This is a genomic window from Lactobacillus sp. PSON (assembly GCF_052615405.1).
In genome coordinates, this window is sequence record NZ_JBQXFW010000004.1 from 57,672 (window position 1) to 115,342 (window position 57,671).

The following is a 57,671-nucleotide window of genomic DNA, read 5'->3' on the forward strand; positions in this document are numbered from 1 at the left end:
CAGAGCGTCCTGAAGCTCGTGCTGCTGTCGAAGAAGCTCACAATGCAGGAATTAGAACTGTAATGATTACAGGGGATCACCAAGTAACGGCACAAGCAATTGCAGAACGTCTTGGAATTTTAAAACCTGGTCAAGATGAGCGTGTCTTAACTGGAGCAGAACTTGATAAATTAAGTGATGACTACTTTATTAAGCACGTTCAAGATTATAGTGTTTATGCACGTGTTTCTCCAGAAAATAAGGTAAGAATCGTTAAGGCATGGCAAGCAAATGGTAAAATCGTTGCCATGACTGGTGATGGTGTTAACGATGCTCCAAGTCTTAAACAAGCTGATATTGGTATTGGAATGGGAATTACTGGTACAGAAGTATCTAAAGGTGCCAGTGATATGATTTTAGCTGATGATAACTTTGCTACAATTGTTGAAGCTGTTAAGCAAGGTAGAAAAGTCTTTAGTAATATTCAAAAGGCTATTCTTTACTTAATGAGTTGTAACGTGGGTGAAGTGTTAACTGTCTTTATGATGACAATGCTTGGTTGGGATATTTTAGCTCCTGTACAGCTTTTATGGATCAACTTGGTAACGGATACTTTACCAGCTATTGCGCTTGGTGTAGAGCCTGTAGAAGATGGTATTATGAAACGTAAGCCTCGTGGAAGAAAGAGTAACTTCTTCAGTGGTGGTGTAGCAAGTTCAATTATTTACCAAGGTATCTTGGAAGGTATTTTAGTGCTTGGTGCTTACCAAATTGGCCTTCATGTAGGTCCTCATGTTAATAATCCTAACTTGCAACATGCGGATGCTTTAACAATGGCATTTTTAACTTTAGGTCTAATTCAGTTATTCCATGCAATTAATTCTAAATATGTTCACCAGTCAATCTTTAATAAGCATACTTTTTCAAATAAATGGTTTAACTGGGCAATTATTATTGCCGCAATCATTATGGCATCAGTTGAATTACCATTTATGACAAAACTCTTCGAAGTAACTGAACTTGATGGTATTCAATGGCTTGTAATTTTGTGTGCTGGTCTTCTTATGATTATCATTGTTGAAATTGTGAAGTTCTTCCAAAGAAAATTAGGTAAAGAATAAAAATTATCAAAATAAATTAGAAAAAGCTTGAGTTTTCTCAAGCTTTTTTTGTACTCTTAACTAATAAGTATATTTTTGAATGGAAGATTAATTAATGAAGAGTTTTTTGTTTAGGCTTTATTTATCGTGGATGAAATTTTTAAGTCGTTTTACAACAATGGAAGACAATAATATTGTTGTTTTGAATGAAGCTGGGAGATCTGGATCTAATGGTTATATTTTTTATAAATATTTGCAACTGAACCATCCAGAATACAATGTTACATTAGTTGAGCCATGGCCATCATCACATTTAAATTGGAAAACTTGGCAGAAAATTGGAGCAGCTAAATATATAATTACTACACATCAACCCTTTAAAGCACGTAAAGGTCAAATAAATGTACAATTTTGGCATGGAGTACCACTTAAGCGTATGGGAATTATGGCTAATAATACAAAACGCCGTGATAATCAGCGAAATGCAAATTTATGGCACAAAACAGCAGATATTGTGACTTCTAGCTCTGACCTTTATGAAACTCTGATGAGTAGTTGCATGGCTATTGAAACTAATAAATATAAGAAGTTAGGTTTTCCAAGGCTCGATGCACTTAAAAACCCAATAATTCCAAAGGAAAAATTATTAAAAGATTTGTTTAATACTGAAGATAAAAATGCTCAAATCGGAATTTATATGCCAACTTTTCGTTATGAGTTAGAAGATAAATCTGTCATGGAAAGAATTAAGCAAGGAAACTTTTTCGCTTTTGATGATTTTGATGGGGAAAAATTAAATGCAGAGCTTAAAAAGAGACATCAATATTTAATTGTTAAGTTGCATCCTTATGAAATGCGCTTATTTGATAATTTTAATAGTCAATATTCTAATATTGCTTTTTTAAATAATGATTATTTATTTGATAATAATTATGATCTTTATGAATTACTAGGAAATACCGATTTTTTAATGACTGATTTTTCTTCAATTTATTTTGACTATTTGCATTTAAATAAGCCAATTATTTTTGTAACTAATTTTTTGAAGCAATATGAAAAAACTCGTGGACTTTTAATGGGGCCATATGAAGAAATTACACCCGGGATTTGTATTAATTCGCAAAAAGAATTTATACAAAACTTAGATAGCTTAGATAATCAGCAAATACGAAATCGTAGATTGTATTGGCTTGATTTAACTAATCAAGTTAAAGGTGACAATTATTCAGAAAAAGTATTTGATTATATGACAAAATATTTAGGTGATTAAATGAAAAGAACATTTTTGAACATTTTATATAATGCCGTTTATCAAATTTTTCTTGTTTTGGTACCTTTAATTACTGTTCCATATTTATCTCGGGTTCTTGGTCCAAAAACTTATGGAATTTATAGCAGCGTTAATAATACTGTGCAATTTTTGATGGTCTTTTGTATTTTGTCTTTGTCTTATATTGGGATGCGGACAATTTCTAGAACACGCGTTCACGGTACTCCTCAAGACTTAAGTAATGCCTTTTGGGGCTTGTGGTATTTTCAAGGAATAGCAGGAATTATTACAATTTTACTTACAATTTTTATTTGTAGTATTTTTAAAATTAAATATTGGAATTATATTCTTTTGATGCTTCCTTTTTTGATTTCTGCTCAAGTTGATATTTCCTGGTTTTTTCAGGGATTAGCAGATTTCGGTAGAGTTGTGTTAAAAAATACAGTGGTAAAACTTGTCAGTGTTGTCCTAATTTTGCTTTTAGTAAAAAATCCAGGGGATTTATGGAAGTACTTGCTTATCATGTCAGTTTCAACGATGCTCGGGTCTTTTGTGTTTTGGCTTGATATTCATCGTTATGTTGGAAGACCTGTGAAGCATTTTTATAAATTTAAAACTACAATGAAGGCAATCGTTATCTTGATGATACCGCAAATTGCTACCCAAATTTATACTTCACTTGATAAACCTCTTTTGGGACTTTTTCAAAATTCGACTCAAGTTGCTTTTTATGATAATTCACAAAGGATTTCTAATATGGTGTTAGGGGTAATTACGAGTATTTCCTTAGTTATTATGCCTAAAATGGCTAGTGAAGAAAAAGAAGCTCAAAAGGTAGTCTTAAAAAAATCACTTGAAGCTACAATAATGTTAGGGACTCTTTTTTCAGTGATTATTATGGCAAATACTAAGCAATTCGTACCGTTTTTCTTTGGAAATAAATATACTCCAATGATTCCGTTGATGTTTTTCTTCACTTTAACAATTATTATGATTCCAACTGGTGGAGTATTTGCAAATCAGTTTGCTTTGGCTAATCGCCGTGATAAGGATTATGCCTTTCCAGTGGTAATTGGAGCAATTGTTGAAATTGTTCTAAGTTTTTTGCTTGATAAGCCGCTTGGTGCAACAGGAGCAATGATTGCAATTTTAATTACTGAATTTGTAGTCTTGATTTTGAGGCTTTGGGTTGTTAGAGATGGTTATAATTTTAAGTATGTATTTCATGATGTGCCTAGGTATTTCTTAATTGCAGTAATTACATTTATGGTGGGAATGGTAGTACCTAATTTTATTCCGTCGGCCTTTTTTAATATGGCATTTAAGTCTATTGTGATGTTAATTGTATATTTAGGTATTATGTTTATGATGAAGCTTGATTTTAATCAAGATATTAAGAAATTGATCAAGAATTTTTTAAAGCGAGGTTAAAATGATCCCTAAAAAAATTCACTATGTATGGGTAGGAAGAAACCCAAAATCTCCGATTATTAAAGAATGTATTGAGACTTGGAAGAAGAAGCTTCCTGATTATGAAATTATCGAATGGAATGAAGATAATTTTGATATGCATGAAAATAAATATATTGAAAAAGCCTATCAAGCTAAAAAATGGGCTTTTGTATCTGATTATATTCGAGCAAAAGTTATTTTTGAAGAAGGAGGAATTTATTTAGATACCGATGTGCGAGTAATTGATAAGCTAGATCCACTTCTTGATGATGAAGCATTTATTGGTTTTGAAAATAAAGACTATCTTTCAGCAGCTATTTTTGGTGCGGAAAAGGGTCATCAATTCATGCAGGATATTTTAGATTATTATCAGGGTAGAGAATTTACTTTTGATAAAAATAATCAAATGGCTGGAGTAAACAGTCTATCTGTGACTGATATTGTAAAAAATTATGGTCTGGAAGCAGGTAACTTTGAGCAACGATTAAAAGAAGGCGTTCATGTTTATCCAGATGGAATTTTATGTAATCCAAGTTCAAAATCTAAAAGTATTCACTTATTTACTGGAACTTGGATGAATGGACAGCATTCTATTAAGGAAAAAATTGTGACTGCTCTTAAACGTCATATTTCAACGCCAAAACAAGCAGGGATGTATCAAAAATTAATTCGATGAATCAAAAAGAATTACAAAGGCTAGTTGAAGATACTTCGATGAATTATTTTCACAAGCCTTTTTTGCACCAAGTGAAAATTAATAAAAGAATGCGAACCACTGGTGGCAGATATCACTTAGATGACCATCATATTGAGATTAACCAGCACTTTTTAGCGAAAAAATATCGTGCAGACTTAATTGGCATAATTAAGCATGAGTTGTGCCATTATCATTTGCATTTGGTTGGTCGTGGCTATCGACACCGAGATGCGGATTTCAAAATTCTTCTTCAACGAGTTGGTGGTAGTCGTTATGCTCCTGATATTGGTTTAAGACAAAAGCAAAATAAAAAATATTTTTATATTTGCAAAAATTGCAAAGCAATCTATCCCAGAGTTAGAAAGCTTGATACTAAGCGATTTGTCTGCGGAAAATGTAATGGTAAATTAGTCTTGAAAGAAAAAAATGAAATTTTTTGAAAAAAGTTTCAAAAAACACTTGCCAAAATCCAAAATTCCATGTATATTATTACATGTACCGCGGGCGTGGCGGAATGGCAGACGCGCAAGACTAAGGATCTTGTGACCAATATTAGGTCGTGGAAGTTCGAGTCTTCTCGCCCGCACCACTTAAGAAGTCGTTGGAAAACGACTTCTTTTTTTGTTTCTTAATGATTATCTGCGCTATAATTTAATTATTAAACACAGATAGGGAATTTTTATGGCTAAAGAAAAGAAATCTAAAAAAGCAGCAATCGTTAAATTTATTGTTATAGTTTGTTTAACAATTATTGTGTTAGGAATAGGTGCTGTAAGCTTTCATTATTATCGTCGCTACGCTGTAAGGCAAGAGCAGATTAGAATGGCACAAATGCAGCGTCAAGAAGAGCAAGCACGTTTGATGAGAATGCGTAAAGCATTCATTAAAAAGGTAGGTCCAATTGCTAAGCAAGTTGATAAGTCTTATGATTTACTTCCAAGTATTACAATTGCGCAGGCTTGCCTTGAAAGTAATTATGGACAAAGTGAACTTGCACAAAAATATAATAATCTCTTTGGTGTAAAAGGTACTAATCCAAATACTTCTGCAGTTTTAACTACTAAAGAATACGTAAAAGGAAAATGGGTCAATGTAAAGGCACGTTTTCAAATTTATGATTCCTATGAAGCATCTATTCGCGCTCATGCACGACTTTTTCAAAATGGGACTACTTGGAACCATAATCAATATAAACATGTCTTAGCAGCTAAAGATTATAAAAAACAAGCTAAAGCCTTAGTTCAAGATGGATATGCGACTGATCCAGATTATGCTAAGAAATTAACTGATTTAATTGAGCAGTTTAATTTGGACAAGTATGATGAAAAGTAGATTTTCTTAATAATATTCGCTAAACCCCACAAAAGCATTTAGAATCACTTCGAATGATTTCTAGATGCTTTTTATTATAAGTAAAAACTTAATAAACTTTAGAAAACGTTAACATAAACATCTCATAAAGTTCACAAAGTTGTTGTATCATAAAAATGATAGCAAAGAAATTTTAAAAAGAGGAACAACTATGAAATTAAATAAAAAAATCATCATCGGAGCAACAGCACTTGCCCTGGGAAGCTTATCTGTAGTTGCAATTAACACTAATAATTCCAACTACGTTTCTGCTTCTGCTGCAAGTACTAAAGAAACTACCGTTAAATTGCGCTTGAATCATAACTCCTATGTCTATGATAAAAATGGAAAAAGATTAAAGAAATATAAAGGCAAAAAAGCCCTTATAAAGAAATCCCAGAAGTTAACAATAAAAGGTAAAATAGAGCCTATTCAAAAAATTAAAAGATACTATTTTTATATTGTGACTGATAGCGGAAAACATTCTACTCCATATTGGATGCAATATAAGAAAATAAAGGGCGACTATTATTACAACCTTGGTAATGGTGGCTACATTAAATGCATAAATGTTAAAAGTATTAATGGAAATAGTATTATCCCTTCACAAGCAACCGTAATTGTAAAACCGTTTTTGGGTAAGACAACTACATATGCAACAGATGATACAGGAAAGGCAACAAATAGGGTTCTTAGAAAAAACGAAAAATTAATTGTTGATAATACTGGAGTTCTAGGAGAAGTTGGTGGCTTTTCTTATCATATTAAAGGGACAGATTATTGGGTTTCTTCTGAGGATTTGAAAGCTAAACCAAGAACAAATTATGTTTCTAATAAATTGAAATTTGATTATGTAGTTCAAGAATAGTAAATACTTTGTTTTAGGCAAGTTCCATATTGGACTTGCCTTTTATTATCAATAAAGAAAGGCAAAACAATGAAATTAAATAAAAAAATCATTATCGGAGCAACGGCGCTTACCCTAGGAAGCTTATCCGTAGTTGCAATTAACACTAATAACTCTAACTACGTTTCTGCTTCTGCTGCAAGCACTAAAGAAACTACTGTTAAATTGCGCTTGAATCATAACTCCTATGTCTATGATAAAAATGGAAAAAGGCTAAAGAAATATAAAGGCAAAAAAGCCCTTATAAAGAAATCACAGAAATTAACGATAAAAGGTAAAATAGAGCCCATTCAAAAAGCAAAAAGATATTACTTTTATGACAATGATGTAAACAATAATATAATTCCTTATTGGTTAGCTTATACAAAAATAAAAGGAAATTATTATTACAGTATTGGTAATAAAGGCTACATTAAATGTATTAATGTTAAAAGTATTAACGGGGACGATAATAGATTAATATCTACCGAAGCAACTGTAATAATAAAACCACGTATAGGAAAAGTGGCCCATACTTGGAATAAGTTAGGTGAACAAACTACTAAAACATATAAAAGTGGACAAAAATTAATTATTGATGATACAAATATATTACCAAATCAAAACACTTATTCTTATCGAGTTAAGGGAACCGATTATTGGGTATCAGCCCAAGACTTAAAGTCTTATCCTAGACCTTCTCATACTGTTACCTCTCATCTACAATTTCACTATAATTAGTAGTAACCTTTAAGAGGAACAACAATGAAAATAAACAAAAAAATCATCATCGGAGCAACAGCACTTGCCCTAGGAAGCTTATCCGTAGTTGCAATTAACACTAATAACTCTAACTACGTTTCTGCTTCTGCTGCAAGCACTAAAGAAACTACCGTTAAATTGCGCTTGAATCATAACTCCTATGTCTATGATAAAAATGGAAAAAGGCTAAAGAAATATAAAGGCAAAAAAGCCCTTATAAAGAAATCACAGAAATTAACGATAAAAGGTAAAATATAGCCCATTCAAAAAGCAAAAAGATATTACTTTTATGGAAAAGTTGAAAATGGCACTCGACCTGCCTACTGGTTAACATATAAAAAAATAAACAATGATTATTATTACAGTATCGGTAACAAAGGATACATAAAATGCGTTAATGTGAAAACTATTGATGGTTACGATTTAATGTCTACCGAAGCAACTGTAACAATAAAATCACAAACAGGAAAGGTAGCTTATGCTTGGAATGAATTGGGTGAACAAACTACTAAGACATATAAAAATGGATAAAAGTTGGTTATAGATGAGACAAACATTTTACCAAATCAAAATATTTTCTCTTATCGAGTTAAAGGAACTGATTATTGGATAAGTGCTCGAGATTTAAAATCTAATCCTAGACCATTCAATCTTGTAACATCTCATCTACAATTTCACTAAACCCCACAAAAGCATTTAGAATCACTTCGAATGATTTCTAGATGCTTTTTTCTTATGACCAATTTGTTATAATAGTTAAGTTATAAAAATGATTTGTGAAGGAGAAGATTATGAGCGAAGAAACAATTTTGTCAGGATTAAATCCACAACAAAAACAAGCAGTTCAAACTACTGAAGGACCATTACTTGTTGTTGCAGGAGCTGGAAGTGGTAAGACATCAGTTTTAACACGTAGGATTGCTTATTTAGTTGAAGAACACGGGGTAGCTCCTTGGAATATCTTAGCCATTACCTTCACCAATAAAGCTGCTCAGGAAATGCGTGAACGTGAAAAGAGTTTGCTAGGTCCAGCAGCAGAAAGTATTTGGATGTCAACTTTCCATGCTCTTTGCGTGCGTATTTTACGTAGAGATGCTGAAAAAATCGGCTATTCTTCTAACTTTTCAATTGCGGATTCTTCAGAACAGTTAACCTTAATTAAGCATATTGAAAAGGATTTAAATATTGATCCTAAGTATTATCCTGCAAAACAAATTTTGGCAAATATTTCTAATGCCAAAAATGCTTTACTTACACCTGATGACTTCAGCACAAGTGTATCTTCTCCATTTGAAAAGATGACAGCTAAAATATATACCGAATATCAAAAACGCCTCAAACGTGACCACATCATGGATTTTGACGATTTGATTATGCAAACTTTAGTATTGCTAAAAAAGGATAAGGATACTTTGGAATTTTATCAAAATAAATTCCGCTATATCTTAGTTGATGAGTACCAGGATACTAATCAAGCACAGTATGAATTGACTACGCTTTTAGCTAAAGGTTCTAAAAATATTTGTGTTGTTGGGGATGCTGATCAGTCAATTTATGGTTGGCGTGGGGCCAACATGGAAAACATCATGAATTTTGAAAAAGATTACAAAAACGATGGTGTTCAAACAGTAAAATTAGAGCAAAATTATCGCTCAACTGGTCACATTCTGTCTGCAGCTAATGCAGTTATTAAAAACAATCAAAACCGTAAAGACAAAAATCTATGGACTGATCAAGGTGACGGTCAAAAGTTAATTTATTATCAAGCCCAAAGTAGTGATGATGAGGCACACTACATTTTGTCTAAGATTAAAGAAGAAGTTGACGAAAAAAATCGTAATTATCGCGATTTTGCAATTCTTTATCGAACAAATGCCCAATCTCGTACTGTTGAAGAAGCCTTTGTTAAGTCTAGCGTTCCTTATCAAATCGTAGGTGGTCATAAGTTCTATGATCGAAAAGAAATCAAAGACGTTTTAGCTTACTTAAAACTTGTAGCCAATCCTGCAGATACGATGAGTTTAAACAGAATCATTAATACTCCTAAGCGCGGAATTGGAGTTGCGAGTGTTGACCGATTGCTTGCTTTTGCTAATAGTAATGGTTTTAATGCCTTAGAAGCTATGGATAGAATTGGAATGTCTGATGTTCCTACAAGAGCAGCAATGAAGATGAGTGACTTTGCAAGTAAGCTTCATGATGTAATTGCTTTTTCAAAAATTCATACTGTGACTGGTTTAACTGAGAAGTTGCTTAACGATTTTGGCTATATTGAAGCTTTAAAAAAGGAAAAAACAATTGAAGCTGATACTCGTTTAGAAAACTTAGATGAATTTTTGTCTGTAACTAAGCGTTTTGATGATAGTTATGAACCGGAAAGCGATGATTCAGATAGATTGAGTGATTTTTTGGCAGAAGTATCATTACTAAGTGATCAAGATGATCTTAAAGAAGACGATAATCAAGTAACCTTAATGACTTTACACGCTGCTAAAGGACTTGAATTTCCAGTTGTCTTTTTGGTAGGGATGGAAGATGGACTATTCCCATTAAATCGTGCAATTCAAGAAAACAACTTGGAAGAAGAAAGACGTTTAGCTTATGTAGGGATTACCCGTGCAAAAGAGGAACTATTCTTAACAAGTGCATATTCAAGAATGATGTTTGGTCAAATGCAGCATAATGCTCCTTCAATGTTTTTAGATGAAATTAATGGTGAAGATATTGAAAAAGAAACATCTAATGCTGCTTCACCAATTTTTAAGAGTCAAGCTGCACCATTTGCAAGAAAAATGGAACGAGCAACAAGTCAAGTTTATGCTAAAAAAGCTAAGGGAGCTGTTGGTGCTGAAAAGAAGGGCTGGAACATTGGTGACCAGGTAGAACATAAAGCCTGGGGTAAAGGTGTAGTTACCAAAATCAATGGTACTGGCGAAGATATGGAACTTGACATTGTATTTGGAAATGGGATTGGAACTAAGCGTCTTTTAGCTGCCTTTGCACCAATTAAAAAGGTATAATTAAATTTGAAAATTTTAATTAGAATAGAAAGGAGAAAAAATGGCAAAAGTAACTTTAGAAGAAGCTAAAAAAGAAGTTATCTCACTAAGAAAAAAACTTAATAAATGGGCTGATGAATATTATTCAAAAGATGCACCTGAAGTTGAAGATAGTGTTTATGATAAGACTTATAGTCGATTAGTAACACTTGAACAAAGCTTTCCTGAACTAGTTACACCAGATTCTATAACTCAAAGAGTTGGTGGGGAAATTAATTCAGATTTTTCCAAAGTTGAACATAACATTCCAATGCTATCAATGGGGGATGTATTTTCAAAAGAAGAATTAAAAGAGTTTGATGAACGTATCCAAAAGTTGGTCGGTCATCCAGTAGCCTATAATGTCGAGTTAAAAATTGATGGACTTTCTTTGTCGCTTGAATATACAAAAGGCAAGCTTACAAGGGCATCTACTCGTGGGAATGGTCAAATAGGTGAAGATGTAACTCAAAATGTGCGCTACATCAGTGATATTCCACAAAAGTTACCAGTAGCACTTACAACAGAAGTACGTGGTGAATGCTATATGGAAAAGGACGTTTTTGCAAAACTTAACCAAAAACGTGAAGATGAAGGATTGACAACTTTTGCAAATCCTAGAAATGCTGCGGCTGGTTCCTTAAGACAGCTTGATGCGCGTGTGACTAAAGATAGACAATTGAGCACTTTTATATATACTTGGGTAAATCCACCTGAAGATATTACTAGTCAACATCAAGCAATTGAAGAAATGCATAAGTTAGGCTTTCATACTAATGAAACAGGTAAGAAACTTAATAATTTAGACGAAGTATTTAAATTTATTGATGAGTACACAAAAAAGCGTGACAGTTTAAGTTATGGAATTGATGGTATCGTCTTGAAAGTTGATGATTTAAACTTACAAGCCAGTCTTGGTAATACTGTTAAAACTCCACGCTGGGAAATTGCATATAAGTTTCCACCCGAAGAGCAAGAAACAATTGTCCGTGATATTGTCTGGACTGTGGGTAGAACTGGAGTAGTAACTCCAACTGCTGTAATGGATCCAGTGGAACTTGCTGGAACTACAGTAGCAAGAGCTAGTTTGCATAATCCTGACTATTTAAAACAAAAAGATGTAAGAATTGGTGATACTGTTAAGCTTCACAAGGCTGGAGATATTATTCCAGAAATTTCAGAAGTTGTTTTATCAAGGCGTCCGCAGGATTCAAAAAAATATGAAATTCCAACTAAATGTCCCTCTTGTGGTCAAGAACTGGTACACTTAGAAGGTGAAGTTGCTTTGCGTTGCATAAATCCTTCATGTCCTGCACAAGTTGAAGAACAGATTACTCACTTTGCTTCCCGTCCAGCAATGAATATTGCGGGACTTGGTCCAAAAATCGTCAAGCAGCTCATTGATAAAGATTTAGTCCACAATGTAGCTGATTTATATTTATTAACAGCAGATGATTTAGCCCAGCTTGATCATTTTAAAGAAAAATCTATTAATAATTTACTAACAGCTCTTGAAAATTCTAAGTCTAATTCTGTAGAATTGCTTTTAACAGGTCTTGGAATAGATCATGTTGGAGCTAAAGCTGCCAAGCTTATTGCACAAAAGTTTAAAAATATGGCAAAGATTATGTCTTTAGACGTGCAAGAAGTTGCTGCAATAGATACAATAGGCATGACGATTGCAGAATCAATTACTACGTATTTTGCGCAAGATTCTGCTAAAGAATTAATTGCTAGTCTTCAGTCAAGTGGCGTTAATATGAATTATTTAGGTCAAGAGCCTGAAGAAGCACCAGATAATTTCTTTAAAGATAAAAAAGTTGTTTTAACGGGTAAACTTGAACACTATTCGAGAAGTGAATTTACTAAAAAATTACAAGAATTAGGAGCGAAAGTTACAGGTTCTGTTTCTAAAAAAACAAATTATCTTATTTATGGTGCTGATAGCGGGTCTAAACTAATTAAAGCTGAGAATTTAGGTATACCACTTTTAACTGAAGAAGAAGCAATTGAAAAAATCAAATAAAAGGGTTTAATAATAGTGAAAAAATATGTGCAAGTGATGATGTTGGCTGGAGCTGCATTAACTTTAAGTGCTTGTGGAAATTTAAAAAATTCTGACTTGGCCAATAATGCAACCACAACTTCCAATACTAAGAAAAAAGGTTATCAAACAACCACTACAGGCAAGAACGGATATACTGTTTTAATGAAAAATGGTCGCTATGTTACAAGTCCTATATCTGGTTTAACTGCAACTGATAATGATAATTCAGTGGATACTCGTGAACTTGAGCGTGGTCTTATTCAAATTTCTAAAGGTCAATATTCGCCTAACTCTTTTGTTTTCCAAGAAGGTCAATATTTAGATGCTTCAACGGTTACAGATTGGCTTGCAAGAAAATCTAAAAATAATCCTGATGGATTAAATCCAGAGGCAGGTACCAAAAAAGACTATCGTCCATATTATTTAGAAGAAATTTTAGAACAAGATTATTTAACTGGTTCTAATCCTAATTATAAGATGGGTGGCATGAGTATTGGATTAGCCCTAAATTCTGTTGATTATTATCAAAAAGTTAAAGATGGTCCAGAATATCAAAAAGAAATTTCCCGTAGTGAGCAAAGAAAGTTCGGTGAGCAAGCAGCAGAAAAAATTGTTGCTAGATTGCGTAAAAAGAAGGCTTTGAAAAAGATTCCAATTACTATTGGTCTCTTTTCAAAGACTTCTAAGGATTCTTTAGTTGGTGGAAGTTACTTTGCGTATGGGACAGCAGAGGCTAATAGTAGTAAAATAACTAAATGGAAATCCATCTCGGAAAAAACGCAAGTTTTACCGACAGTTGGAGGTAACAAAGCCATCAATAGTGATGATGCTTCTAGTTTCAATAGTTTTAAAAATGCAGTACAAGATTATTTTCCTAATATTAGTGGTGTAACAGCTACGCTACGTTATGAAAATGGGAAGCTTGCTCAAGAAAATATTTCAATTACTACGCAATTTTATGGTTATGAACAAACGCAAAGTTTTACTAGATTAGTATTGTCAACTGCTAAGAAGTATTTACCAAAGAATTGTCCAATTGAAATAAAAATTGGGTCAGTTGATAATGTTCAAGCATTAATAGCTAAAGAAACTGCAGATAGTGCATATCAAGTTCATGTTTATGGTGGCGAATAGGAGGTAATTTGAGTGGAAATCACAGAAGAGACGATTAAGCACGTTGCTACTCTTTCTAGACTTGAGTTTAGTGATGATGAAATCGGCAAATTTACTGAACAAATGAGTTCAATTATTAATATGGCAGATCAACTTTCAGAAGTTGATACTGAAGGTGTCCCTGAAACTGTACAAGTTGTTGACCGTGATACTGTTTTCAGAGAAGATATTCCTGAACACTGGCAAACAAGAGAAGAATTGATGGAAAATGTTCCTGAAAAGGCTAACGGATTCATCAAGGTTCCTGTAATTATTGATAAGGATGAGGACGAGTAATGAATTACTTAAACGAAAATATTGACTCATTAAACAAAAAACTTGCCAGTGGTGAACTTTCTGCAGATCAACTTGCAAAAGACACTGTGGCAAATATTAAAGATACTGATGAAAAAATCAACGCTTGGATTACTGTAGATGAAGATGTTAAACCAAGTGAAAATCTTGATTTTAATAAGAATAAATTAGCTGGTATTCCAATTGGTATTAAAGACAATATTATTACCAATGGTACTTTGACTACTGCAGCAAGTCATATGCTTTACAATTACATGCCAATGTATGATGCAACTGTAATTAAGAAGCTTAAGGATGCTCAAGCAACCTTTGTTGGTAAGACTAACATGGATGAATTTGCGATGGGTTCTTCTACTGAGCATTCATATTATGGTGCAACTCATAACCCATGGAATTTAGATAAGGTTCCAGGTGGTTCATCTGGTGGTTCAGCAGCCGCAGTTGCCAGTGGTCAAGTAGTTGCTGCTCTTGGTAGTGATACTGGTGGTTCAATTAGACAACCAGCCGCATTTAACGGTATTTTTGGTATTAAACCAACTTACGGTCGTGTATCACGTTGGGGGCTTATTGCCTTTAGTTCATCACTTGACCAAATTGGTGTAATGAGTAAACGTGTTAAGGATTCAGCAGAAGTACTTAATGTAATTAGTGGTGGAGACGTTCACGATTCAACTGTTTCTCAACGTGAAGTTCCTGACTTTACTAAGTTTATTGGTAAAGATGTTAAGGGACTTAAAGTAGCAGTTCCTAAGGAATACATGGATGCAGTTGAAGGTGAAGTTCGCGACGTTATTCAAAAGCAAATTGATATGCTTGAAGAAAATGGCGCAATTATTAATGAAGTATCTCTTCCACATACTAAGTACGTTGTTCCAACTTACTACATTATTGCTTCAAGTGAAGCTTCATCAAACCTTCAAAGATACGATGGTATTCGTTATGGTTATCGTGCAAAAGATACTAAGAACTTGCTTGATGTTTATGTAAAATCTCGTTCAGAAGGTTTTGGTAATGAAGTTAAGCGTCGTATTATGCTTGGTTCATTTGCATTGTCAGCTGGTTCTTATGATAAGTTCTTTAGACAAGCAGCTAAAGTAAGAACTTTGATTTGCGAAGACTTTGACAAGATTTTTGCCGAAAATGATGTTGTTGTAGGACCAGTTACTACTACTCCTGCATTTGGAATTGGTGAAGAAATTTCTGATCCAATTAAGATGTATAACAATGATATTTTGACAATTTCAGCAAACTTAGCAGGTATTCCTGCAGCTAGTGTTCCAGCTGGGTTAGTTAATGGTATGCCTGTTGGCTTCCAAGTTATGGCTAAGCGTTTTGATGAAGGTAGCATTTTCCAAGTTGCTGACTTTGTTGAACGTAAGAATAAATTCTATGAAAAAACACCAACTGGAATGGAGGATTAATTGAATGAATTTTAAATCGACAATCGGACTAGAAGTCCACTTCGAATTAAAGACTAAGAGTAAGATTTTCTCACCTTCACCAGTTAGTTATGGTGCAAAACCAAATACTGAAACTAATGTTATTGACTGGGCTATGCCAGGTGTTCTTCCTCAAGTTAATAAAGATGTTTACCGTTTAGGTATTATGGTAGCTTTGGCAACTCACTCACATATTTTGCCAACTACTCACTTTGACCGTAAAAACTACTTCTATCCAGATAACCCAAAGGCATATCAAATTACTCAATTCTTCCAACCACTTGCTCGTGATGGTTACATTGAAGTTGAAGTACGTGGTAAGAAGAAGCGTATTGGTATTCATGAAATGCACATCGAAGAAGATGCTGGTAAAAACACCCACGGAACAAATGGTTATTCTTATGTTGACTTGAACCGTCAAGGTGTTCCTCTTCTTGAAGTTGTTTCTGAACCTGACATGGAAGATCCAGAAGAAGCTTATGCATACCTTGAAAAACTTCGTAAGATTGTTCAATTTACTGGTGCTTCTGACGTTAAGATGGAAGAAGGTTCAATGCGTGTTGATACCAACATTTCTATTCGTCCAGCCGGTCAAAAAGAACTTGGTACTAAGGTTGAAATGAAGAACTTGAACTCATTTGACCACGTAAGACGTTCTCTTGCTTATGAAGAAAAGCGTCAACAACAAGTTCTTTTATCAGGTGGTCATGTTCAACTTTCTACTCGTCGTTTTGATGAAGCTACTGGTAAGACTGTTTTGGAACGTGTTAAGGAAGGTGCTAGTGACTACCGTTACTTCCCAGAACCTGATATTGCTCCAGACCACATCAGTCAAGAATGGATTGATGAAATTGCCAAGACTCTTCCTAAGTCAGCATTTGAACGTTATGATGACTATGTAAACAAGTTTGGTATCAAGCCTTATGACGCAAATGTTTTGCTTCAAACTAAGGAAAGTTCAGACTTCTTTGATGAAGCAGTTGCTGCAGGTGCTGATCCAACCCTTGCAGCTAACTGGATGAACACTCAAGTTAATGGTTACCTTAATGATAATCGTGTAAGCTTAGCAGATGTTAAGCTTACTCCAGAAAATTTGGCTAAGATGATTAAGCTTATCCAAGATGGTACTATTTCATCTAAGATTGCCAAAAAGGTCTTTGCAGAAACTATTGAAAACGGTACTGATCCTAAGAAGTACGTTGAAGAAAAGGGTATGGTTCAATTATCAGATACTAGTGTCTTAGCTCCAATGGTTAAGGAAGTTGTTGATAATAACCCACAATCAGTTGAAGACTTTAAGAACGGTAAAGATCGTGCAATTGGCTTCTTAGTTGGTCAAATTATGAAGCAAACTCGTGGTAAAGCTAACCCTAAGATGGTTAATAAGCTTCTCAATGAAGAATTGGCAAATCGTTAATTAGAACTAAGGTAGTGAATATGACTCGTAAAGCAAGATTAATTTATAATCCTGTATCAGGTCACGAGCAAATGCCAAAAAATGTGGCCGATATTTTGGATGTTCTAGAGCAAGCAGGTTATGAAGCCAGTGCTTTTAGAACTACTCCCGCAGAAAAAAGTGCACAAAATGAAGCTACTCGTGCTGCAAAAGAGGGCTTTGAACTTATTGTGGCTGCTGGTGGAGACGGTACAATCAATGAAGTAGTAAATGGAATTGCATTTTTGGAAAATAGACCTAAAATGGCAATCATTCCTGCTGGAACTACTAATGATTATGCCCGTGCGCTAGGAATTCCACGTGATAACATTCTTGATGCGGCAAAAATTATCCTTAAAGATAAAACTCGCAAAATGGATATCGGAAAAGCACATTTTGGTGCTCAAGATCAGTATTTTGTTAATATCGCTGCCAGTGGTTCACTTACTGAACTAACTTATGGCGTTCCTTCAGAAATTAAGTCAGCATTAGGTTATGCCGCATATTTAATTAAGGGTGCAGAAATGTTGCCTCATTTATCTGAAAATGAAATGCGTCTAACTTATGATGATGGAGTTTATGAAGGTAAGCTTTCAATGTTTTTACTTGGTATGACTAATTCGATTGGTGGTTTCGAACAGATTATGCCAGATGCTCAACTAAGTGATGGATTATTCCAATTAATTGTTGTTAAACCATCTGATCCAGTTAATCTAATGAGATTAATGGTCATGGCACTTAATGGAAAACATGTTGATGATCCTAACATCATTTATACTAAGACGACTAGTCTTAAAGCAGAGCTTATTGGTAAAAGTGAAGGTAATGATTTACCAGTTAACCTTGATGGTGAAATTGGGGGTTATTGTCCAGTAAGTTTTGAGAATTTGAAGCAACGTATTGAATTTTACGTTGGTGGATAAATTTTAATAATATAAAATAGTGCTTAGCTATGCTAAGCACTATTTTTTTGAGTTGAATAAGTAGATAAACAATATAATCAGTCATTGCTGTAAAATAGATATAGTAATAACTCTATTTTTGAAAGAAGAACTATAAATGGAAAACAGGCTTTCTTTTAAGTTGATTATGGCAATACTGTCAGCAGGGATGTTATCATTTTTAGGAATTTTAGATGAAACGGCAACAACTGTGACATTTCCAATTTTAATAAATGATTTCAAAATAACCACAGATCAAGTACAGTGGGTTAATACTTTAGTATTATTAGTGATTGCTACAATTGTACCGATTAGCTCACAAATTAGACTGCGCTGGTCAACTAAAAAAATATTTATTATTGGAGTTACATTTTTTATATTAGGATTAATAATTGATATTTTTACACCTAGATTTGACTTGCTACTTTTAGGGCGAGCTTTTCAAGGAATTGGTACAGGAATTGGATTACCATTGATGTATAACATAATCTTAGCTAAAGTTCCTAAGAGTAAATTAGGATTTATGATGGGAATTGGAACTATGATTACGGCTTGTGCAGTAGCATTAGGACCAGTATTTGGTGGAATTGTAACCGACTATTTAAATTGGCGCTGGATATTTATAATTTCTATTTTTTTAATGATAATTGGATTAGCTACAGGAATTTATTCAATTATGCAATTAAATGAATTAAAAATAGTAAAATTTAAATATCTTCAATGGCTACTTTTAGCAGCTGGATTGGTTCTTTTAATGTTAGGATTTACTAATTTAGCTAAAAAGAACCTGCTATCTTGGCAAGTTCTAGGAATTTGGGTAATTGGAATTGTTAGCTTAATTATTTGGATAAAAGTTTCAATGAATGATACTGATGCTTTAATTCAGCCGAGACTGTTTACTAATGTAAAATTTTCAATGCAATTAATCTGCTATTGTTTTGCTAAGATTGCAACACTTGCCTTAGGATTTATTTTTCCTATTTATATTCAACTAGTGAACCATGGTTCAGTGTCGTTAGCTGGATGGATTGTTTTTCCTGGAGCAGTAGTTGATGCATTAATGGCAGCACTTGCTGGAAAACTTTATGATAAAAAAGGTGCAAGATTACCCATAATATTAGGAATTTGCATGAGCTTATTAGGACTGAGTTTATTAATAATTAGTGGCAATTTAAGTAATATTGAAATATTGATTTTTTATGCAATTTATTATGGTGGATATGGGATGTGCTTTAGTAGTTTAATGACTAGTGGCTTGGTTTCAATTTCTAAGAAAAATCATGCACAAGGAAATGCAATTTTCAATACTTTGCAACAATTTTCTGGAGCAGTTGGCACAGCTTTAGCAGGAACTATAATTTCTTTTTATCAACAAAAACTAAACTTGGGTCAAGTTTTTGGAACTGCTCAAGGTACACATTTTACATTTATTATTTTACTAATTTTGATTATTATTAATTTGTTGATTTCGCTAAAATTTGTTCCTAAATCAATAAAAAAGGCATAAAAAAAGCTCTGAATGTAAAAATTCAGAGCTTTTGTATTATCGACGGTCATTAAAGCCGAAGATTTCCAAGAAGTACATAAACAAGTTAACAAAGTCTAAGTACAATTGAAGAGCACCAGCAACTGCTAATCCCAATTCAGTATTTTCATCAGCGTAATTTGCGTAAATGTTTTTCATTTGTTGAGCATTCCACGCAGTAAGAATGGTGAAGATAATTACACCAATGTAAGAAAAGATGTAAGTTACCATAGGATTCTTAAGGAAAAGATTTACCAAGCTGGCGACAATTAATCCAATTAATGCAGCAAAAGCATACGCACCAAAATTAGCAAGGTCTTTTTTCGTAAAAGTACCGTAAAGTGCCATAGCAATAAAGACTGTAGCTGCAGAGACAAAAGCTGTAGCAATAGTTGCGCCAGTATAAGCTGTACAAATAATTGCAAAGGTAAAACCATACGCAATTGCCATAATCATTAGCATGATAAAGCTAGCTACTGGATTTCTAGTTGCTCTAAAACTAATTACAAATGTTAAAACAAGTGGCAAAAACAATAAAACCCAAGATGCTGCTGCATTCGAAAGAAGTGAAATAAATACGCTTCTAAGAACTGTAGTTGATAAAAAGGCAGTAAGTGCTGAAACAAGAACAGCTAAGGCCATAATACCGTAAGTTTTTGCTAAAAAACTATTTACCTGACTAACGTCGACAACTTTTCGACGTTCAGGATTATTTGAAAAATTATCCATAATAAAAGTCCTTTCTACTATATAGAAACTCAATACTAAGTTACCATAAAAATAGAAAGGACTAAAGAAAAAAGTTTATTATTTATTTGTCTTATTATTCAATTTCGGTTTTTTTAGTTGGTTTGGATGATTTGTTTGACCATTGAAGACCGATTCCAGTTGTTCCACTTAAAATTGAGAATACTGGTGATAACAAACTAAAGAATGTAAATGGTAAAAATTCTAATACTGGAACACCCAATGTTGATGCCGCAAATGATCCAGCTACACCCCATGGAATTAAGTAGTTAATAACGCTTCCTCCATCTTCAAGTGTTCGACTCAAAGCAAGAGGAGATAGTCCAATTTTATCAAATGCTGATTTAAATGCACGTCCTGGTAAAATTACTGAGAGGTATTGCTCACCAACAAACAGATTAATGCAAATACCAGAAAGAATAGTAACAGTGATTAAGCGACCAGGCTTTTTTAAGTGTTTAACTAATGGTTCCATTGCACCTTGAACAATGCCGAATTTCATTAGCATTCCACCAAGAGAAAGTGTAGAAATAATTAAAGCAACTGTAGCCATCATGCTTGAAATCCCACCACGAGTTAAAAGTGCATTAACGGATTTATCAGCGGTTTTTGCAACAAAGCCATTCATTATCAGATCATTTAAGCTAACAATTGAGTAGTGAGGATTTTGTACAAAAATCATAGCTACTGTAACTGTAATGTTAAGAAATAAAGTTGGAATTGCAGGTATTTTTTTCCAAGCACATAAAAGCATCAAGATAATTGGTAGTAAAGCCCACCAGCTGATTGTAAAGTGAGATTGCAAAATTTGTGATGTACGTTGAATTTTACTAGCATCAATTTGACCGCTATTACCTAAAATCCAAAAAAGGATAAAGGAAATAACAAAGGCTGGAATAGTTGACCACATCATATTTTTAATATGGGCAAATAATTCACTTTCTGCAATTGCAGAAGAAAGGTTGGTTGAATCCGATAGTGGAGACATTTTATCACCAAAAACAGCTCCGGAAATGATTGCTCCGGCAACAAGTGCAGGGTTGGCATTCATACTTGCTCCAATTCCAAACAGTGCAATTCCAACTGTTGAAATTGTAGTAAAACCACTCCCAATGGCAGTCCCGACTATTGCGCATACTATAAAGACTGATGGTACAAAAAAGCTACCACTAATTAAATGAAAACCTAGTACCATAATTGAAGGGATAATTCCAGCCTGAATCCAAAGGCCAATTAATGCACCAATTAAAATAAATATAAATATTGGAATGATTGCGACACCAATACCTTCTTTGATACCGTCTTGAATTTCTTGCCAAGAAAAATTGCGAGCTTTAGCCCAAAAGGTAAGAAGCAATACTGTAAATAAAACAGGAACTTCTGGGGAAAGGCTAAATTTAATAACTGCAATTCCTAAAATAATCAATAGGAGGGCAAGAATAATTATTGATTCATTAAAAGAGACTTTCTTTTTCATATTTTTCCTCCAAATAAAAAATCCCGTTGACTAATTAGTCAACGGGACGATTCTAACAACCGTGGTACCACCCAACTTATGGACAAAGGTCCAAACTCTACCAGATGATAACGGTTCTGGATATTTCCGAACAAACTAAGAAGATGTTGTAATTCGCTAATCTTGCCTGACTGGTTCGCACTAACCACCAGATCTCTGAACGCTTAACAAGTTAGCTACTGATTCATCTGTTGTTGAAAAACATGATAACAAGGTTAAAAAAAAGTGTCAATACTTTTAATCAAAAAATTATTTTGCTTTTTCTGTTATAATAGATTTCTAGTTACTACAAATAAAGGGAATTTAAAATGCAAAAAAATCAAATTGTTGAATTAGAAATTACAGATTTATCTTACGAAGCGATGGGAGTAGCCCACTATGAAGGGATGACTATCTTTGTTAATAATGCAATTCCAGGTGAAGTTGTAAAAGCTAAAATATTAAAAGTTAAAAAGAGTTTCGCTTTTGCAAAAATTGATGAAATTATCAAAGAAAGTCCTGATCGAATTAAAGTTAAGCTGAATCAATGGGTGCAAACAGGTTTAGCAAGTCTGGCACATATTAAGTATGATAAGCAGCTTGATTTTAAGAAGCAACAAGTTGTGAACCTCTTAAAGAAAGCTCATATGGACAATATTAAAGTTGATGAAACTGTAGCTAGTCCTGAAGAAACAGGTTATCGTAACAAAGCTCAGGTTCCAGTACGCATGGTTAAAGGACAGCTTGAAATAGGCTTTTTCCGTCGTCATTCGCATGATTTAGTTCCGTTAACTAACTTTTTTACTACTGATCCAGAAATTGATCGTGTACTTGTAGCTGTTCGTGATATTTTGCGTAAATATAAAGTACCAGCTTATGATGAAATTCATAATAAAGGTGAAGTGCGTTATCTTGATGTACGCAGAAGTAAGGCAACTGGCGAAATTATGGTAATTCTTGTATGTTTGCACAAGGATTTCCCACAATTGCCAAAGGTTGCTGCTGAAATTAGTAATCTAAAAGATGTTGTTAGCATTGTTCTTAACTATAATCCTAAGAAAACTAATGTCATTTTAGGTAAGAAAGACTATCTTGTTTTTGGCAAAAGTCAAATTACCGATAAAATTGGCGATGTTGAATTTAAGATTTCTCCACAAAGTTTCTTCCAAATTAATTCTTTGCAAACACCGCGCTTATATGATTTAGCTATTAAAAAAGCTAACTTATCCCCTGACGATGTTGTAATTGATGCTTATTCTGGAATTGGTACTATTGGATTAAGTGTTGCTAAGCACGTTAAAGCAGTTCGCGGTATTGAAATTGTTAAAGATGCAGTTGAAGATGCGAATGAAAATGCCAAGCTTAACGGTATTACTAATGCAAAATATGTTACTGGTAAAGCTGAAGAAATTATGCCTCGATGGGCTAATGAAGGGCTTAAGTCTGATGTGATTTTTGTGGATCCTCCAAGAAAAGGTCTTACTCCAGAATTTATTAATGCGGCTGTAAAAACAGGTCCTAAAAAGGTCGTATATATTTCATGTAATCCAGCTACCCAAGTACGTGATTTGGAATTATTTAAGGAACATGGATATAGTTTTGATGAAATTTCACCAGTAGATATGTTCCCACAAACACCGCATGTTGAAAGTGTGACGGTTTTAACTAAAGAAAATTAGTGTAAAATAATAAATTGTGTATTAATTCTATAGTTAATATTGAGATTAGTACACTTTTTTATTTTATGTCTTTTAATGAGTAAAATAAAAATGGTATAGTTATTAGTAGGTTGTATAAATATTAAGTACAAAAAGAAATAACTCTATGAAAGAAAAAACATAAAATTTATTCAATATAGTTTATCAGGAAAAATAATTAAAGAGACTGAATTTACTGGTGGTTCTTTTAGAGAAAATCCAATTGGAGAAAAAGTTCGTATTACTTTAATTAATAATAAACAGTATATTGGTTTTTGGGATACTTTTATTAAAGACCAACTATTACCAGATAAAATTAAGATAAGTTGTTATGATTTAGATGAAGTAACTGGTTCTCTTAAAAGCTCTAAAAATATTACTAGTTATGTACCAGTAAATAAAATTCTTAAAATTGAGGTTATATTGCATAGTAATCCTCGATGGGGAGTTCGATAACTAATAAATTTGTTTTTGTTAAATCTTTGAAATAATTAAAAAGGAAAAGTAAATTATTATGGATGAATCAAATAAGTATTTAGATATTGGTGCTCAAGCTTATCAAGTTGGCAATTATGAAGAAGCACAAAAATATTACGAAATATCCGCTAAGATGGGTAATTCTCAAGCTGCTTGTAATTTAGGCTACATCTATGAATATGGCAGAACAGGTGAAAAGGATCCTGAAAAGGCATTTTATTATTACAATGAAGCGGCAATGGAAGATAATGCAAATGCTTGTTATAAGATGGGAGATGCTTATTTATATGGTAATTTTGTTCAGGAAAATCACCGTCTTGCTTTTTTGTATTATCAGCAAGCATTAGATTTAAGTCGAACTTATGGTGAAGATGATATTAAATCAGATATTTATTATCGAGTAGCACTTTGTTATTATGATGGAATTGGAGTAAAGAAGAGTTACTTAGAAGCATTAAATTGGATTAATCAAGCTCATACATATTCGTATTATGACCGCTTCAATGACAAGTTCATGTGGCAGTCAACAGCAAGAAGAATTGCAAATTTACGCGAAAAAATTATTCGTAAATTAGATGCAGGTAAAAGAAATTAGAATTAAAGCAACAAGTCTAGTTCTAGATTTGTTGCTTTTGTTATAATTTAGAAAAACACTTGGAGATGATTAACTGTTAATAAAAATATAGAAAAACATAGAAAATAATATAAATATCTGTCATAATAATTACTAGAAAGTTAAACATGGGAGTGAATATTATGACAGTACTAAAGCCTAAAGATGTAGCTAAACGCTTAGGAGTGACTACTCGAACCCTGCAAAGCTGGGATCGAAAGGGTATTCTTAAAGCTAAACGTTCGCCTACTAATCGAAGATTTTATACAGAGGATCAAATAAAACATTATTTGGATAGAGACACTGCAGTTTCCAAGCGTAAGCAAGTTGCCTATGCTAGAGTATCAACCTACGGTCAAAAAGACGATTTAAAAGATCAGTTAAGCTATATTCGTCAATATGTAAATGCTAAAGGCATAATTCTAGATAAAGAAATAAGTGATATTGGCAGTGGTTTAAATTATAAGCGTCCCAAGTGGAACAAGCTACTTGAAGAAGTAATGCAAGGTAAAATAGATAAAATTTATATTACCTATAAAGATCGTTTTATTCGTTTTGGATATGATTGGTTTGATAATTTATGTAAAAGTCATGGTACAGAAATAGTTGTTTTAAACAATGTTGATACCTCCCCAGATAAAGAACTGGTTGAGGATCTAGTAAGTATAATCCATGTATTTTCATGTCGTCTGTATGGTTTAAGAAAATACAAGAAAAAGATTAAAGGTGAGTATTTAAGTGGCAATCAGGACACAAGTAGTAAAGCTGAAAGTAAATAAGACGATGCAAAAGCATCTTGAGTTACTATGTGATTATCGTAGATACTGCTGGAATAAGGGACTAGAAACTTGGCAGACTATGTATGAAGCTCATACTTTAAATCCTGAGGATAATCCAAGTCCCAATGAGCGTAGAGTTCGTAATGAATTAGTAGCTAATAAGGAAGACTGGCAGTATAAGCTATCAGCTAGGTGTCTTCAATTAGCTATAACTGACTTAGCTAACGCTTGGAAGAATTTCTTTGATAAAGCGCAAAAGGATTGGGGCAAGCCTGGTTTCAAGTCTAAGAAATCTCCAAAACAAGGCTTTAAGACGGATCGAGCTAAGATCGTAAATGGCAAGCTTCGTCTTGATAAGCCACGAGGTATTTCACAAAATACTTGGTATGATCTATCTACTTTTGAGTCTTTAAAAATGACTGAAGTTAAAGTTATTAGTATTTTTAAAGAAAATAATAGTTACTATGCAGCTTTACCGTATGAACAAAAGCCAATAGTTAGATATAAGACTCATCAAAAAACAGCAGTAGATGTTAATGTAGGTCACTTTAATTACACAGAGGGAAAGCTTAATGTTTTACCTACTAAGCTGCAGAAGCTTTATAAGCGTATCAAGCATTATCAGAGAATGCTTGCTCGTAAAAGAGAAGATAATGGGAAACTAGCCGTAAAAAGTAATAAATATCTTGAAGTGAGAACCAAGCTTCAAAGAGATTATCGCAAAGCAGCAGCTATTCAAAATGATATCTTACAAAAATTTACGACTAAATTGATTAATAATTATGATGAGATAGTTATTGAAGACTTAGCAGTAAAAGAAATGATGATGACTCACATAGCTTCAAAAGGCATGCAAAGATCACTTTTTAGCAAGTTTAGACAAATATTGACTTATAAATGTAATTGGTATGGCAAAAAATTAATCTTAGCTGATAAAGCATATCCTTCAACGCAAAGATGCGCTAGATGTGGTTATATCAAAAAAGGCGCAGAAAAAATAACTTTACAAGGGAATAAAAAATATGCTACCAAGCATAGCGAGTATATTTGTTATAAGTGCGGCTACAGCAATGATCGTGATGATAATGCGGTTTTAAATCTTTTGGAATTAGCAAAATAAAGAATAATAAAAAGAGGGGCGGGCTAAGCCCTAAAACTGTAAGAGCTGGTCAATGTGATTACTCCTATATTGGAATATCAGAATACTAGTATAGACGACGGTAAGTAAAGCAAAGAAAGGAAATATATATCTTTTTGATATGTAGAAAATCCGTATCTTTCTACATATTTACATGTTTTATATAGCAGGAAAAATATGCCAATTAATTTAAGAAATCGTAATTTTATTTCATTGACTGATTTTTCACCACGAGAATTAGAATATCTGTTAGACTTAGCAGAAGAGTTAAAACGTGAAAAATTAGCAGGAATTAGACATAAAAGACTTGAAGGCAAGAATATTGTGCTTGTTTTTGAAAAAGGCTCAACTCGAACTAGAGCTTCATTTGAAATTGCAGCTCATGATGAAGGGGCACATGTAACATATTTTGGTCCAGAAGATACACATTTTAGTTCTGAATCTTTAAAAGATAGTTCTAGAGTTCTTGGAGAAATGTTTGATGGGATTGGATACCGTGGTTTTAGTCAAGAAAGTGTTGAAACTTTGGCGAATTATGCAAAAATCCCAGTTTGGAATGGACTAACTGACTTAGGTCATCCATCTCAAGCTTTGGTTGATTTTATGAGTGTAAAAGAAGCACTTGATAAAGCGTATAGAGATATAAAATTTGCTTTTGTAGGAAATGGTCAAGACAATATTTCTAATTCTTTGATGATAGGTGCTGCTAAGATGGGGATGCGTTATAGTGTTGTTGCACCTAAAGAATTATGGCCAGAAGCAAAGCTAGTAAAGCAAGCACAAGAAATAGCTAAAGAAACTGGTGCCGTTATTCAGATAACTGATAACATTAAAATGGGTGTAAAGAACGCTGATGTAATTACTACTGATGTTTGGGTTTCAATGGGAGAACCATCAGAATTATGGCAAAAGCGTATAGGATTATTAAAACCCTATCAAGTTACAATGGAAATGATGAAAATGACTGATAATCCTGATACAGTATTTACGCATTGCTTGCCAGCTTATCATAATTTGGAAACAGATCTTGGTCGTAAAATCTATAAAGAGTTTGGCTTAAAAGAAATGGAAGTTACTGATGAAGTTTTTGAAAGTGATAAGTCGATTGTGTTCAGCGGTCCAGAAAATCGTATTCATGTTTTGAGAGCGATTATGGTTGCTAGTTTAGGAGTGTAGGATGAAAACTTCAAATAAATCAATTTTAAAATTTGCAAATGAGTTAAAAAACGCAATAGCTGATCAAAAAATAAAGACAATATTAATTCGAGGATATGATGACAATCTAAAACTTGAAGCAACATTAGCAGTATTAAATGATATAAAAAATATACAAAAAGGTACAATTTTTAGAAGTACGTCAATTGGAACGATTATTGATACATTTAATAGATTAGAAATTGTAGATAATCGTCATTTAAATGAAATAGATACTTTTAAAATATTTAATAATTTAAGAGTTGATTTTAAAGCATGGTACCATTATAATGATTCGTATTTTTTTAATAACATGGATTTTGCAATATTTTGGCCTATAAATAGTATATTAAGTAATTATCAATATACTTCAGAATTTATTTCAATTATAAATGAGTCAGTTGCTAAGAAAAATATTATTATTACTTTTAATGATAATTCTATAAATCTTAAACAAATTGATCCATATATTCAAAAGAGTATAACTTTAGATACAGATTTAAGTGAGGAAGATAAGGAAAGCCTAAAAAATAATTGGTATTAAACTTTTAGTAAGAGATGGAGATTTAAATAACGTATTATGAAAAATAAGAATATGCTTAAGCCAGTAATAAAATGGGTAGGTGGAAAAAGGCAATTACTTCCAAAATTAATGGAATTTAAGCCCAAAACCTATAATAGGTACTTTGAACCCTTTATTGGTGGTGGAGCTTTATTATTTGCATTACAGCCAAAGAGTTTTGTAATTAATGATCAAAATGCAGACTTAATTAATATGTATAGTGTAGTTAAAAATAATCCTATTGAGTTGTTAAAATTACTAAATGAACATCAAAAAAATAATAAAAAAGAGTATTATTTGGCTATTAGAGCTTTAGATAGAGATATGAGTAAGTTTATTACTTTAACCGATGTTCAACGGGCGGCCAGGTTGATATATATGCTAAAAGTGGATTTTAATGGATTATATAGAGTAAATAAAAAAGGACAATTTAATGTACCATATGGTAGATATAAAAATCCTAAGATTGCTGATAGTGATAATATTAACGAGGTAAGTAATTTCTTAAATGCTACGCATAATAAAATTATGAATGTAGATTTTGAAAAAGCTGTTATGGATGCTAAAGAAAATGATTTTATATACTTTGATCCGCCATATATTCCATTAACTGAAACCTCGGATTTTACCTCATATACTAGTAATGGGTTTAATATAAAAGATCAAGAAAGATTACGAGATACTTTTTTTAATTTATCGAAAAAAGGCGTTAAAGTAATGTTAAGTAATTCAGATACACCAACTACACGTGAACTTTATGCGAGTGCAAATTTACATGAAGTGCAAGCTAGTAGAGCAATTAATTCTGTAGCAAGTAAACGTGGAAAAGTTGGTGAATTAATAATAACGAATTATTGAAAGGATAAAATTAATCATGAAAATGACATTTGATGAGTACTTAAGAAGCAATAATGATGATAAGTTTTCTTATTTTATAAATACTTTATTTAAAACCAATCGAACTCCAAAATATTGGGTAAACTGGAACAAAGTTTTTAAAAATTCTCGTGAAGTTGAAATTTCTTTGAATACTTTGAATTATTTAGTAGGAAAAAAGAATATTAAAGATGAAGCTAGGGATTTATTTTTGGAACAACCACAACTTCTAAAATGTATACCGATTTTGATCGCTAGTAGAGACAAAGTAATTAGTGTTTTTGTTTTTGATAATATTAATAGTTTTTCGACATATAATTTAGATTTTAAGCAACCGAATATAAATGAGATAGATAAATATATTGACTTTATGGATGAAACAGGACTATTAGATTTCTTGTCAGAAGGATTGAATAGATCCTTAGTAGACTATGTATTTGGTGTAGAGGTTGGCTTAGACTCTAATGGAAGAAAGAATAGAAGCGGAACACAAAACGAACTAATTTTAGAATTATATTTGAAAGATCTTTGTAAAAAGAATGATAACTTAATACATAAAGAACAAGTTACTGGAAAATGGATTGAAGAAAACTGGAGTATTAATGTGCCTGAAGTTATACAGCCAGGTAAAAAAGGTGGACGACGTTATGATGGTGCCGTATATAATTCTAAAAATAATACTGTAACTATTATTGAAACTAACTTTTACAATGGTGGTGGTTCTAAGCTTAAGTCGGTAGCAGGAGAATTTAGTAGTATTTATGAAACTAGTTTGAGGGATGCGCCGAATGTCAAGTTTGCATGGTTAAGTGATGGCCTTGGATGGTTAACTGCAAAAAATCCGATGAGAGAAGCCTTTGATGTGATTCCAACTATTATTAATTTACATATGCTAGAAGATGGATTTATGGAAGATATCATTGAAATGAATAAAGAATAAATATTACAAAATCTTTATAGATGAAAATAATTCAAATTTACGTATTTTAATTATAAGGAGGTACGAAATTTGAATTATTTTTATCGTGATAAAAATTCGGTATTAGTTTTGGGAGATACATTTAAGTGTTTAAATGAATTACCTAATTCATATATAGATTTGCTGATTATTGATCCACCATATTTTTTGAGTAATGGGGGATTTAGTAATCGAAATGGTAAAAAAGTATCAGTAAATAAAGGTGATTGGGATAATCCTAGTAAAATAAATGTAGAAAAGTTCTATAATAAGTTAATCCGAGAAAGTTATAGAGTTTTAAAGAAAGATGGAACTTTATGGATGTTTGGAACATATCACAATATTTATCTTGCAGGATACTTATTAAAAAAATTTGATTTTAGATTTTTAAATAATGTAACTTGGGTTAAGAAAAATCCTGCAGAAAACTTAAGCAAGCGAATGTTAACTCATTCATCAGAAACTATAATTTGGGCAAAAAAGAATGGTGGAAGACATATTTTTAATTATAATGATATAGTTTCATTAAATGAAGGACATCAATTGACAGATGTGTGGATTACTCCAACTATAAATAAAAAAGAAAAAAAGTTTGGATATCATCCTACTCAAAAGCCTCTTTCTTTAATTAAGCGAATTATACAATGTTCGGCAACTGCAGATTCTATAATATTAGATCCATTTGTAGGAAGTGGTACTACACTGGTTGCAGCGAGAGCATTAAATATTCGTTGTATTGGAATTGATCAATCTAAAAAGTATTTAAAAATAGCCAAACGAAGATTAGATAATTTAACTGATAATTATTATGATTTAATAGAGTAGAAGTATATGCATCCACAAAAAATAAAAACTGATAACAAATATGGAACAAATTTTTCTCTTTTATCTGGTCAAACTCGTTATATGTATGGAATCGATGATAGTATTGATTTTCATGATATGCAAGAATGGGGAATTCATGAGGGAGTTGAAGGGAGCGAGATTTATTTTTACGATTTAAAAACTCGAAAAATCTATTCTCCCTTTAAAAAAGAAAAAAACGTTTTGTATGCCAAACCATTATGGCAGAATGATTATATTTATATTTTGCAGGGTGATTTCAATAAAAATTGTATTGGGATTTATCAGTATTTACCTGAAAATAGTTTGGAATTAATCTATGAACAGTCATTGCTGGGTATGAGCCTATATAATCTGGAATTAACCCCAGGAGATAAGGTTTATTTGACTAGTACGGATTTTGAAACTTTTAATTGTTATTGGCCTAAGAGATTTAAAATGAAGTTCATCGAAGAACACGAAAATGTTGTTTATATTGATAAAAATCGGTTATTTATTCAATATGATAAAAATTTTGATGGAGATTTTTCAGAAGACGTAGTAAAAATTACTGATTTTTCAAATAATACTTTATCTGAAGAAGATGGCTGGTTACAACAATTTCCAGATGGGTCATGGCACATAGTAAATTAATATTACGAAAGCTGTATTTCATCAAAAATACAGCTATTTTTATAACCTCTTGAATTGATTTCCGAACAATAAAATTATAAAAATAAGCAAAAGTTAGAAAATAACACAAAAATACGCACAAAAAGGGTTTATTTATTTTATAAATGTGCTAAAATCTTATTGTTAGTAATTCAGAGGGGATAACTTTTTAAAATGAACAACGATATTGAGCGCGTATTATATAGTGAAGAAGAACTTAGCAATCGTATGGACCAGATGGCTCAAGAGATTACGGCTAATTATGAAGACAAGAAACCATTGGTTGTACCAGTTATGACTGGAGCCATGATGTTTAGTAGTGAAATGCTAAAGCGAATGAATTTCTTACTTAATGTTGATATTGTTAAGGCTTCAAGTTACGTAGGTTCAAAGTCAACAGGTGAAGTTAAACTTGTGCAAGATGTTAGAAGTGATGTTAAAGGCCGTCACGTCATTTTTATGGAAGATATTATTGACACAGGCCATACTTTAAAATATTTGAAAGAACTTTTTGAAAAGCGTGGTGCAGCAAGTGTTAAAATTTGTGCAATGCTTGATAAGCCTGATACGCGTCAAGTTGATCTTCAAGGAGATTATGTAGGATTTAGTGCTCCAGATGAATTTTTGGTAGGGTATGGGTTAGACTATGATGGTTTCTATCGTAATTTACCATATATAGGTGTACTTAAGAAAAGTGTTTATGAAAAATAAAAAATGCGTCCAATTTGGACGTATTTTTTGTTGGTAATCGTTTTCAAAGTTGACTATACTAGAAATAGAAGTTGCTAGAAATGAGGCAAGATGACTATGATTAACACACTGTGGATTGGTTTACTTGAAGGTTTATTAGTAGCAATTATCGTTTTAGGAACTAGATGGGTATATGCAGCTAGACACCATGAACAATTTTTTGTGATTAAGAAGGATTTGTCCCCTCGTAATCGTAAAAAAAGAAAAGTTAATCTTTATACTTGGAATATTTTTGGCATATTGATTGGTATACTATTTATTGTTACAAGCTTTGTTTTTAAAGGAAGTTTTGCTGCAATTTCATGGGGATACTTTGTTGGATTTTTGATTTTATTCATGGGTATTGGCGGAACAATTTTATTAACTCAAGAATTGAAGAAGGCATGAGAATATGAAAATTAAAAAAATTGATGAAGATTTTACTGTTTGCAAATTAGAAGAATATAGTGAAATTAACTTAGGCTTACCTTGGGTGTTTGTTGCAAGTACCGATAAAGAATTATCACTAGTATGTCCTACTTATATGACACCAAAAGAAACACTAGCTAGAGAAGATGGCTGGAAAATGTTTAAGGTAGATGGTCAGCTTGATTTTTCTCTAGTTGGAGTTTTAGCTAAAATTTCAAAAATTTTGGCTGATAAAAAGATCAGTATTCTTGCTCAATCAACTTATGATACTGATTATATTATGGTCAAGGCAGATAAATTTGATGAAGCTTTAGAAGCTTTAAAAACTAATGGATATGAAATTGAATAAATAAAAAGCAAAATTAGGCTTTACAAGCTAATTTTGTTTTTTTATAATATAGATGTTCATCTATGTGATAGAAAGGATAAAAAATGTCTTATCAAGAATTAGCTAAAATATTAAAAGCTGTTGCAGAACCCAATCGTCTTGAAATCTTAGAAATGCTATCATGTGGTGAGATGTGTGCATGTGATATATTAGAACATTTTGATTTTACTCAACCAACTTTATCTCATCATATGAAAGTATTAGAAAACTATAACCTAATTAAGGTTAGAAAAGATTCTAAATGGCATTATTATAGACTTAATACTGATGTTACGACAGATTTAGTTAATTACTTAAATGATATTTTTGATTCAGAAAAGAAAAATTGTATTTGTAAAAAATAAATATTATTTTTTTGCTATAAACATAGACAATTATCTATATAAGGAGAAACAATGAAAAATACAGAAAAATTATCTATTATGGATAGGTATATGACTTTATGGGTATTTTTAGCTATGGGGATAGGTATTTTGAGTGGATTTATTTTTCCATCATTACCAACTATTGTTAACAGTTGGTCTGTAGGTACTACATCGTTACCTATTGCTATAGGTTTGATTTTAATGCTTTATCCTCCATTGACAAAAGTGGATTATAAAAAGATGGGAAAAGTTTTTCGCGATAAAAAAGAATTGACCTTTTCCTTAATTCAAAATTGGATAGTAGGACCAATTCTGATGTTTATAATTGCACTTGTATTTTTACATAATTATCATAGTTATATGATAGGTTTAATTATGATAGGTCTGGCAAGATGTATTGCTATGGTAATTGTATGGAATGAATTAGCCGGTGGAAATAATGACTATGCGGCAGGATTAGTAGCTTTTAATTCAATTTTCCAAATTTTATTTTATTCAATTTATGCTTATATTTTTATTAATGTATTACCAGGATTATTTGGTATTCACACAAAAACCATAAACGTTACAATGTTTGAAATAGCTAAAAGTGTATTCATTTATTTAGGAATACCATTTATTTTAGGCATTAGTTCTCGTCTTATTTTAATTAAGAGTAAAGGAAAAGACTGGTTTGACAATATATATATTCCTAAAATAAGTAAAATTACAACATGGGCATTATTATTTACAATCATTATAATGTTTTCTCTTAAAGGTACTAAAATTGTTCAATTACCAATGGATGTTGTTAGAATTGCTATTCCATTATTGATGTACTTTGTAATAATGTTTTTAGTTACATTTTTTATTGCTAAAAAAACTCATACCGATTATTCAATCTCTGCTACTCAAGCATTTACTGCAGGAAGTAATAACTTTGAGCTGGCTTTAGCTGTTACAGTTGCAATATTTGGATTAAATTCTGGTGAAGCATTTGCAGCTGTAATTGGTCCCATGGTTGAAGTTCCAGTAATGATATTATTAGTTGACGTATCTTTATGGATTAAGAAAAAGTTTTATTAGTTTTTAGTAAATATATCTCTTTACAACTAACAAAAAGTAAGCTAAAATAGTCTTCGATGAAAGCTTATTAAAAGTAAGCGTTGTGGAGGCTGTTAATAATGGAATTTAATGAAGTATTAAATAAACGTCAGTCAATACGTGACTTTTTAGATAGAAGCGTATCAGAAAAAGATATAGTTGAAGTTATTAAGCAAGCTCAACGCGCTCCATCATGGGCCAACTCGCAGCCATGGGAAGTTTACGTTGCAACTGGCAAAACTCTAGAAAAAATTCGAGCTGATCATAAGAAATTAAGTTCGGCAGGAATTTTTCAGGATACTGATATTCCTACTATGCATCGTGATCGAATGAGTTCAATTGCTAGACACAATGCCGCTGATTGGAGTAGGAGTATTCAAGATTACTTGGGCAGTGATATTTCTCAAATGAGAAATAAATCTATGAATTTGTTTAATGCACCTGTACTTGTTTATCTTGTTTTACCTAAGAATACTACAGGATGGTCTATTTATGATTTAGGTGCTTTTGGACAGACTTTAATGCTTGCAGCAGCTAATAAAGGACTAGATTCTATGCCTGCATGGGAAATCGTTCAATATCCAGAATCTATTAAGAAGCATTTAGGTATTCCAGAAGATAAAATTTTGGCTATGGGAATAGGATTAGGATATCGTAATCCAAATACAAAAATAAATAAGTTTTATACTAATCGTGCAAATTTAGATACATTTGTAACAATTAAAAAGTAAGTCTTTTTAGTTAACTAATTATGAATTAAATTCTAAAATAGAAGTAAAGATATTGTTAGATAAGGAGATTTCCATAATGAGCAAAGTATTTGTATATGGTGGCTCAGGTAGAGTTGCTAAAGACTTAATTAAAGATTTAGTTGTCGAAGGTTATGATGTGGTAGCTGGCGCTCGTCATCCAGAACGTATCGAAAAAATGGATCATGTTGAAGCTGTAAAAACGGATTTGCATGCAAGTGTGGCAGATTTAGCTCAACAATTAAAAGATAATAATATTGAAATAATTTACTTTACTGCTGGTAGCCGTGGTCAAGATTTGATCCAAACAGATGCAATGGGTGCAATTAAGACTATGATTGCTGCAGAAAAAGTTGGTATTAAGCGTTACATAATGTTGAGTTCAATGTTAAGTTTGAATATTGATAAATGGAATGCTCTTCCAAGATTAGAAGATTACTTAGCTTCTAAATTCTTCGCAGATAAGTTCTTGATGGATTCAACTAATCTTGAATATACTATTTTACAACCAACTAATCTTACTGAAGTAAAGGGTACTGGTAAAATTTCATTAAATAATACTGATTCAACAGAAAACCCAATCCCAGATGTAGCAATGGTATTGGCACATATCTTGAAGTTCCCAGCAACTAAGTATAAGGTTATTGAAATGACTGGTGGAGATACACCAATTGATAAAGCTTTAGAGAGTGTTAAGTAATTTAAAGTATTAAAAAAACTTACAGAAGACATTCTGTAAGTTTTTATTTTTATCAAAAATTAAAGTCCAAAAGCAATCTTATATGCAAAAATACCAATAATGGCACCTAAAATTGGAGCAACAACTGGAATCCATCCATAGTTCCAATGACCATGTCCCTTTTTGTTAGGAATTGGTAATAATGTATAAATAAGACGTGGACCGAAGTCACGAGCAGGGTTCAAAGCTGGACCTGTAGGACCACCAAGAGCCATAACAAGACCAGTAATAAGGAAACCTACTCCGATGTTTGCAATATCAGTAGCTTGCTTGAAGAACATACCACGGTAAAGTCCAATAGCGGCAAACATTAGGATGGCAGTACCAATAAGTTCAGAAACGAATCCGTTCCATTTGCTTCCAGTACAGTCACTTGTTGCGAAGAAGCTAAATACAATATCTGAATTAGTTGATTCTTTAATGTGTGGCCAATAAATAGCTAAAACAAGTAATTGACCGCAAATTGCACCAGCTACTTGGCAAAGAATATAAGGTAAAACGTGAGACCAAGGGAAAGTGCCAGCGAATGCTTGTGCAAGAGTTACAGCAGGGTTTTGGTGATTACCTGAAATTGATCCAAAAAGCATTGCAGGGATCATTGCACCGAAACCAAAACCAAATGCAATAAGTAGCCAACCACCGTTTGCTTTACCGTCTTCTGGATTGGCTGTGGTTCCTTTTAAGAATGAGTTAGCCACAGAACCGTTACCAAATGAGACTAATATCATTGTACCGAAAAATTCAGCAAAATACTTTGCCATCCATGTATGTTCCATAAAAGTACTTTTTCCTCCTAGAGTTTGAAAAAATAGATGAAAAATAAACTGCAAGAAAGATTATACATGAAACTCGATGTGAAACATAGCCCCAAATCAATAAGAATACGTTTTCATTAAAAATATTTTTTGTTGATTTGAAAAAGCCTTTACACTAACCGCTTTCAAAGAGTTAAATAAAATAAAAAGATACAGCCCTTTGAGGGCTGTTTTAGTTTGAAAGTGGGATTTTAATGAATAAAAAACAAATAAAGATGGTGACACTAGCTTTAATGCTTGGAAATGTAATGGCAGGACTTGATGGAACGATAACTAATACTGCAATTCCTGCTATTGTTTCAGCTCTTCACGGTATCCAATTTATGGGTTGGATTGTTGCTATTTATTTATTAGGGATGTCAATTTCAATACCGATTTGGACGAAAATTGGTGAAAGAATTACCAATAAAAAAGCTTTTGAAATTGCAATCTGCTTTTTTGTAATTGGTTCGGCTCTTCAAGGAATAGCACCTAATATTATTTTCTTTTTATGTTCACGATTGATTATGGGTATTGGAGCCGGAGGTATGGGGTCGCTCCCTTATATTATTGCTGGTTATATTTTTAAGAATATTAAGAAAAGAACTCAAGTTTTAGGTTATTTAACTGCTAGCTTTAATGGGGCTGCGATTATTGGACCTTTAATTGGAGGATGGTTGATTGATGCTTTTTCATGGAATTGGGTGTTTTATATCAATATCCCAATTGGAATGTTAGCATTTATTATTTGTTTGATATTTTTCAAACCTGTTACTCCTAAGTCAATTCCGGTTTTTGATTTACCTGGAGCAGGATTATTAAGTAGTGGATTATTAACATTTTTATTAGGGATTCAGCTTTTGGGAATCGCTAAAAATATTGTTGTGGTTGCATTAATAATTATTAGTTTGCTACTGTTAGGTGCATTTTTTTATCGAGAAAAACATGCAGAAAATCCAATTATTCCACTTTCAATTTTTAAAAAGAAAGATTTAGATGGAGATTTTTTGTTATTTGCGTTTACTTGGGGCGCATTTATTGCAGTTAATACTTATTTACCGATGTGGGCGCAAGCTCTTCTTGGCATGAGCGCTCTTCTTGGTGGAATGACTTTAATTCCTAATTCTATTGTAGAAATTATTGCTTCTCAAACTGTGGCTACTATTCAAGAGCATTTACGAACATTTACTTTAGTATTAATTGGAATTATTACAATGATGATTTCGGTTGGAGGATTATATTTGTCCAATTTAAAAACCCCACTTTGGTTTTTAACAACTATTGCAGCTTTTTCTGGTGTTGGAGTTGGGTTTATTTTTGTAGCGCTTCAAGTAAAAGTTCAAATTGATGCTGGAATGAAAGATATGCCTACTGCGACTTCAACATCTTATTTAATTAGAATATTAGCTCAAACGATGATGGCCGCAATCTATGGAGTAATTATGAATTTGTCACTTGAGCATGGAATTGCACATCGAACAGATATTACTATGACAATGATGAATAAGTTAAGTGATGCAAAGTCCGCACAAGCTTTACCACATGATTTGATTCCAGAAATGAGAATAATTTTTCATTCTGGAATTAAGGAAATTATGTTAGTTTCATTTGTGTTATTGATAATTGCTGTAGTCTTAAATTTCTATTTTAATTGGAAAAAATCACCTAAAAAAGTTTTGAAATAATTAGTCAAATAACTTGTTTTATAGAGGTAAAGCACGCATAATATAAATAACGTTCAGTCTTGATTTTTTGATCAAGGCTATTATTTTTGAATAAAGGAAGTGGGTTTATGAATAAAAAACAAGTTTCAATGGTAACTTTTGCTATGATTTTGGCAAATATTATGGCGGGTCTTGATAGTACAATTATTAATACTGCGATTCCGGCAATTGTAGCTGATTTGCATGGTATTCAATTTATGGGTTGGATTATTGCGGTAATGCTACTTGGAATGTCAGTTTCAACTCCTATTTGGGGTAAGATTGGTGAGAAAATTGGTAATAAAGCTGCATTTGAAATTTCATTGCTCTTTTTTGTCTTAGGCTCACTTTTTCAAGGCTTAGCTACTAATATGTATTTCTTTTTAGTAGCTCGTGCTGTAATGGGAGTTGGAGCAGGCGGTATGGGTTCAATTCCTTATATTATGGCTGGATTTATTTTTGATAATATTAAAAAACGCACTAAGGTTTTAGGATATTTAGGTGCTAGTTTCAGTGTGGCTGCAATCGTTGGTCCTCTTGCTGGAGGATATTTGGTAGATACATTATCTTAGCATTGGGTATTTTATATTAATATTCCAATAGGACTTTTTGCAGTGCTTTTGTCAGTTCTTTACTACCGTGAAAATGTTACTCATGAGAAAACTAAATTTGACTTAGGCGGCTCCTTCTTAATTGTTATTAGCTTAGTGGCTATTTTGCTTGGAATTCAGTTGTTAGGACTTGTTTCAGGATGGATAATTGCAGGATTGATTATTGCCGGGGGAATAATTTTAATAATCTTCTTTAAATATGAAGAACATATTGCAAGTCCCGTTGTTCCAATTAGTATGTTTAAAAATAAAGCCTTAGTAGGAGATTTGCTTTTATTTTCACTGACTTGGGGAGCTTTTTTGGCAGTTAATACTTATTTGCCAATGTGGGCTCAAGGTCTTCTTGGCACAAGTGCATTAATTGGTGGATTGACTTTAGTTCCCAACTCAATTGCAGATACAATCGGAACACAAGTAGTTAATCAATTTAAAGCACGTTTTAGTGACTTGTCCTTAATTATGATGGCAATTATTTGTATGATTATCTCAACTTTAGGAATGGTTGTTGCTCCTCCTGATACAAATTTCTGGATTTTAACGATAATTGCCACATTTTCTGGTTTCGGTGTAGGATTTGTTTTTGTATTATTACAAGTAAAAGTTCAAGTAGATGCTGGTGAAGAAAATATGGCACCTGCAACTTCTTTATCTTATTTGATTAGGATTTTAGCACAAACTGTTATGGCTGCAGTATATGGTGTAATTATGAATTTGGCGTTGGCTAGAGGAGTTGCTACTCATAATGGAATCACAATGAATATGATGAATAAGTTAAGCGATGCTCAATCTGCTAAAGGTTTACCAACTGAATTAATTCCACAAATGCGTCAAATTTTTTATAGTGGTTTACGTGAAATTATGATTTGTGCATTGATTTTGTTGATATTATCAATTTTTTGTAATCTTTATTACAATAGAAAAAAGAACTAATTATTTGGTCATCTATTAAGATGGCCTTTTTTAATATTTGTATAGTTACTAAATAATTGACTTATGAAAATGCTTACTTTAGGATAAAGATGTGAACTAAATATATATAAGTATATTTTGAAAGAAGTGTAATTATGCATTATACAAGCGGAAATTATGAGGCATTTGTACATGCTTCAACTCCAGAAGATGAAAACGTTGATAAAAAATCAGCTTATTTAGTTGGTTCAGGATTAGCATCACTTGCGACAGCTGTCTTTTTAATTAGAGACGGACATATGCAAGGGAAAAATATCCATGTTTTTGAAGAATTAGCCCTTCCTGGCGGAAGTTTAGACGGTATTTATAATCAAGCTAAGCAAGCTTATATTATTCGTGGTGGTCGTGAAATGGAATCTCACTTTGAATGTTTGTGGGACCTATTTAGATCTATTCCATCATTGGATTATCCTGAAGAAACAGTTTTAGACGAATTTTATCGCTTAAATAGAAAAGATCCAAGTTATTCCAAGACTAGAGTAATTGTTAATCGAGGAGAAGAACTACCAACAGATGGTCAACTTTTGCTTACTCCAAAAGCTATTAAGGAAATTTTAAACTTAGTATTAACTCCTGAAGAAGATTTACAAGATAAAAAGATCAATGAAGTATTTACTAAGGAATTCTTTGAATCGAACTTTTGGCTTTACTGGTCAACAATGTTTGCATTTGAGCCTTGGGCAAGCGCAATGGAAATGCGCCGTTATTTGATGCGGTTTGTTCAACATGTGGCAACTCTTAAAACTTTGTCCTCACTTAAATTTACAAAATATAATCAATATGAATCTTTGGTTTTGCCATTAATGAGCTATTTAAAGAATCATGGTGTAAAATTCCATTATGATACAATTGTAAATAATATTATTGTAAATCGTTCTGAGGGTTATAAAGTAGCTAAAGAAATTCAATTAACTGAAAAAGGCAAAAAGAAAGACATTAAGCTATCTGAAGATGATTTAGTATTTGTAACTAATGGTTCTATTACTGAAAGTACTACTTATGGTGATAATTTCCATCCAGCAGATCAAAATCACCCACTTGGACCAAGTTGGCAGTTATGGAAGAATTTAGCTGCTCAAGATACTGATTTTGGTCATCCAGAAAAGTTCTGTGAAAACATTCCAAAAGCAAATTGGGTAATTTCTGCTACAGTTACTTTTGATAATAATGATATTGTACCTTATATTGAAAAAGTTAATAAAAAAGATCCACATAGTGGTTCAATAGTAACTAGTGGTCCAACTACTATTAAGGATTCTAACTGGATGTTGGGATATTCAATTAGTCGCCAGCCACACTTCCATAAGCAAAAACCAAATCAATTAATTGTTTGGCTATATGGACTATATTCTGATACTGAGGGTAATTACGTAAAGAAGACAATGCCTGATTGTACTGGAATTGAATTATGTGAAGAATGGCTTTATCATATGGGTGTTCCAGAAGAAAAAATTTCTGAAATGGCTCATGCAGCAACAACAATTCCAGCACATATGCCGTATATTACAAGTTACTTTATGCCTAGAGCTTTGGGTGATCGTCCAAAGGTTGTTCCAAACCATTCTAAGAATTTAGCTTTTATTGGTAATTTTGCTGAAACCGAAAGAGACACCGTCTTTACAACAGAATATTCAGTAAGAACTGCCATGGAAGCTGTTTACACACTTCTTAATATTGATCGTGGAGTTCCAGAAGTATTCGCTTCTGCATTTGATGTAAGAATGTTGATGAATGCTATGTATTACTTGAATGATCAAAAGAAGCTTGTTGATCTTGATTTACCAATTGGTGAAAAGATGGCAATTAAAGCAATGCTTAAAAAGGTTAAAGGAACTTATGTAGAAGAACTTCTTAAGAAATATAAATTAGTATAATATTTCCCAGGAAATATTAAGTCACGCATTCAATGCGTGGCTTTTTTGGTATAATATAAAGGTAATTTAATTTATTAGAAAAGAAGGATACTATTTTAGAATCTAAACCTGCCCGATGGGGTACAAAAGCATATCGTGATGCTAAAAAATTATATTTAAATGCATTTCCTGAATGGGAACGATTTTCATTACCATCATTACTTGCAATGTCTGTTAAACCATCTGTTAATTTTCATTCATTATATGATGGAGATAAATTTGCAGGAATTGCTTATTATGTTGAAAGTGATGCTACAATTTATTTAACTTATTTAGCAGTTAATGAAAAATTGCGGGGTCATGGTTATGGTAGTCAAATTCTAACAATGCTTGAAAATAAATATCCAGATAAAGCTATCGTAATTGATATTGAGCCAGTTGTTCCAACTGCTAAAAATTATCGTCAAAGAGTTAGTCGACTTAAATTTTATGAAAGAAATGGTTTTCATAGAACTGATCAAAAATTAAAGGATCAAGATGGTGAGTTTGAAGCACTAACTACTGCTAAAAAATTAGATAAATCTGGTTTTGCTAAAGCCTTAAAACAAATGAGTTTTGGATTTTATCAATTTAAAATTGAAAAATAAAAATAAGCTAGCTTCTATTTGAGAAGCTAGCTTATTTTAAAGATTATTGATAAATTTTTCCATCTTGTTTTTCATTTTTTTCTTCTAAAGCTTTTTCACTAGCAGCTTTTTTAGGTAGAATCCAGTTAAGCAGCATTCCTAAAATTGTGCAAAGGGCTACAGAAGTTAATTGGAAGTTACCAAGTTGTAAATATGCTCCACCAATACCAATGACTAAAATAACTGAAGCGATGAGCATGTTACGTTTTTCACCAAAGTCAATTTTATTATCTACTAAAATCTTAAGTCCATTTGAAGCAATTGTACCAAAGAGTAAGAATGAAATTCCGCCGATAACTGGCATTGGAATTGATTCAATAACTGCGGCGATCTTTCCAACAAAGCTAAAGATAATTGCAAATACTGCAGCTCCTGCAAGCACCCACACACTGTGTACTTTGGTCATGGCGAGCACACCAATGTTTTCACCGTAAGAAGTAGTAGGTGGACCACCGATAAATCCTGCGATAATTGTTGAAAGTCCATCACCCATCATGGTTCGGTGAAGGCCAGGATTTTTAAAAAAGTTACGCTTAGTAAGTGAATTAAGGACCATAATATGTCCCATGTGTTCAGTCATAGTTACAAAGGCAATGGGAGCCATTGTGATAATTGCTGCAGGATACCATTTGAAGTGATAGCTAATACCTGGAAGCTCTAATGCAGGAAGAGAGAACCAAGCAGCTTTTTCTACTCCTGAGAAATCAACAATTCCCAAAAAGCAGGATAAAATATAACCACAAACAATTCCGAGCATAATAGATACTAAACTTGTGAATCCCTTAAAATACATTTGGAAAAATAAGGTCATTGCTAAAGTAAAGAGAGCTACAGCAAAGTATGTTAAGTCGTATTTTTGATTATTGAGCATCGCATCATTTGCTGCAGTAGTTGCAAGGGATAAACCAATAACAATAATAATTGGTCCAACAACAATAGGTGGTAAAACTTTATTTACCCAAGCGGAGCCTACTTTTGCAATAATTAATGCCACAATTACATAGACAAGTCCTGCAGCAACGGCCCCTTGAGCAATCGCTGGATAACCATCCATCTTCATTAGCGCTTGCATTGTTGCAACGAAGGCAAAACTACTACCTAAGTAAGCAGGAATTTTAAACCTAGTTAAAAGCATATGTACGAGTGTTCCAACTCCAGATGATAAGAGGGCAATACTTGGACTAATTCCAACTAAAATTGGTACAAGTACCGTTGATCCAAACATTGCAAACATATGCTGAAGTGATAACAATACTCCTTGCCCCATTTTGGGCTTTTCATAAACATCTAAAATAGCATCAGAATTATGAAAACTATCTTTTGGCTTCATTCAAATTCTCCTAATCTAGATGACCACAAGAAAAGACCATCCTGAACCCTGAGATTCAAGATGGTCTCTTTGAATATGTGGATGCTCGAAAAAGCATTCTAAACACAAGATTCCTTCTTAGCCTCACGGGACTAACTTTAAAGGTCATCAACTTATTTAGATATATTTAACTATCCTTTAAAAGATTTGTCAACTAAAAATTATTCTTGTGTATAATCTGTATTGATTGAAAATGTTAAGCGAGAATGCTGGAGTCCGTTTTTAACTAATTTACCAACTGTCTTCATTGCTAAGTTTTGCATCTTTTTTGCATTTTGATTATTTGAATTTGTCAAATAATGCGTTAATTGATTATCATGCAAAGTATAAGCTGTCTTATCAGTTTGATGAACAAGTTCATTAGCTAATTGATTGGCTTTTGGGAGGTAGCCATTTAAACCAATTAATAAACTTTTCATTTCGTTATAGTTAGGCTGAATAAGACTTGCTATAGTCCGGCTTAGCCAGTATGCTTGATCAATGTTATAACTATCAGTGGTATTATTATAGGAATCACATGTTCCGTTAGCATTAGCATAAAATGGAACATAAGGATTAAAAGCTGTAGGAGCAAAGTTGAACCATGTGATTGCACTGTATTCATCTGGAACATTATTTCTAATTTCGAGAATATGTGATTCTGCACATCTTGCCATTGAGATTGGACGGAAGCGTGTTCTATCAGCTTTTGTATTATTAGAAGATAATGGATCAAAAATTGTTTCATTATAGTGAGAACCCAGAATATATCCTACATCTTCATGTTTTAGTTTTCTATTTGGCTTAAAAGTGAAGTCCAAATCAGCGCTAGTTGGACTTAAAGCATTATGTCCTAGATATTTTTGTCCAAACCAAACGCGTGGCGTATTATAACAATGGTCGCGAGCAGTATTTGTTCCAAAAATATGACGGAAATTATATTCATCAGTATCAGGATTTAAGTTATTGTGATCAATGAATTCACGTAATCCTGCAGCCCATAGATAATTATCAGTATCTTCAAAATCAATTTGTTGTTCAGAAACTTGGTTAGCAATTACAGCTACTTGGTTTTCAGGCAACCTAGTTGCAGCCCAGTAATGGCCTGTAGGAATTTCCATATACCAAACTTCATTTTTATCACTGAAAATTACACCATTGCCTTCATGAGAGCCATAAATAGCAATTAAATGACCCAAGTATTCAACTCCTTCACGAGCACTATGAATAAATGGTAAAACAATACTTAAAAGGGCATCTTCTCCAATCCCATTTTTTACAAGGGGATCAAGAGCTAATACTTCGGAGTTGCCATAAAGACTTTCAGTTGCACTCATTGCAACGTTTGCACTATTAATGCCGCATTCACCAAATTGACCATGGCGTTTATAATCTACAAATGGAGCCATTTGATAGCGCATTGCATTATTAGGTAATGGAATATCTAACCCAGTAACATAAGAATGAAAAGTCTGTTCTTCATTTTTTGCTGGAACAACAACGAACTTAACAGGAATATTGCAATGTTCTGCATCACAATTACGGGCAATCATTGTTGAGCCATTGATGCTGGCTTTTTTACCAACTATTACAGTGGTACATGCCATAAAAATCGTCCTTTCTAAATTGGGTTCATTGCATTCCAAAATGGCAACATGATTGGATCAGTGGTGTACATATTGATTTCTTCGTCAGTTAGATATTTCTTATTGACGACGACTTCATAAGTATATTGATCCATCCATTCGTCACCCATAATGAAGTAGCCTTTATGACCAGGTTTATCACCCCAGGAATTTTGAATCTTCCACTTGGTTGGTCTGTCATGATTTAAGTCAACTCCACAAATTAACATTGCATGAGTTGGAAGGCTTTCATCAAATTCAAATCTTTTAGTTTTATTATTACCAAGCTCAATACCGAATGATCTCTTCCAATCATAAGCATCAAGGTCAAGTAAGCCTGAAGGATTATTCCATTCTTGCAAGACATCGCAGCCATACCATACAGGTGCTCCATCTTTTAATTGTTCAATTGCCATTCTCTTAAGTTCTTTCATTGGCAAGTTTAAATAGCGATTAGGAGTACCACCAACCATATTTTCTGAACTATCAATTCCATAGATACGATCATAAGGATAGTCGCTACCAGGTAAATTCATCAATTCAACATAGTCATCAAGGTTTATATCAATAAATTTCTTGAAAAATTCTGTTGGAGTAATTTCACCAGTTGTATGGAATTGATTGTTTTCATCACGATATTCATAGGTAAACTTTTCAGGTGGTGTACCAAAACTAATTGAAAGAATACGATAGTTTTCTTTATTGAAGTTTTCTAATACGCTCTTGATTTTTTCATCAGAAGCATCATTATTTACTAATTCACGGAGCTTCATGGCATCTTTTTGAAGTTTGCGGTTATACATGAAGTCAAGTTCTTTAGTATTTTCAGTTACTGCTGTTTCATCCATAGCATCTTTTGGAACTACACCGTATTTTTCAACTAAGTTAACTAATAGACTCCAATCTCCACCATCTTGTTGGGGAGTTTTAAGAAGCCAGGAAACTTTACGATTCGAAATTGGCAAATCTGCAGTTTGGATAATATTTTGATAGAAATAATTAGCTTTTTCGAGTTTATCATAGAAAAAATCATATGTTGTAGAAAGTTCAAAGTCTTTAATATGGTGCTTTTTTCCAGCTAAAAATCTAATAAAATTAAGGGCACTGAACATCCAGCAACGGCCAGACTTTTTTTGGTTCATTACTTTGTCAGAATCGACATCAATAGAAAAAGCAAAAGGCTTTTTAGCTGCTGCTGATTGATTCATAATTGATTTTTTTATACCGTTTTCCATAACGGCATTTTGAGTATTGCGGAATTTACTTTCTTTTAAAAAGTCAGTTCTAATCCTCTTTAAATTCTCAATATCAATTTTCATTTTGATTCTCTTTTCTTAGAAATATACTATTGCTTATTCTTTTTTAACTTTTGAATTTCGGTTTCAGAAATTTGTTGGTCAGGACTATATTTACGCTTGATTGGCATTCCCATTGGATTTTGATCTTTAGATAATATCGTTGTTGGAATGTTGGAAGTTGCTTTACCAGGCTTTTTAAGTCCTTCAATTTGCCAAGTAAATGGGGCAAATTCATTATCCGGATTTACCCAGTTATGTTTCTTAGATAATTGATAAAGTAGGAGACAGATAGCTAGAATTACTAAAACTAATATAATAATTACAGAAACATAAATAATTGGAGAACCAACCTCTGCTTTAACTTGAGCTGGCGGATAAATTGCTAAAACAATTGCAAATACACTTGAAATAAGTCCAATTCCTGCAACAAGCCATGCACCAAACATTCCACCTGGCACCTTAAATGATCGAGGACGATTTGGTTGATCGTAACGTAATCTTAAGAAGGCTGTAAACATTAAAATATAATAAATCATATATAAAACAGTAATAGTTTGAGTTAACATGATCACGAAACCTTCAACATTTGGAATCATCTTTACTAAATAGGCAATTATTGTCATACCAGCAATTTGTGTATACATTAAGTGGGCAGGCATCTTGTGCTTGTTCTTTTGTTGGAACCAATCTGGTAAAAATCCACTTCCTCCAGCTTGTCCAAGCATAAATGAAGGACCAGCCATATTGGTAATAACCATTGCAATTGTATTGCAAAGAAGTGCCCACACAAGTACCATGTAAAGCCATGGGATACCTATAGTAGAGCCTAAAACTCGAAAGACTGAAAATAATGTATACAAAACATTGATTTGTTTTTCTGGAATAATCATTGCGATTATTACAGTACCAATAACAAAGATTAAGAAAGCAAGTATGATTGAAATAAATATTGCCTTAGTAAAATCTTTTTCAGGGTGTCTTAACTGCTTGATATGAGCAGCGTTCATATCAATACCAGTATATGAGAAGAATACTCCGGCCGCTAAGGCCAATGTACTCATTCCATTCCATTTAGGTATTAGACCCTTTGGTGTCATTGGAATAGCTGGCTGGTGTCCTTGAGCAAGCCAGACAATTGCTAAAATGATCATAACAACTAATGGAATTAAGCTGCCGATAATAACACCATATTTAGCAATATTTGAAAAGGCCTTAACACCTTTAGTGGCAAGCCAAGTTAGGAACCAGTATAAAATAATCCAACCAGTCATGATTAACAATTCATGTTGAGGATCCTGTGCAAATTTTACAGCAGCGTCATAATTGGGAGTGTAAAACATTATTGTTGCCGTAAAACTGGGCATCCCCATCCCAAAGTTAAGCATTGTTTGAAACCATAATATTAGAAGACAGGTAAGTGCCCAACCTTTACCTAAGCCTTCACCGACCCAGCGGAAGATGCCCCCACGGTTGCTCCAACCAGAGGCAAGTTCGGCGGCTACTAATGCAGTTGGAATAAAGAAACAAATCGCCCCAATTGCAAAGTAGGTAACAGAAGCAAGACCATAGAATGATTGCTGAACGTCATTAGCAAGTCCAGCGACCATTGACACATTCATCATAGTTAGGGCAACGACGGATATGTAGGCCTGTTTTTTTCGGCTTTTTCTATCAGCCATATAATAATCAACTCCTATCTAATAGACTTACTAAAAGATGTTAACTAGGAGCTTTTATAAATTAATAACCAATTCGGCTTTTAGTTTATTGGAATACAGGAAGTTGTGCACCCGTTAGAAAGTTGAAATATTGATATTTTTATTTAATAGATAAATTTTAGCGCTTTAATCAATCTATTCATGCTACACACTAAAACGCTCTCAATTAAAAAACAAATCTTAAGGCTTATTAATTAAAATTTTATAAATAAATCACTTCCTTATTAAATAGTGAGAGCCTTATTGAGAGTTAAAGGCATGAAATTTGCTTTGGTTAATTATGAAATAATAGTTATTATTGGTATTAAAATTTGCTAAAGCTTATACTAGATTATAGAGAGGAAAATTATTTAAGGAGGCAATTATCATGGCAAAAAAAGCGTGACTCCCAAGAAGCTTTCGTTCATATCTATTTACTTTTTGGGAATTAATGGGGTAATTGGTTCAGGAGCCTTTTTACTTCCACAAACTATTTATAAAGATATGAACTTGATGAGTGTTTTCGTTACAATTTGTGCCGCAATTACTGTTAGTATGGTTGCACTTTGTTACGCGGATCTCTCAAGTCGCTTTACTGGTTCTGGTGCTGCATGGCTTTATTCATATAATGCCTTTGGCAGATTTACTGGTTATGAATTAGGTCTTTTTACCTGGTTTTTGGGATGTTGCACTTATGCTGCGGAAATTGTAGCACTTCTTACAACCCTTAAAAGCTTTTGGCCAGTTTATAACAATAACTGGGTTTACTTTGGAACGGCGATAGGTTTAATACTTTTATTTTCAATTATTAATTTCTTTGGTCGTTCTCTTGTTAAGTTCGTTGATAACTTGTCATCTGCTGCAAAGATAGCAACAATTGTATTGTTCATTATAATTGGTGCATTCTTTATGCATAAAATGAACTTTAGTCCAGTAATTCCAAAAGCGGCAATGACTGGAGTTGGACCTTACTTTAAGCACTTTGGTGCTGCATTTAGTGTAGTATTTTATATGTTTACTGGCTTTTCATTCATTCCAATTGCCGCAAAACAAATGGAAAATCCAGAAAAGAATATTCCAAAAGTTTTGATTTCAGTAATGATTAGTGTAACGATTCTTTATTCGCTAATGCTTTTAGTAGCTATTGGTATTTTAGGAGATAAAATGTCACTTTATAGTACTCCAATTGCAGAAGCATTGAAAAAAGGTGTTGGTGAATGGGGCTATATTCTGATTATTATTGGAATGCTGATGAGTATCTTTGGTGTTGCATTTACTTGTTCATTCAATACGCCATCATTAATTTCTTCCTTATCAAACGAACATGCTATGCTTCCAAAATGGATCGGTAAAAAGAATAAGTACGATGCACCATGGGTATCAATTATTTTAACTGCAATTGTCACTGGAGTATTGATAACGCAAAGCTACTTGTTCTTAGTATCATGTATTGTTCTTGCATCATTTGTTCAATATGTTCCATCAATTTTGGCTGTTATCAAGTTCAAACATACTAACGAATTTCCAAACCATGGCTTTAAGCTTCCTGGTGGCTACACTATTCCTATTTTAGCTTTGATAATTTCTGCATATATGGTAACTAACTTTACTTGGAAAACTATCTTAGTCGGTGCTGTAGTTGCAATTTTAGCAGCTGTACTTTACTTCTTTATTAAAAAAGATGTTAAAGAAGAACAACGTAGACAAGATTATTTAAGTAAGATGAGACAGAAGTAGAATAATAAGAAAACGTCTTATAATTGCTAGTAAATCTAGTAGTTATAAGACGTTATTTGTTTTATCAGCTAAAGTTGAGAAGAAAATAGAATAATGATAAAATTATAGCTTTAAAAATTTAAATAACCTAGAAAGGAAGCGCGTATAATTTGAAGAAATTATTAAAAGTGGGATATTAAAAATCCTGAAATAATAACGAGTTTTAAAATTGTACGCAATGTAATCCCCCCTATATGAATGAAAATGAATTAAATTTTGGAGAAAACTTCAAAAATATCAGAAAAGCAAAGAAAATGAGTTTATCTAAAGTAGCTGATGGTATTACTTCTAAAAGTTCATTGAGCGAATGGGAAAATGGAAAAGGAAAAATGAGTTTTGAAAAGGTAGTAAAAATGCTTACTAAGTTATATATTACCCCTTCAGAGTTTGTTGTTGATAGTCTACAAAGCTCTCTCAATGAAATGATGATTGAAATTGACAATGCTTATACTAATGATCAATTAGATAAGTTAAAGGAATTATACGATTATTATTCAAAAAACTCTGATAAATATTTTTCTGATAAAAATGCATTTATATTAGAAATGATATCTGCTAATTGTTATATGGCTTTAAGTGGAATTAATTTATTTTCTGATGAAAAACAGGATAAGTTAGAAAATAAGGTACGTAAAATAAATAATTGGTATTATGAAGATGTGTTTTTTTTTAATAATTCTTCATTTTTATTGCCAGCAAAATTAGGAGAAAAAATGAGTTTGAATTTAATTGATAAAATAATTCAAGTAGATCATACTAAAGAATTACATGTTAAATGGACAATAGTAGCTCTTGATGCTGTACTTAATTCAAGCTTTATTTTACTTCTGCGTGATTATCAAAAAGGTAAAGAAGTTATAAAAAAGTTCAAAAAATTAACACCAATACTAGATAGATATGGAACTCAATTAGTAAGATTTCGATTTTTAGAATGTGCTGTAAATTATATAAAAACTAAAGATAGTAGTGAGTTTGAAAACAAATTTTTTCCAGCAATAGAATTTTTATCATTTTCCAATTATGTTGAAGGTCTTAAATACGCGTATAAGCAATTAAAAGCAGTATATGATTAGAATAAAAAGTCGTTCGGTATTTCGAACGACTTTTTGCTTGTCATAAAAGCAATAGTAAAATTATAAAAATCGGAGGAACTTCATGAATTACATCATATCTAGACTACCTAAAAAACAAATTTATTTATCATTATTAATAGGTATTGCAATCAGCCTTTCACAATTTATCAATATGAGTAGAATTGATTCTCTTGATTCACCATATACAAGATGGCTGGGAGTTGATCCATTTGGTTATTCTGCAATTTTGTTTTATTTATTATTGCCAATAATTGCAGCAATTCCAGCATCAACTTTATTGAAGAAAGATATAAATAGTGGATTCATTTATAAATTGAAAAATAAATATTCAATGAATAAAATTTTTTCACTTTATGCTGGAGTTAGTTTTATTACTGGTGCAGCTATGATTGCTATTCCCTTACTATTAAATTTAATAATTTGGTTCACATTAGCACCTAATAATATGCCAGATAATTTATTAAATATTAATGTGTTGATTTTTAACAAAAATACACTATTAGTCCCCCTGTATTATTCTCATCCACTTTTGCATAGTTTTCTTGCAATTATCTTTGCTTCATTTTGGGGTGGATTATTTGCGCTATTTTCTCTTGGAGTTTCTTTAAAAGTTAAAAATATCTTTGTAGGTTTGAGCAGTGGCTTAATTTTACAAGTAATTCTTTTGATATTAAATGCGACGATAAAATTACCTAATTATGTGAGTTATTCACCGGCTGATTTTTTACATGAAACGTCACCAACTTCTAATATTGATGGAATGGTTATTTTGGTAGCCACGCTAATTATGGGAATAATAGTAGAAAGTTTAATTGAATTAGGAAAGCGCAATGTGGAATAAAGTTATTAAACAACAGTTTTTATATACTAGTAAAAATTATAAAATCAATTTGATAAATATTTCCCTGGGAATAATTATTGCTCTAGCAAGTGTAGGAAATTTAGCAAGAGAGGCTACGCAAGGTACTTTTATTTATGAAGTGTTTTCTGAATATTTATTTTGCTTTGGCTTATATCCAATAATAATTTTTAGTACTTTATTTAAATTTAAAATTAGATTAAGTGATATATATACAACAAGAAGCCGAAACATCTTACTACAGCAAATGATTATTCAACTATTAGAAACTTTAGTAAGTTTATTATTACCGTGGCTAGTAACAATCTGGATTAGTCGTAAAATTAAATCTTTGCGTATTTCAATCTTTAAAATAAATTTTTTATTACCATTTATATACTTGATTTTGAGTTGTATATTAGTTGTGTTGATAACATTAACCCTTTATTGGGTATTTTTTAATAAGATAGTTGCGTTTTTGTTAAGTTTTGTAATAGTTGCCATAATGTTTTACTGCTATCGCAGTTGGCATAATGGGGTGCTTTACAGTTTTATGCTGGTGATTGCCGATTGGAAAGTTATTAGTGAAATAATTGGAATAAATATTTTACTATTTGTATTGTTAGAACTGCTAGTCACACAAAGGGAGATTCTATAAGTGGGAATTTTTTTGAATCAGTGGATTAAGGTTTGGTATGAGATTCGAAAAAGAATTTTAGCTTGGATTATTATTTTAGGATTGAGCATATTTTTATTAAAAAATAATATTCCTATTACTTCAAAAATTCATTTAGTCAATTATTTATTTGATGGAGTAAGTTTTAAAGAAATTGAGTTAAATATGGTTAGACTTCCAATATTTTGGCTGAGTTATTTCTATGGAATTAGTTTAATTTTGCTGGATACTTTTGTGCAATTGAATAAAACTAGAGCTGTTGTTTTAAGAGGGATGCAAGTTTCAGCTAAAAAATATAATTTTTCTATTTTATGTATTATGAATTTACTTTGTTTTATGTACTCTGGAATTGTTTTTTGGATCATCATAGCAAATGATAGAAAAATCATTGACTACAGATTATGGTTAGTTATGTATTTAGGAACTTTATTTTTTATAGTAGTCCAGAATATTTTTAGTAAATATAATCTGATTTTGGGTCTAATTATTCCACTAATATTATTGGTTTTAACAATTTATATTCCTTGGCAGCAGAATCCTTTGAATAGCTTAATGTTGGCAAGAAATAGTAGTGTGGGTCTATTAGCGATTAGTACAGTTTTAGCTGAAGTTATATTTTATTATGTGAATGATTATGGAGAAAAATATTGAGCTATATAGAATTAAAAAATGTTGAAAAAACTACAAAAAGACGAAAACTACTTTCTAATATTAATTTGAATATTGATAAAGGTGAAATTGCGACTATTCAAGGTATCAATGGATCAGGAAAGACATTATTGCTTAAGGCAATTTTAGGAATACTTAAGACAACCGGCGAAGTTAAAGTTGCAGATCAAATAGTTACTCCTAAAGATAAATTTCCGGTTAAAGCTGGAATTTTAATTGAAAATCCAAGTGTGATTAATGAGTTTTCAGCTTATAAGAATTTAGATTTATTAGCAAAATTAGACTCTAATATTAAAGAAAAAGATTTTTTGGAATTGCTTGGATATTTTAATTTGCCAGATGAAAAGGTGAAAAATTTTTCTTTGGGAATGAAACAAAAACTTGGAATTAGCCAAGCTTTTGTTGGAAAATATTCTTTGATAATTTTAGATGAGCCTACTAATGCATTAGATGATGAAAGTATTCAAAAACTAGTCGATTTAATAAAGCGATATAATCAAAAGTATGGCACAACTTTTATCATTGTTTCTCATGATAAAGATTTTGTTAATGAAGTTTCAACTAAGAAACTTTATATAAAAGAGGGACAAGTTTATGAAAAATAAAATTATTGCAATAATAAGTTTGATTTTATTTTTCGGAGTTGGGGTTATTTTTGTTAAGAAGTATACAGAAGTTAACGCTAATAACATCAATGTTACAGAAAAAGTGATTCATAAAAATCAGCTCATTCATGCTCATAATATCAACTTTAAAGTTCTTAATACATCTGTACAAAAGAATAATGATGAAATTGAATTAAGAGTAAAAATGTATCTTCATCAATATGGAAAATTGGATTTTGGTCAAAAGACAAATAATCCTAATTATATCGAAAATATGTGGCTTGAGGCTCCTTATAGTTTAAGTAATCCAGTTGTTAAAGTGTATGACAAAAATGGCAAAGATGTAACATATCTAAAAAAGCTTGTTCATGCTAAGCAGCCTGTTACGGTTTTAGCAACTTTGCCGAAGAAAGAATATTATTCTGCTGAAAAGAAACCTAGATTTACTTTTATTGTTCATAATGGTAAAAATTATACAAAATATTCTTTGCTGCTTTCACGTTAATTATAGTTAGAAAAAGATTTTTTCATCAGCATTTTAGTGATAGGCTTTCATAATCTTAACAATACTTGTAGAATACTAATTAAAAGTTATTGTTTTAAAAAAGGATTCAATTATGGAAAAAGAACAAGAAATAAAAATGCTTAAGGAATTTTCTGATGCAAATTCAACTTCAGGCTTTGAAGAAGAATTTGTGAAGATGTTTTCTGAATATGCTAAAGATATTGCCAACATTGATGTAGATGGAATGTTGAATGTATACGCATCTAAAAAAGAAAATAAGGGTAATCGTCCAGTAATTCAAATGGATGCCCATTCTGATGCTGTGGGTTTTATTACGCAAGCAGTTCGACCAAATGGATTAATTAAATTTGTTCCTCTTGGTGGTTGGGTTAAGTATAATATTCCTGCTTTAAGAGTTAAAATTCGAAATCGTGATGGAGAATATATTCCAGGAGTAGTTGCAACTAAGCCACCTCATTTTATGACTGCACAAGAGCGTAATAATGTTCCGGAAGTTGCGGATATGTCAATTGATGTAGGTTCAAGTAGTCGTGAAGAAACTATCAAAGATTACAAGATCGATACAGGTTGTCCGATTTTTGTTGATGTTAAATGCGAATATAATGAAAAATCTGGTCTCTTCTTTGGAAAAGACTTTGATGATCGTTTTGGTGCAGGTGCTATGGTTGATGTTTTGGATAATTTAAAAGGTGAAGAAACTAATTTTGATGTAGTTGCTGCACTTTCTAGTCAAGAAGAAGTTGGCTTGCGAGGTGCTTATGTAACAGCAAGAAAAGTTAAACCTGATTTATGTATTGTTCTTGAAAGTTGTCCTGCTGATGATACATTTGAACCTGAATGGCTTTCTCAAACTGGATTAAAACGCGGTCCAATGCTTAGAGATATGGATACAACATTTTTACCAAATCCTAAATTTCAACAATATGCTTGTGATCTAGCTGATAAAAATCATATTCCATATACTCGCTCAGTTCGTACTGGCGGGGGTCAAGATGGAGCAGCGATTTATTATGAACAAGGTGCTCCAACTATTGTAATTGGGATTCCAGTTCGTTATGAGCATTCGCCATATTGCTTTAGTGCTTATCATGATTTTAAGGCATCGGTAGATTTGGCAACAGCGATTATTCGTGATATGACTCAAGAAAAATTAGATAGTTTTAAAAAATTCTAGATTATTTCCTAGGAAATAAAAAGGTCTCCATATTTAATTTGGAGACCTTTTTATATTATAAAATTAAATTATCAAAAACTGCTGCAATTGAACAAAGTACAAAGATTATTCCTACAATTGTAATTTGCAAGCGTTTAGTAATTACAACATAAGCAATGAATTCACGAATAAAAGCATTTAAAGTAAAATACCATTTAGTTTTTGCACCATAGCCAATACATTTTAAGCCTTGGTTTTTAGCTAAAACTAAAGCACGGTATACATGGTAAGAATTAGTAACTAAACAAAACTTAGAATTTGGACCCATTAATTTGTGCGAGAACATTATATTTTCATATGTAGTTTTAGACTTATTCTCAATAATTATTTTATCTTTGGAAATACCTAATTTTTCAGCATATTTTGCCATTGCTACTCCTTCAGGAATAGTTTCATTACCGCCTTGTCCACCAGACATGATTAATTTTGAGCCGGGGTTTTCTTTCATAATTTCGATTCCACGATTAATTCTTGCAGCTAGCAATGGTGAAACTTGATCACCGTGAAGAAGTCCTGCTCCTAAAACTACAACATAATCTAAATGAGGATTTTTAGGATTAACTAAATTTATCCAAGCAGTAAAAGTGTACATAATCATAATATAAATAAAGTAAAGGGTAGTTAATAGTATGAATATGTATACATAAGTAACCCAGTCATTAATATAAAAATGACCAAAATTAGGATAAATGAATAAAACAAGAATAAATAAAATTCCCAATCCTAAAGAAAGATAATTTGTCCAATGGTTACCTTCTTTAAGAATAATTTTTATTCCATTATAAATAAACATTCCTATTAAAACTAAAATTGTTCCTGCAATAAAAGCTAAAATAGATAGTAAAATTAATAAAAACACTGAGATTAACCAAGGGTGATTTTTTGAATAAATATCAGTTAAATCCATTAAACTAATAAAAATTAGCAAGGCAAAGGTAAATAATGATGCTGTAAAAGTCATCCCAGCCCAAAGAGTTCGTCGCTCATGTTTTAAAACATAAATAAAACTGACAAAGCAAATTAGAAAAATACTTAAGATAATTAGTAGAACTTCTAACATAAATTCCTCCATAAAGAAATATTTCTATAGAAAATTTTACCTGAATTTGCATTACAAAGAAAATGATAGCTAAATTTTAGCTATCATTTGTTACTATTTTTTGAATTGATTTTTAACGTACTCTGCATAAAGAGGAGTAGATTTAACTAATTCTTCATGTGTTCCATGTCCAGAAACAGTTCCATGATCAATAAAATAGATATTATCTGCATCAACAATAGTAGAAAGACGGTGAGCAATCACTAATGTGGTTCTGTCTTTCATTAAACTATTCAAAGCTTTTTGTACCATTGCTTCACTTTCGGAATCAAGACTAGCAGTTGCTTCATCAAGCATTAAAATTTTAGGATTTCTTAAAAATGCTCTAGCAATAGCAATACGTTGACGTTGACCGCCAGAAAGTTTAATTCCACGCTCACCGATTTGAGTATCAAGTCCATCTTCCATTTCTTTGACAAACTTATCGGCATAAGCCATTTCAAGTCCATGCCACAGTTCTTGATCACTAACTTCACGATCTAAACCATAGATTAGATTTTCACGAATAGTACCAGGCATGACGGCTGAATTTTGACCCACTAAACCAATTTGCTTACGCCAATGAACTAAATCAAGATTATCAATGTTTTCAGTACCAATTGTAATTTTTCCAGAAGTTGGTTGATAGAATCTTTCAATTAGTGAAAAAATTGTGCTTTTACCACCACCAGATGGACCTGCAAAAGCAACT

Annotated in this window: 55 protein-coding genes, 1 tRNA gene and 1 pseudogene (2 of these 57 cut by a window edge); 48 read left to right on the top strand and 9 right to left on the bottom strand. The window is 32.3% G+C overall.

Annotation, left to right across the window (positions count from 1 at the left end; genetic code table 11):
* The 19 genes from ACTHPI_RS03430 to ACTHPI_RS03520 all read left to right on the top strand — a co-directional run.
* Window positions 1-1,100: the end of a calcium-translocating P-type ATPase, PMCA-type gene (locus tag ACTHPI_RS03430; protein ID WP_445352786.1), read on the top strand. Its footprint begins 1,570 nt before the window's first position; 1,100 of the gene's 2,670 nt are visible here — the last part of the coding sequence; its start codon lies beyond the left edge, outside the window; its stop codon occupies window positions 1,098-1,100.
* Between the two features lie 94 nt (window positions 1,101-1,194).
* Window positions 1,195-2,349, top strand: coding sequence for a CDP-glycerol glycerophosphotransferase family protein (locus ACTHPI_RS03435; RefSeq protein ID WP_445352787.1), 1,155 nt, complete (start codon window positions 1,195-1,197; stop codon window positions 2,347-2,349).
* Window positions 2,350-3,780: an oligosaccharide flippase family protein gene (locus tag ACTHPI_RS03440; RefSeq protein WP_445352788.1), complete on the top strand. Its 1,431-nt coding sequence runs from the start codon at window positions 2,350-2,352 to the stop codon at window positions 3,778-3,780.
* A 1-nt stretch (window position 3,781) separates the two neighbouring features.
* A complete protein-coding gene (locus tag ACTHPI_RS03445) occupies window positions 3,782-4,477 on the top strand; it encodes a glycosyltransferase family 32 protein (RefSeq protein WP_445352789.1) in 696 nt (231 codons plus the stop codon).
* Entirely contained in the window at window positions 4,474-4,938 is a 465-nt protein-coding gene (locus ACTHPI_RS03450; protein ID WP_445352790.1) for a SprT family protein, read from the top strand. Before ACTHPI_RS03445 ends, ACTHPI_RS03450 begins: the two co-directional genes overlap by 4 nt.
* Window positions 4,939-4,998: 60 nt before the next feature.
* Window positions 4,999-5,087, top strand: a tRNA-Leu gene (locus tag ACTHPI_RS03455).
* 92 nt (window positions 5,088-5,179) lie between these two features.
* The gene (locus tag ACTHPI_RS03460) at window positions 5,180-5,830 is read left to right on the top strand and encodes a glycoside hydrolase family 73 protein (RefSeq protein WP_445352791.1); all 651 of its coding nucleotides are present in this window, start codon (window positions 5,180-5,182) and stop codon (window positions 5,828-5,830) included.
* 190 nt (window positions 5,831-6,020) lie between these two features.
* Window positions 6,021-6,716 carry an SLAP domain-containing protein gene (locus tag ACTHPI_RS03465; RefSeq protein WP_445352792.1) on the top strand — a complete coding sequence of 232 codons (696 nt, stop codon included), beginning with the start codon at window positions 6,021-6,023 and terminating at the stop codon, window positions 6,714-6,716.
* 69 nt (window positions 6,717-6,785) lie between these two features.
* A complete protein-coding gene (locus tag ACTHPI_RS03470) occupies window positions 6,786-7,475 on the top strand; it encodes an SLAP domain-containing protein (RefSeq protein WP_445352793.1) in 690 nt (229 codons plus the stop codon).
* Between the two features lie 24 nt (window positions 7,476-7,499).
* Window positions 7,500-7,754 (top strand): SLAP domain-containing protein, encoded by a 255-nt coding sequence (locus ACTHPI_RS03475; RefSeq protein ID WP_445352794.1) that lies wholly within the window; start codon window positions 7,500-7,502, stop codon window positions 7,752-7,754.
* Window positions 7,755-7,895: 141 nt separating this feature from the next.
* The gene (locus ACTHPI_RS03480; protein WP_445352795.1) at window positions 7,896-8,027 is read left to right on the top strand and encodes a hypothetical protein; all 132 of its coding nucleotides are present in this window, start codon (window positions 7,896-7,898) and stop codon (window positions 8,025-8,027) included.
* 260 nt (window positions 8,028-8,287) lie between these two features.
* Complete coding sequence (pcrA, locus tag ACTHPI_RS03485) at window positions 8,288-10,516, top strand: DNA helicase PcrA (protein ID WP_445352796.1); 2,229 nt, start codon at window positions 8,288-8,290, stop codon at window positions 10,514-10,516.
* 40 nt (window positions 10,517-10,556) lie between these two features.
* Window positions 10,557-12,560: an NAD-dependent DNA ligase LigA gene (gene ligA / locus ACTHPI_RS03490; RefSeq protein ID WP_445352797.1), complete on the top strand. Its 2,004-nt coding sequence runs from the start codon at window positions 10,557-10,559 to the stop codon at window positions 12,558-12,560.
* A 15-nt stretch (window positions 12,561-12,575) separates the two neighbouring features.
* The gene (locus ACTHPI_RS03495; RefSeq protein ID WP_445352798.1) at window positions 12,576-13,715 is read left to right on the top strand and encodes a CamS family sex pheromone protein; all 1,140 of its coding nucleotides are present in this window, start codon (window positions 12,576-12,578) and stop codon (window positions 13,713-13,715) included.
* 12 nt (window positions 13,716-13,727) lie between these two features.
* Window positions 13,728-14,030: an Asp-tRNA(Asn)/Glu-tRNA(Gln) amidotransferase subunit GatC gene (gatC, locus tag ACTHPI_RS03500; protein WP_144355688.1), complete on the top strand. Its 303-nt coding sequence runs from the start codon at window positions 13,728-13,730 to the stop codon at window positions 14,028-14,030.
* Complete coding sequence (gene gatA / locus ACTHPI_RS03505; protein ID WP_445352799.1) at window positions 14,030-15,469, top strand: Asp-tRNA(Asn)/Glu-tRNA(Gln) amidotransferase subunit GatA; 1,440 nt, start codon at window positions 14,030-14,032, stop codon at window positions 15,467-15,469. The genes gatC and gatA overlap by 1 nt, the downstream gene beginning before the upstream one ends.
* Before the next feature lie 4 nt (window positions 15,470-15,473).
* Window positions 15,474-16,904, top strand: a complete 1,431-nt coding sequence (gatB, locus tag ACTHPI_RS03510; protein WP_144355686.1) for an Asp-tRNA(Asn)/Glu-tRNA(Gln) amidotransferase subunit GatB — start codon at window positions 15,474-15,476, stop codon at window positions 16,902-16,904.
* Window positions 16,905-16,924: 20 nt separating this feature from the next.
* Window positions 16,925-17,845, top strand: a complete 921-nt coding sequence (locus tag ACTHPI_RS03515) for a diacylglycerol kinase family lipid kinase (protein ID WP_445352800.1) — start codon at window positions 16,925-16,927, stop codon at window positions 17,843-17,845.
* 136 nt (window positions 17,846-17,981) lie between these two features.
* A complete protein-coding gene (locus ACTHPI_RS03520; protein WP_445352801.1) occupies window positions 17,982-19,370 on the top strand; it encodes an MFS transporter in 1,389 nt (462 codons plus the stop codon).
* A gap of 36 nt (window positions 19,371-19,406) precedes the next feature.
* Here the strand turns inward: ACTHPI_RS03520 and ACTHPI_RS03525 are convergent, their stop codons facing one another.
* Together ACTHPI_RS03525 and nhaC are read right to left on the bottom strand one after the other, a co-directional pair.
* Window positions 19,407-20,117, bottom strand: coding sequence for a Bax inhibitor-1/YccA family protein (locus tag ACTHPI_RS03525; protein WP_144355683.1), 711 nt, complete (start codon window positions 20,115-20,117; stop codon window positions 19,407-19,409).
* Between the two features lie 94 nt (window positions 20,118-20,211).
* Window positions 20,212-21,612, bottom strand: a complete 1,401-nt coding sequence (nhaC, locus tag ACTHPI_RS03530; protein WP_445352802.1) for a Na+/H+ antiporter NhaC — start codon at window positions 21,610-21,612, stop codon at window positions 20,212-20,214.
* 347 nt (window positions 21,613-21,959) lie between these two features.
* Here nhaC and rlmD point away from each other — a divergent pair, with 347 nt between their 5' ends.
* The 17 genes from rlmD to ACTHPI_RS03615 all read left to right on the top strand — a co-directional run bounded on the left by rlmD (window position 21,960) and on the right by ACTHPI_RS03615 (window position 35,861).
* Entirely contained in the window at window positions 21,960-23,309 is a 1,350-nt protein-coding gene (rlmD, locus tag ACTHPI_RS03535; protein ID WP_445352803.1) for a 23S rRNA (uracil(1939)-C(5))-methyltransferase RlmD, read from the top strand.
* Window positions 23,310-23,841: 532 nt separating this feature from the next.
* Window positions 23,842-24,399: a tetratricopeptide repeat protein gene (locus ACTHPI_RS03540; protein WP_445352804.1), complete on the top strand. Its 558-nt coding sequence runs from the start codon at window positions 23,842-23,844 to the stop codon at window positions 24,397-24,399.
* A gap of 161 nt (window positions 24,400-24,560) precedes the next feature.
* Window positions 24,561-25,196 carry an IS607 family transposase gene (locus ACTHPI_RS03545; protein WP_445352805.1) on the top strand — a complete coding sequence of 212 codons (636 nt, stop codon included), beginning with the start codon at window positions 24,561-24,563 and terminating at the stop codon, window positions 25,194-25,196.
* Window positions 25,197-25,200: 4 nt separating this feature from the next.
* Entirely contained in the window at window positions 25,201-26,316 is a 1,116-nt protein-coding gene (locus tag ACTHPI_RS03550; protein WP_445352876.1) for an RNA-guided endonuclease InsQ/TnpB family protein, read from the top strand.
* Window positions 26,317-26,511: 195 nt separating this feature from the next.
* Complete coding sequence (gene argF / locus ACTHPI_RS03555; RefSeq protein WP_445352806.1) at window positions 26,512-27,510, top strand: ornithine carbamoyltransferase; 999 nt, start codon at window positions 26,512-26,514, stop codon at window positions 27,508-27,510.
* A 1-nt stretch (window position 27,511) separates the two neighbouring features.
* Window positions 27,512-28,072 carry a hypothetical protein gene (locus ACTHPI_RS03560; protein WP_445352807.1) on the top strand — a complete coding sequence of 187 codons (561 nt, stop codon included), beginning with the start codon at window positions 27,512-27,514 and terminating at the stop codon, window positions 28,070-28,072.
* Window positions 28,073-28,108: 36 nt separating this feature from the next.
* Window positions 28,109-28,948, top strand: coding sequence for a DNA adenine methylase (locus ACTHPI_RS03565; RefSeq protein WP_445352808.1), 840 nt, complete (start codon window positions 28,109-28,111; stop codon window positions 28,946-28,948).
* Window positions 28,949-28,964: 16 nt separating this feature from the next.
* Window positions 28,965-29,906 carry a type II restriction endonuclease gene (locus tag ACTHPI_RS03570; RefSeq protein ID WP_445352809.1) on the top strand — a complete coding sequence of 314 codons (942 nt, stop codon included), beginning with the start codon at window positions 28,965-28,967 and terminating at the stop codon, window positions 29,904-29,906.
* Window positions 29,907-29,975: 69 nt separating this feature from the next.
* Window positions 29,976-30,749: a DNA-methyltransferase gene (locus tag ACTHPI_RS03575; protein ID WP_445352810.1), complete on the top strand. Its 774-nt coding sequence runs from the start codon at window positions 29,976-29,978 to the stop codon at window positions 30,747-30,749.
* Window positions 30,750-30,755: 6 nt separating this feature from the next.
* Complete coding sequence (locus ACTHPI_RS03580; protein ID WP_445352811.1) at window positions 30,756-31,400, top strand: hypothetical protein; 645 nt, start codon at window positions 30,756-30,758, stop codon at window positions 31,398-31,400.
* 192 nt (window positions 31,401-31,592) lie between these two features.
* Entirely contained in the window at window positions 31,593-32,129 is a 537-nt protein-coding gene (gene hpt, locus ACTHPI_RS03585; protein ID WP_445352812.1) for a hypoxanthine phosphoribosyltransferase, read from the top strand.
* Window positions 32,130-32,225: 96 nt separating this feature from the next.
* The gene (locus tag ACTHPI_RS03590) at window positions 32,226-32,555 is read left to right on the top strand and encodes a hypothetical protein (RefSeq protein ID WP_445352813.1); all 330 of its coding nucleotides are present in this window, start codon (window positions 32,226-32,228) and stop codon (window positions 32,553-32,555) included.
* A 4-nt stretch (window positions 32,556-32,559) separates the two neighbouring features.
* A complete protein-coding gene (locus tag ACTHPI_RS03595; protein WP_445352814.1) occupies window positions 32,560-32,925 on the top strand; it encodes an ACT domain-containing protein in 366 nt (121 codons plus the stop codon).
* An 83-nt stretch (window positions 32,926-33,008) separates the two neighbouring features.
* On the top strand, window positions 33,009-33,308 hold the full coding sequence (locus ACTHPI_RS03600) for an ArsR/SmtB family transcription factor (protein WP_445352815.1): 300 nt from the start codon (window positions 33,009-33,011) through the stop codon (window positions 33,306-33,308).
* A gap of 51 nt (window positions 33,309-33,359) precedes the next feature.
* Window positions 33,360-34,394 (top strand): ACR3 family arsenite efflux transporter, encoded by a 1,035-nt coding sequence (gene arsB / locus ACTHPI_RS03605; RefSeq protein WP_445352816.1) that lies wholly within the window; start codon window positions 33,360-33,362, stop codon window positions 34,392-34,394.
* A gap of 98 nt (window positions 34,395-34,492) precedes the next feature.
* Window positions 34,493-35,143: a nitroreductase gene (locus ACTHPI_RS03610; protein ID WP_445352817.1), complete on the top strand. Its 651-nt coding sequence runs from the start codon at window positions 34,493-34,495 to the stop codon at window positions 35,141-35,143.
* A 76-nt stretch (window positions 35,144-35,219) separates the two neighbouring features.
* Window positions 35,220-35,861, top strand: coding sequence for an NAD(P)H-binding protein (locus ACTHPI_RS03615; protein WP_445352818.1), 642 nt, complete (start codon window positions 35,220-35,222; stop codon window positions 35,859-35,861).
* 59 nt (window positions 35,862-35,920) lie between these two features.
* Here the strand turns inward: ACTHPI_RS03615 and ACTHPI_RS03620 are convergent, their stop codons facing one another.
* Window positions 35,921-36,676 carry an MIP/aquaporin family protein gene (locus tag ACTHPI_RS03620; protein WP_445352819.1) on the bottom strand — a complete coding sequence of 252 codons (756 nt, stop codon included), beginning with the start codon at window positions 36,674-36,676 and terminating at the stop codon, window positions 35,921-35,923.
* 233 nt (window positions 36,677-36,909) lie between these two features.
* Here ACTHPI_RS03620 and ACTHPI_RS03625 point away from each other — a divergent pair, with 233 nt between their 5' ends.
* The 4 genes and pseudogenes from ACTHPI_RS03625 to ACTHPI_RS03640 all read left to right on the top strand — a co-directional run bounded on the left by ACTHPI_RS03625 (window position 36,910) and on the right by ACTHPI_RS03640 (window position 42,477).
* A complete protein-coding gene (locus ACTHPI_RS03625; protein WP_445352820.1) occupies window positions 36,910-38,379 on the top strand; it encodes an MFS transporter in 1,470 nt (489 codons plus the stop codon).
* Window positions 38,380-38,486: 107 nt separating this feature from the next.
* Window positions 38,487-39,938 (top strand): annotated as a pseudogene (locus tag ACTHPI_RS03630) (MFS transporter).
* A gap of 134 nt (window positions 39,939-40,072) precedes the next feature.
* Window positions 40,073-41,851: an oleate hydratase gene (locus ACTHPI_RS03635; protein WP_445352821.1), complete on the top strand. Its 1,779-nt coding sequence runs from the start codon at window positions 40,073-40,075 to the stop codon at window positions 41,849-41,851.
* A 92-nt stretch (window positions 41,852-41,943) separates the two neighbouring features.
* Window positions 41,944-42,477: a GNAT family N-acetyltransferase gene (locus ACTHPI_RS03640; protein ID WP_445352877.1), complete on the top strand. Its 534-nt coding sequence runs from the start codon at window positions 41,944-41,946 to the stop codon at window positions 42,475-42,477.
* Between the two features lie 43 nt (window positions 42,478-42,520).
* Here the strand turns inward: ACTHPI_RS03640 and ACTHPI_RS03645 are convergent, their stop codons facing one another.
* The 4 genes from ACTHPI_RS03645 to ACTHPI_RS03660 form a co-directional block, all read right to left on the bottom strand.
* Window positions 42,521-43,846: a solute carrier family 23 protein gene (locus ACTHPI_RS03645; RefSeq protein WP_445352822.1), complete on the bottom strand. Its 1,326-nt coding sequence runs from the start codon at window positions 43,844-43,846 to the stop codon at window positions 42,521-42,523.
* Window positions 43,847-44,046: 200 nt separating this feature from the next.
* On the bottom strand, window positions 44,047-45,471 hold the full coding sequence (locus ACTHPI_RS03650) for a C69 family dipeptidase (protein ID WP_445352823.1): 1,425 nt from the start codon (window positions 45,469-45,471) through the stop codon (window positions 44,047-44,049).
* A gap of 14 nt (window positions 45,472-45,485) precedes the next feature.
* A complete protein-coding gene (locus ACTHPI_RS03655) occupies window positions 45,486-46,808 on the bottom strand; it encodes a C1 family peptidase (protein ID WP_445352824.1) in 1,323 nt (440 codons plus the stop codon).
* A gap of 26 nt (window positions 46,809-46,834) precedes the next feature.
* Entirely contained in the window at window positions 46,835-48,466 is a 1,632-nt protein-coding gene (locus ACTHPI_RS03660) for an APC family permease (RefSeq protein WP_445352825.1), read from the bottom strand.
* Window positions 48,467-48,886: 420 nt separating this feature from the next.
* Here ACTHPI_RS03660 and ACTHPI_RS03665 point away from each other — a divergent pair, with 420 nt between their 5' ends.
* From ACTHPI_RS03665 to ACTHPI_RS03700, 8 genes are all read left to right on the top strand, one after another.
* Window positions 48,887-50,221: an APC family permease gene (locus tag ACTHPI_RS03665; RefSeq protein ID WP_445352826.1), complete on the top strand. Its 1,335-nt coding sequence runs from the start codon at window positions 48,887-48,889 to the stop codon at window positions 50,219-50,221.
* Window positions 50,222-50,454: 233 nt separating this feature from the next.
* Window positions 50,455-51,333 (top strand): helix-turn-helix domain-containing protein, encoded by an 879-nt coding sequence (locus ACTHPI_RS03670; RefSeq protein WP_445352827.1) that lies wholly within the window; start codon window positions 50,455-50,457, stop codon window positions 51,331-51,333.
* A gap of 82 nt (window positions 51,334-51,415) precedes the next feature.
* Window positions 51,416-52,195 carry a hypothetical protein gene (locus tag ACTHPI_RS03675; RefSeq protein WP_445352828.1) on the top strand — a complete coding sequence of 260 codons (780 nt, stop codon included), beginning with the start codon at window positions 51,416-51,418 and terminating at the stop codon, window positions 52,193-52,195.
* A complete protein-coding gene (locus tag ACTHPI_RS03680) occupies window positions 52,185-52,850 on the top strand; it encodes a hypothetical protein (RefSeq protein WP_445352829.1) in 666 nt (221 codons plus the stop codon). Before ACTHPI_RS03675 ends, ACTHPI_RS03680 begins: the two co-directional genes overlap by 11 nt.
* Window positions 52,851-53,519 (top strand): hypothetical protein, encoded by a 669-nt coding sequence (locus tag ACTHPI_RS03685; RefSeq protein ID WP_445352830.1) that lies wholly within the window; start codon window positions 52,851-52,853, stop codon window positions 53,517-53,519.
* On the top strand, window positions 53,516-54,142 hold the full coding sequence (locus ACTHPI_RS03690) for an ATP-binding cassette domain-containing protein (RefSeq protein ID WP_445352831.1): 627 nt from the start codon (window positions 53,516-53,518) through the stop codon (window positions 54,140-54,142). Before ACTHPI_RS03685 ends, ACTHPI_RS03690 begins: the two co-directional genes overlap by 4 nt.
* Entirely contained in the window at window positions 54,132-54,647 is a 516-nt protein-coding gene (locus ACTHPI_RS03695; RefSeq protein WP_445352832.1) for a hypothetical protein, read from the top strand. Before ACTHPI_RS03690 ends, ACTHPI_RS03695 begins: the two co-directional genes overlap by 11 nt.
* A 112-nt stretch (window positions 54,648-54,759) precedes the next feature.
* Window positions 54,760-55,842 carry a M42 family metallopeptidase gene (locus ACTHPI_RS03700; protein WP_445352833.1) on the top strand — a complete coding sequence of 361 codons (1,083 nt, stop codon included), beginning with the start codon at window positions 54,760-54,762 and terminating at the stop codon, window positions 55,840-55,842.
* 55 nt (window positions 55,843-55,897) lie between these two features.
* On the opposite strand, the gene ACTHPI_RS03705 is transcribed toward ACTHPI_RS03700, so the two are convergent.
* Both ACTHPI_RS03705 and ACTHPI_RS03710 read right to left on the bottom strand, forming a co-directional pair.
* Window positions 55,898-56,941: a YdcF family protein gene (locus tag ACTHPI_RS03705; protein WP_445352834.1), complete on the bottom strand. Its 1,044-nt coding sequence runs from the start codon at window positions 56,939-56,941 to the stop codon at window positions 55,898-55,900.
* Window positions 56,942-57,034: 93 nt separating this feature from the next.
* On the bottom strand, window positions 57,035-57,671 hold the 3' portion of the coding sequence (locus tag ACTHPI_RS03710) for an ABC transporter ATP-binding protein (protein WP_445352835.1). 1,109 nt of this gene lie beyond the right edge of the window; 637 of the gene's 1,746 nt are visible here — the last part of the coding sequence; its start codon lies off the right edge, out of view — the gene reads right to left on this strand; it ends in the stop codon at window positions 57,035-57,037.

Excerpts from the sequence above, each read along its gene's own strand:
- ACTHPI_RS03590 (WP_445352813.1), top strand. The coding sequence starts at position 32,226 with ATGATTAACACACTGTGGATTGGTTTACTTGAAGGTTTATTAGTAGCA.
- ACTHPI_RS03650 (WP_445352823.1), bottom strand. The coding sequence starts at position 45,471 with ATGGCATGTACCACTGTAATAGTTGGTAAAAAAGCCAGCATCAATGGC.
- ACTHPI_RS03625 (WP_445352820.1), top strand. The coding sequence starts at position 36,910 with ATGAATAAAAAACAAATAAAGATGGTGACACTAGCTTTAATGCTTGGA.
- ACTHPI_RS03565 (WP_445352808.1), top strand. The coding sequence starts at position 28,109 with ATGAAAAATAAGAATATGCTTAAGCCAGTAATAAAATGGGTAGGTGGA.
- ACTHPI_RS03620 (WP_445352819.1), bottom strand. The coding sequence starts at position 36,676 with ATGGAACATACATGGATGGCAAAGTATTTTGCTGAATTTTTCGGTACA.
- ACTHPI_RS03540 (WP_445352804.1), top strand. The coding sequence starts at position 23,842 with ATGGATGAATCAAATAAGTATTTAGATATTGGTGCTCAAGCTTATCAA.
- ACTHPI_RS03680 (WP_445352829.1), top strand. The coding sequence starts at position 52,185 with ATGTGGAATAAAGTTATTAAACAACAGTTTTTATATACTAGTAAAAAT.
- ACTHPI_RS03550 (WP_445352876.1), top strand. The coding sequence starts at position 25,201 with ATGCAAAAGCATCTTGAGTTACTATGTGATTATCGTAGATACTGCTGG.
- gatB (WP_144355686.1), top strand. The coding sequence starts at position 15,474 with ATGAATTTTAAATCGACAATCGGACTAGAAGTCCACTTCGAATTAAAG.
- ACTHPI_RS03660 (WP_445352825.1), bottom strand. The coding sequence starts at position 48,466 with ATGGCTGATAGAAAAAGCCGAAAAAAACAGGCCTACATATCCGTCGTT.
- ACTHPI_RS03645 (WP_445352822.1), bottom strand. The coding sequence starts at position 43,846 with ATGAAGCCAAAAGATAGTTTTCATAATTCTGATGCTATTTTAGATGTT.
- ACTHPI_RS03470 (WP_445352793.1), top strand. The coding sequence starts at position 6,786 with ATGAAATTAAATAAAAAAATCATTATCGGAGCAACGGCGCTTACCCTA.
- ACTHPI_RS03635 (WP_445352821.1), top strand. The coding sequence starts at position 40,073 with ATGCATTATACAAGCGGAAATTATGAGGCATTTGTACATGCTTCAACT.
- hpt (WP_445352812.1), top strand. The coding sequence starts at position 31,593 with ATGAACAACGATATTGAGCGCGTATTATATAGTGAAGAAGAACTTAGC.
- ACTHPI_RS03525 (WP_144355683.1), bottom strand. The coding sequence starts at position 20,117 with ATGGATAATTTTTCAAATAATCCTGAACGTCGAAAAGTTGTCGACGTT.
- gatA (WP_445352799.1), top strand. The coding sequence starts at position 14,030 with ATGAATTACTTAAACGAAAATATTGACTCATTAAACAAAAAACTTGCC.
- pcrA (WP_445352796.1), top strand. The coding sequence starts at position 8,288 with ATGAGCGAAGAAACAATTTTGTCAGGATTAAATCCACAACAAAAACAA.
- ACTHPI_RS03445 (WP_445352789.1), top strand. The coding sequence starts at position 3,782 with ATGATCCCTAAAAAAATTCACTATGTATGGGTAGGAAGAAACCCAAAA.
- ACTHPI_RS03515 (WP_445352800.1), top strand. The coding sequence starts at position 16,925 with ATGACTCGTAAAGCAAGATTAATTTATAATCCTGTATCAGGTCACGAG.
- ACTHPI_RS03570 (WP_445352809.1), top strand. The coding sequence starts at position 28,965 with ATGAAAATGACATTTGATGAGTACTTAAGAAGCAATAATGATGATAAG.
- ACTHPI_RS03440 (WP_445352788.1), top strand. The coding sequence starts at position 2,350 with ATGAAAAGAACATTTTTGAACATTTTATATAATGCCGTTTATCAAATT.
- ACTHPI_RS03460 (WP_445352791.1), top strand. The coding sequence starts at position 5,180 with ATGGCTAAAGAAAAGAAATCTAAAAAAGCAGCAATCGTTAAATTTATT.
- argF (WP_445352806.1), top strand. The coding sequence starts at position 26,512 with ATGCCAATTAATTTAAGAAATCGTAATTTTATTTCATTGACTGATTTT.
- ACTHPI_RS03475 (WP_445352794.1), top strand. The coding sequence starts at position 7,500 with ATGAAAATAAACAAAAAAATCATCATCGGAGCAACAGCACTTGCCCTA.
- ACTHPI_RS03545 (WP_445352805.1), top strand. The coding sequence starts at position 24,561 with ATGACAGTACTAAAGCCTAAAGATGTAGCTAAACGCTTAGGAGTGACT.
- ACTHPI_RS03600 (WP_445352815.1), top strand. The coding sequence starts at position 33,009 with ATGTCTTATCAAGAATTAGCTAAAATATTAAAAGCTGTTGCAGAACCC.
- nhaC (WP_445352802.1), bottom strand. The coding sequence starts at position 21,612 with ATGAAAAAGAAAGTCTCTTTTAATGAATCAATAATTATTCTTGCCCTC.
- ligA (WP_445352797.1), top strand. The coding sequence starts at position 10,557 with ATGGCAAAAGTAACTTTAGAAGAAGCTAAAAAAGAAGTTATCTCACTA.
- ACTHPI_RS03465 (WP_445352792.1), top strand. The coding sequence starts at position 6,021 with ATGAAATTAAATAAAAAAATCATCATCGGAGCAACAGCACTTGCCCTG.
- ACTHPI_RS03520 (WP_445352801.1), top strand. The coding sequence starts at position 17,982 with ATGGAAAACAGGCTTTCTTTTAAGTTGATTATGGCAATACTGTCAGCA.
- ACTHPI_RS03655 (WP_445352824.1), bottom strand. The coding sequence starts at position 46,808 with ATGAAAATTGATATTGAGAATTTAAAGAGGATTAGAACTGACTTTTTA.
- ACTHPI_RS03435 (WP_445352787.1), top strand. The coding sequence starts at position 1,195 with ATGAAGAGTTTTTTGTTTAGGCTTTATTTATCGTGGATGAAATTTTTA.
- ACTHPI_RS03675 (WP_445352828.1), top strand. The coding sequence starts at position 51,416 with ATGAATTACATCATATCTAGACTACCTAAAAAACAAATTTATTTATCA.
- ACTHPI_RS03450 (WP_445352790.1), top strand. The coding sequence starts at position 4,474 with ATGAATCAAAAAGAATTACAAAGGCTAGTTGAAGATACTTCGATGAAT.
- ACTHPI_RS03700 (WP_445352833.1), top strand. The coding sequence starts at position 54,760 with ATGGAAAAAGAACAAGAAATAAAAATGCTTAAGGAATTTTCTGATGCA.
- ACTHPI_RS03610 (WP_445352817.1), top strand. The coding sequence starts at position 34,493 with ATGGAATTTAATGAAGTATTAAATAAACGTCAGTCAATACGTGACTTT.
- ACTHPI_RS03580 (WP_445352811.1), top strand. The coding sequence starts at position 30,756 with ATGCATCCACAAAAAATAAAAACTGATAACAAATATGGAACAAATTTT.
- rlmD (WP_445352803.1), top strand. The coding sequence starts at position 21,960 with ATGCAAAAAAATCAAATTGTTGAATTAGAAATTACAGATTTATCTTAC.
- ACTHPI_RS03615 (WP_445352818.1), top strand. The coding sequence starts at position 35,220 with ATGAGCAAAGTATTTGTATATGGTGGCTCAGGTAGAGTTGCTAAAGAC.
- ACTHPI_RS03560 (WP_445352807.1), top strand. The coding sequence starts at position 27,512 with ATGAAAACTTCAAATAAATCAATTTTAAAATTTGCAAATGAGTTAAAA.
- ACTHPI_RS03695 (WP_445352832.1), top strand. The coding sequence starts at position 54,132 with ATGAAAAATAAAATTATTGCAATAATAAGTTTGATTTTATTTTTCGGA.
- ACTHPI_RS03595 (WP_445352814.1), top strand. The coding sequence starts at position 32,560 with ATGAAAATTAAAAAAATTGATGAAGATTTTACTGTTTGCAAATTAGAA.
- ACTHPI_RS03705 (WP_445352834.1), bottom strand. The coding sequence starts at position 56,941 with ATGTTAGAAGTTCTACTAATTATCTTAAGTATTTTTCTAATTTGCTTT.
- arsB (WP_445352816.1), top strand. The coding sequence starts at position 33,360 with ATGAAAAATACAGAAAAATTATCTATTATGGATAGGTATATGACTTTA.
- ACTHPI_RS03670 (WP_445352827.1), top strand. The coding sequence starts at position 50,455 with ATGAATGAAAATGAATTAAATTTTGGAGAAAACTTCAAAAATATCAGA.